At 52.1% G+C, this 56,491-nt stretch carries 54 protein-coding genes, 3 tRNA genes, 1 pseudogene and 1 riboswitch (1 of these 59 cut by a window edge); of the genes and pseudogenes, 37 read left to right on the top strand and 21 right to left on the bottom strand.

Annotation, left to right across the window (positions count from 1 at the left end; all coding sequences use genetic code 11):
- On the bottom strand, positions 1 to 468 hold the 5' portion of the coding sequence (locus ACO0LC_RS17600) for a thymidine kinase (protein WP_423005392.1). The gene continues 84 nt to the left of window position 1, outside the view; only the first 468 of its 552 coding nucleotides appear in the window; its start codon is at positions 466 to 468; its stop codon lies off the left edge, out of view.
- Between the two features lie 240 nt (positions 469 to 708).
- On the opposite strand from ACO0LC_RS17600, the gene ACO0LC_RS17595 reads away from it, so the two are divergent.
- The gene (locus ACO0LC_RS17595) at positions 709 to 1,191 is read left to right on the top strand and encodes an Hsp20 family protein (protein WP_423005390.1); all 483 of its coding nucleotides are present in this window, start codon (positions 709 to 711) and stop codon (positions 1,189 to 1,191) included.
- A gap of 134 nt (positions 1,192 to 1,325) precedes the next feature.
- Here the strand turns inward: ACO0LC_RS17595 and ACO0LC_RS17590 are convergent, their stop codons facing one another.
- Genes ACO0LC_RS17590 through ACO0LC_RS17580 form a run of 3 tightly spaced genes read right to left on the bottom strand, consistent with a single transcriptional unit; the run spans position 1,326 to position 6,930 of the window.
- Positions 1,326 to 2,660 carry a TolC family protein gene (locus ACO0LC_RS17590; RefSeq protein WP_423005388.1) on the bottom strand — a complete coding sequence of 445 codons (1,335 nt, stop codon included), beginning with the start codon at positions 2,658 to 2,660 and terminating at the stop codon, positions 1,326 to 1,328.
- 9 nt (positions 2,661 to 2,669) lie between these two features.
- Entirely contained in the window at positions 2,670 to 5,786 is a 3,117-nt protein-coding gene (locus tag ACO0LC_RS17585; RefSeq protein ID WP_423005386.1) for an efflux RND transporter permease subunit, read from the bottom strand.
- Positions 5,779 to 6,930, bottom strand: coding sequence for an efflux RND transporter periplasmic adaptor subunit (locus ACO0LC_RS17580; protein WP_423005384.1), 1,152 nt, complete (start codon positions 6,928 to 6,930; stop codon positions 5,779 to 5,781). Before ACO0LC_RS17580 ends, ACO0LC_RS17585 begins: the two co-directional genes overlap by 8 nt.
- A gap of 229 nt (positions 6,931 to 7,159) precedes the next feature.
- Here ACO0LC_RS17580 and ACO0LC_RS17575 point away from each other — a divergent pair, with 229 nt between their 5' ends.
- Positions 7,160 to 7,825, top strand: coding sequence for a response regulator transcription factor (locus tag ACO0LC_RS17575; RefSeq protein WP_423005382.1), 666 nt, complete (start codon positions 7,160 to 7,162; stop codon positions 7,823 to 7,825).
- Entirely contained in the window at positions 7,825 to 9,189 is a 1,365-nt protein-coding gene (locus ACO0LC_RS17570; protein WP_423005380.1) for a sensor histidine kinase, read from the top strand. Before ACO0LC_RS17575 ends, ACO0LC_RS17570 begins: the two co-directional genes overlap by 1 nt.
- Before the next feature lie 50 nt (positions 9,190 to 9,239).
- Here the strand turns inward: ACO0LC_RS17570 and ACO0LC_RS17565 are convergent, their stop codons facing one another.
- Together ACO0LC_RS17565 and ACO0LC_RS17560 are read right to left on the bottom strand one after the other, a co-directional pair.
- Positions 9,240 to 10,376: an alpha-hydroxy acid oxidase gene (locus tag ACO0LC_RS17565; RefSeq protein ID WP_423005378.1), complete on the bottom strand. Its 1,137-nt coding sequence runs from the start codon at positions 10,374 to 10,376 to the stop codon at positions 9,240 to 9,242.
- A gap of 113 nt (positions 10,377 to 10,489) precedes the next feature.
- Positions 10,490 to 11,395, bottom strand: a complete 906-nt coding sequence (locus tag ACO0LC_RS17560) for a LysR family transcriptional regulator (RefSeq protein ID WP_423005376.1) — start codon at positions 11,393 to 11,395, stop codon at positions 10,490 to 10,492.
- 128 nt (positions 11,396 to 11,523) lie between these two features.
- On the opposite strand from ACO0LC_RS17560, the gene hmgA reads away from it, so the two are divergent.
- A complete protein-coding gene (hmgA, locus tag ACO0LC_RS17555) occupies positions 11,524 to 12,843 on the top strand; it encodes a homogentisate 1,2-dioxygenase (protein WP_423005374.1) in 1,320 nt (439 codons plus the stop codon).
- Positions 12,844 to 14,175, top strand: a complete 1,332-nt coding sequence (gene fahA / locus ACO0LC_RS17550; protein ID WP_423005372.1) for a fumarylacetoacetase — start codon at positions 12,844 to 12,846, stop codon at positions 14,173 to 14,175.
- Between the two features lie 102 nt (positions 14,176 to 14,277).
- Here the strand turns inward: fahA and ACO0LC_RS17545 are convergent, their stop codons facing one another.
- The 4 genes from ACO0LC_RS17545 to ACO0LC_RS17530 form a co-directional block, all read right to left on the bottom strand.
- Positions 14,278 to 15,621 carry a DUF4214 domain-containing protein gene (locus ACO0LC_RS17545; protein ID WP_423005370.1) on the bottom strand — a complete coding sequence of 448 codons (1,344 nt, stop codon included), beginning with the start codon at positions 15,619 to 15,621 and terminating at the stop codon, positions 14,278 to 14,280.
- Positions 15,622 to 16,108: 487 nt separating this feature from the next.
- Positions 16,109 to 16,846, bottom strand: coding sequence for an anti-sigma factor (locus tag ACO0LC_RS17540; RefSeq protein ID WP_423005368.1), 738 nt, complete (start codon positions 16,844 to 16,846; stop codon positions 16,109 to 16,111).
- Complete coding sequence (locus ACO0LC_RS17535; protein WP_423005366.1) at positions 16,846 to 17,466, bottom strand: sigma-70 family RNA polymerase sigma factor; 621 nt, start codon at positions 17,464 to 17,466, stop codon at positions 16,846 to 16,848. Before ACO0LC_RS17535 ends, ACO0LC_RS17540 begins: the two co-directional genes overlap by 1 nt.
- Positions 17,467 to 17,519: 53 nt before the next feature.
- Positions 17,520 to 18,428 (bottom strand): LysR family transcriptional regulator, encoded by a 909-nt coding sequence (locus ACO0LC_RS17530; protein ID WP_423005364.1) that lies wholly within the window; start codon positions 18,426 to 18,428, stop codon positions 17,520 to 17,522.
- A 412-nt stretch (positions 18,429 to 18,840) separates the two neighbouring features.
- Here ACO0LC_RS17530 and ACO0LC_RS17525 point away from each other — a divergent pair, with 412 nt between their 5' ends.
- The 7 genes from ACO0LC_RS17525 to ACO0LC_RS17495 all read left to right on the top strand — a co-directional run bounded on the left by ACO0LC_RS17525 (position 18,841) and on the right by ACO0LC_RS17495 (position 26,975).
- Positions 18,841 to 21,132, top strand: a complete 2,292-nt coding sequence (locus ACO0LC_RS17525) for a TonB-dependent receptor (RefSeq protein WP_423005362.1) — start codon at positions 18,841 to 18,843, stop codon at positions 21,130 to 21,132.
- A 25-nt stretch (positions 21,133 to 21,157) separates the two neighbouring features.
- The gene (locus ACO0LC_RS17520) at positions 21,158 to 22,030 is read left to right on the top strand and encodes an alpha/beta fold hydrolase (RefSeq protein WP_423005360.1); all 873 of its coding nucleotides are present in this window, start codon (positions 21,158 to 21,160) and stop codon (positions 22,028 to 22,030) included.
- Between the two features lie 102 nt (positions 22,031 to 22,132).
- Positions 22,133 to 23,332 (top strand): substrate-binding domain-containing protein, encoded by a 1,200-nt coding sequence (locus ACO0LC_RS17515; protein ID WP_423005358.1) that lies wholly within the window; start codon positions 22,133 to 22,135, stop codon positions 23,330 to 23,332.
- A 26-nt stretch (positions 23,333 to 23,358) separates the two neighbouring features.
- Positions 23,359 to 24,132 (top strand): ABC transporter ATP-binding protein, encoded by a 774-nt coding sequence (locus tag ACO0LC_RS17510; RefSeq protein ID WP_423005736.1) that lies wholly within the window; start codon positions 23,359 to 23,361, stop codon positions 24,130 to 24,132.
- The gene (locus ACO0LC_RS17505) at positions 24,125 to 24,850 is read left to right on the top strand and encodes an ABC transporter ATP-binding protein (RefSeq protein WP_423005356.1); all 726 of its coding nucleotides are present in this window, start codon (positions 24,125 to 24,127) and stop codon (positions 24,848 to 24,850) included. The genes ACO0LC_RS17510 and ACO0LC_RS17505 overlap by 8 nt, the downstream gene beginning before the upstream one ends.
- Positions 24,851 to 24,866: 16 nt before the next feature.
- The gene (locus ACO0LC_RS17500) at positions 24,867 to 25,898 is read left to right on the top strand and encodes a branched-chain amino acid ABC transporter permease (RefSeq protein WP_423005354.1); all 1,032 of its coding nucleotides are present in this window, start codon (positions 24,867 to 24,869) and stop codon (positions 25,896 to 25,898) included.
- A 12-nt stretch (positions 25,899 to 25,910) separates the two neighbouring features.
- Positions 25,911 to 26,975: a branched-chain amino acid ABC transporter permease gene (locus ACO0LC_RS17495; protein WP_423005734.1), complete on the top strand. Its 1,065-nt coding sequence runs from the start codon at positions 25,911 to 25,913 to the stop codon at positions 26,973 to 26,975.
- A 558-nt stretch (positions 26,976 to 27,533) separates the two neighbouring features.
- Here ACO0LC_RS17495 and ACO0LC_RS17490 read toward each other — a convergent pair.
- On the bottom strand, positions 27,534 to 28,103 hold the full coding sequence (locus tag ACO0LC_RS17490; RefSeq protein ID WP_423005352.1) for a GNAT family N-acetyltransferase: 570 nt from the start codon (positions 28,101 to 28,103) through the stop codon (positions 27,534 to 27,536).
- A 153-nt stretch (positions 28,104 to 28,256) separates the two neighbouring features.
- Here ACO0LC_RS17490 and ACO0LC_RS17485 point away from each other — a divergent pair, with 153 nt between their 5' ends.
- The gene (locus ACO0LC_RS17485) at positions 28,257 to 28,904 is read left to right on the top strand and encodes a DUF4272 domain-containing protein (protein ID WP_423005350.1); all 648 of its coding nucleotides are present in this window, start codon (positions 28,257 to 28,259) and stop codon (positions 28,902 to 28,904) included.
- A gap of 12 nt (positions 28,905 to 28,916) precedes the next feature.
- Here ACO0LC_RS17485 and ACO0LC_RS17480 read toward each other — a convergent pair whose 3' ends face one another.
- Entirely contained in the window at positions 28,917 to 29,879 is a 963-nt protein-coding gene (locus ACO0LC_RS17480; RefSeq protein WP_423005348.1) for a LysR substrate-binding domain-containing protein, read from the bottom strand.
- Between the two features lie 129 nt (positions 29,880 to 30,008).
- On the opposite strand from ACO0LC_RS17480, the gene ACO0LC_RS17475 reads away from it, so the two are divergent.
- The 7 genes from ACO0LC_RS17475 (at position 30,009) to ACO0LC_RS17445 (ending at position 35,592) form a co-directional block, all read left to right on the top strand.
- Positions 30,009 to 30,611, top strand: a complete 603-nt coding sequence (locus ACO0LC_RS17475) for an FMN-dependent NADH-azoreductase (RefSeq protein ID WP_423005346.1) — start codon at positions 30,009 to 30,011, stop codon at positions 30,609 to 30,611.
- Between the two features lie 39 nt (positions 30,612 to 30,650).
- Entirely contained in the window at positions 30,651 to 31,553 is a 903-nt protein-coding gene (locus ACO0LC_RS17470) for a pirin family protein (RefSeq protein WP_423005344.1), read from the top strand.
- A 171-nt stretch (positions 31,554 to 31,724) separates the two neighbouring features.
- Positions 31,725 to 32,141 (top strand): DoxX family protein, encoded by a 417-nt coding sequence (locus tag ACO0LC_RS17465; RefSeq protein WP_423005342.1) that lies wholly within the window; start codon positions 31,725 to 31,727, stop codon positions 32,139 to 32,141.
- A 183-nt stretch (positions 32,142 to 32,324) separates the two neighbouring features.
- Positions 32,325 to 33,170 (top strand): phosphonate ABC transporter ATP-binding protein, encoded by an 846-nt coding sequence (gene phnC, locus ACO0LC_RS17460; RefSeq protein WP_423005340.1) that lies wholly within the window; start codon positions 32,325 to 32,327, stop codon positions 33,168 to 33,170.
- A 27-nt stretch (positions 33,171 to 33,197) separates the two neighbouring features.
- The gene (gene phnD, locus ACO0LC_RS17455) at positions 33,198 to 34,178 is read left to right on the top strand and encodes a phosphonate ABC transporter substrate-binding protein (protein ID WP_423005338.1); all 981 of its coding nucleotides are present in this window, start codon (positions 33,198 to 33,200) and stop codon (positions 34,176 to 34,178) included.
- A 4-nt stretch (positions 34,179 to 34,182) separates the two neighbouring features.
- Complete coding sequence (phnE, locus tag ACO0LC_RS17450; protein WP_423005336.1) at positions 34,183 to 34,992, top strand: phosphonate ABC transporter, permease protein PhnE; 810 nt, start codon at positions 34,183 to 34,185, stop codon at positions 34,990 to 34,992.
- Positions 34,993 to 35,013: 21 nt separating this feature from the next.
- The gene (locus ACO0LC_RS17445; protein WP_423005334.1) at positions 35,014 to 35,592 is read left to right on the top strand and encodes an HD domain-containing protein; all 579 of its coding nucleotides are present in this window, start codon (positions 35,014 to 35,016) and stop codon (positions 35,590 to 35,592) included.
- A gap of 56 nt (positions 35,593 to 35,648) precedes the next feature.
- On the opposite strand, the gene phnN is transcribed toward ACO0LC_RS17445, so the two are convergent.
- Together phnN and ACO0LC_RS17435 are read right to left on the bottom strand one after the other, a co-directional pair.
- Positions 35,649 to 36,914, bottom strand: a complete 1,266-nt coding sequence (phnN, locus tag ACO0LC_RS17440; protein WP_423005332.1) for a phosphonate metabolism protein/1,5-bisphosphokinase (PRPP-forming) PhnN — start codon at positions 36,912 to 36,914, stop codon at positions 35,649 to 35,651.
- Complete coding sequence (locus ACO0LC_RS17435; protein ID WP_423005330.1) at positions 36,914 to 38,122, bottom strand: alpha-D-ribose 1-methylphosphonate 5-triphosphate diphosphatase; 1,209 nt, start codon at positions 38,120 to 38,122, stop codon at positions 36,914 to 36,916. The genes phnN and ACO0LC_RS17435 overlap by 1 nt, the downstream gene beginning before the upstream one ends.
- Positions 38,123 to 38,240: 118 nt before the next feature.
- On the opposite strand from ACO0LC_RS17435, the gene phnG reads away from it, so the two are divergent.
- The 7 genes from phnG to ACO0LC_RS17400 are packed head-to-tail and all read left to right on the top strand — an operon-like array spanning position 38,241 to position 44,065.
- Positions 38,241 to 38,708, top strand: coding sequence for a phosphonate C-P lyase system protein PhnG (gene phnG / locus ACO0LC_RS17430; protein ID WP_423005328.1), 468 nt, complete (start codon positions 38,241 to 38,243; stop codon positions 38,706 to 38,708).
- Positions 38,705 to 39,352: a phosphonate C-P lyase system protein PhnH gene (phnH, locus tag ACO0LC_RS17425; RefSeq protein ID WP_423005326.1), complete on the top strand. Its 648-nt coding sequence runs from the start codon at positions 38,705 to 38,707 to the stop codon at positions 39,350 to 39,352. The genes phnG and phnH overlap by 4 nt, the downstream gene beginning before the upstream one ends.
- Positions 39,343 to 40,494, top strand: a complete 1,152-nt coding sequence (locus ACO0LC_RS17420) for a carbon-phosphorus lyase complex subunit PhnI (RefSeq protein ID WP_423005324.1) — start codon at positions 39,343 to 39,345, stop codon at positions 40,492 to 40,494. The genes phnH and ACO0LC_RS17420 overlap by 10 nt, the downstream gene beginning before the upstream one ends.
- Positions 40,491 to 41,405, top strand: coding sequence for an alpha-D-ribose 1-methylphosphonate 5-phosphate C-P-lyase PhnJ (locus tag ACO0LC_RS17415; protein WP_423005322.1), 915 nt, complete (start codon positions 40,491 to 40,493; stop codon positions 41,403 to 41,405). The genes ACO0LC_RS17420 and ACO0LC_RS17415 overlap by 4 nt, the downstream gene beginning before the upstream one ends.
- On the top strand, positions 41,402 to 42,196 hold the full coding sequence (gene phnK / locus ACO0LC_RS17410) for a phosphonate C-P lyase system protein PhnK (protein WP_423005320.1): 795 nt from the start codon (positions 41,402 to 41,404) through the stop codon (positions 42,194 to 42,196). Before ACO0LC_RS17415 ends, phnK begins: the two co-directional genes overlap by 4 nt.
- Positions 42,197 to 42,203: 7 nt before the next feature.
- On the top strand, positions 42,204 to 42,923 hold the full coding sequence (gene phnL, locus ACO0LC_RS17405) for a phosphonate C-P lyase system protein PhnL (RefSeq protein WP_423005318.1): 720 nt from the start codon (positions 42,204 to 42,206) through the stop codon (positions 42,921 to 42,923).
- Positions 42,920 to 44,065, top strand: coding sequence for an alpha-D-ribose 1-methylphosphonate 5-triphosphate diphosphatase (locus ACO0LC_RS17400; protein WP_423005316.1), 1,146 nt, complete (start codon positions 42,920 to 42,922; stop codon positions 44,063 to 44,065). Before phnL ends, ACO0LC_RS17400 begins: the two co-directional genes overlap by 4 nt.
- A gap of 149 nt (positions 44,066 to 44,214) precedes the next feature.
- Here the strand turns inward: ACO0LC_RS17400 and ttcA are convergent, their stop codons facing one another.
- Genes ttcA through ACO0LC_RS17385 form a run of 3 tightly spaced genes read right to left on the bottom strand, consistent with a single transcriptional unit; the run spans position 44,215 to position 46,418 of the window.
- Positions 44,215 to 45,144, bottom strand: coding sequence for a tRNA 2-thiocytidine(32) synthetase TtcA (ttcA, locus tag ACO0LC_RS17395; RefSeq protein ID WP_423005732.1), 930 nt, complete (start codon positions 45,142 to 45,144; stop codon positions 44,215 to 44,217).
- A gap of 44 nt (positions 45,145 to 45,188) precedes the next feature.
- Positions 45,189 to 45,587: a dihydroneopterin aldolase gene (locus tag ACO0LC_RS17390; RefSeq protein WP_423005314.1), complete on the bottom strand. Its 399-nt coding sequence runs from the start codon at positions 45,585 to 45,587 to the stop codon at positions 45,189 to 45,191.
- A 27-nt stretch (positions 45,588 to 45,614) separates the two neighbouring features.
- Positions 45,615 to 46,418 (bottom strand): SDR family oxidoreductase, encoded by an 804-nt coding sequence (locus tag ACO0LC_RS17385; RefSeq protein ID WP_423005312.1) that lies wholly within the window; start codon positions 46,416 to 46,418, stop codon positions 45,615 to 45,617.
- Positions 46,419 to 46,463: 45 nt separating this feature from the next.
- Between ACO0LC_RS17385 and ACO0LC_RS17380 the strand changes: the two genes are divergently transcribed.
- The 5 genes from ACO0LC_RS17380 (at position 46,464) to ACO0LC_RS17360 (ending at position 52,046) form a co-directional block, all read left to right on the top strand.
- A complete protein-coding gene (locus ACO0LC_RS17380) occupies positions 46,464 to 47,633 on the top strand; it encodes a class I SAM-dependent methyltransferase (protein WP_423005310.1) in 1,170 nt (389 codons plus the stop codon).
- Positions 47,634 to 47,695: 62 nt separating this feature from the next.
- Complete coding sequence (locus ACO0LC_RS17375; RefSeq protein WP_423005308.1) at positions 47,696 to 47,893, top strand: DUF2905 domain-containing protein; 198 nt, start codon at positions 47,696 to 47,698, stop codon at positions 47,891 to 47,893.
- Between the two features lie 193 nt (positions 47,894 to 48,086).
- A complete protein-coding gene (locus ACO0LC_RS17370) occupies positions 48,087 to 49,715 on the top strand; it encodes a tetratricopeptide repeat protein (RefSeq protein ID WP_423005306.1) in 1,629 nt (542 codons plus the stop codon).
- 59 nt (positions 49,716 to 49,774) lie between these two features.
- Positions 49,775 to 51,331 (top strand): HDOD domain-containing protein, encoded by a 1,557-nt coding sequence (locus ACO0LC_RS17365; protein WP_423005304.1) that lies wholly within the window; start codon positions 49,775 to 49,777, stop codon positions 51,329 to 51,331.
- Between the two features lie 70 nt (positions 51,332 to 51,401).
- Positions 51,402 to 52,046: a LysE family transporter gene (locus ACO0LC_RS17360; protein ID WP_423005302.1), complete on the top strand. Its 645-nt coding sequence runs from the start codon at positions 51,402 to 51,404 to the stop codon at positions 52,044 to 52,046.
- Between the two features lie 64 nt (positions 52,047 to 52,110).
- Here the strand turns inward: ACO0LC_RS17360 and ACO0LC_RS17355 are convergent, their stop codons facing one another.
- The 3 genes from ACO0LC_RS17355 to ACO0LC_RS17345 form a co-directional block, all read right to left on the bottom strand.
- A complete protein-coding gene (locus ACO0LC_RS17355) occupies positions 52,111 to 52,911 on the bottom strand; it encodes a hypothetical protein (RefSeq protein WP_423005300.1) in 801 nt (266 codons plus the stop codon).
- 6 nt (positions 52,912 to 52,917) lie between these two features.
- The gene (locus ACO0LC_RS17350) at positions 52,918 to 53,292 is read right to left on the bottom strand and encodes an arsenate reductase family protein (RefSeq protein WP_423005298.1); all 375 of its coding nucleotides are present in this window, start codon (positions 53,290 to 53,292) and stop codon (positions 52,918 to 52,920) included.
- 66 nt (positions 53,293 to 53,358) lie between these two features.
- Positions 53,359 to 53,928 carry a TMEM165/GDT1 family protein gene (locus ACO0LC_RS17345; protein WP_423005296.1) on the bottom strand — a complete coding sequence of 190 codons (570 nt, stop codon included), beginning with the start codon at positions 53,926 to 53,928 and terminating at the stop codon, positions 53,359 to 53,361.
- Between the two features lie 92 nt (positions 53,929 to 54,020).
- Positions 54,021 to 54,130, bottom strand: a riboswitch (yybP-ykoY riboswitch).
- Between the two features lie 136 nt (positions 54,131 to 54,266).
- Between ACO0LC_RS17345 and ACO0LC_RS17340 the strand changes: the two genes are divergently transcribed.
- On the top strand, positions 54,267 to 55,016 hold the full coding sequence (locus tag ACO0LC_RS17340) for an MgtC/SapB family protein (RefSeq protein ID WP_423005294.1): 750 nt from the start codon (positions 54,267 to 54,269) through the stop codon (positions 55,014 to 55,016).
- Positions 55,017 to 55,042: 26 nt separating this feature from the next.
- Here ACO0LC_RS17340 and ACO0LC_RS17335 read toward each other — a convergent pair.
- Positions 55,043 to 55,650: pseudogene (locus tag ACO0LC_RS17335) on the bottom strand (TetR/AcrR family transcriptional regulator).
- A 277-nt stretch (positions 55,651 to 55,927) separates the two neighbouring features.
- Here ACO0LC_RS17335 and ACO0LC_RS17330 point away from each other — a divergent pair.
- The 4 genes from ACO0LC_RS17330 to ACO0LC_RS17315 all read left to right on the top strand — a co-directional run.
- Positions 55,928 to 56,013: transfer RNA gene (locus tag ACO0LC_RS17330), tRNA-Tyr, on the top strand.
- Positions 56,014 to 56,061: 48 nt separating this feature from the next.
- Positions 56,062 to 56,135: transfer RNA gene (locus tag ACO0LC_RS17325), tRNA-Gly, on the top strand.
- 33 nt (positions 56,136 to 56,168) lie between these two features.
- Positions 56,169 to 56,243 (top strand) — tRNA-Thr (locus ACO0LC_RS17320).
- Between the two features lie 76 nt (positions 56,244 to 56,319).
- The coding region (locus ACO0LC_RS17315; RefSeq protein WP_423005730.1) for a GTP-binding protein at positions 56,320 to 56,491 on the top strand (172 nt) is incomplete at its 3' end.

Raw genomic sequence — 56,491 nt, 5'->3', positions numbered from 1 at the left:
CCTGCCATTTTCATCGACACGAATATTCATCGTTGCCTTTTTTCCGCAGGCGCAAATATTTTTTAATTCCTCTATATCGTCGGCCAGCGCCAGCAAATAGCTGGAGCCGGTAAATGGCTCACCCAGGAAATCACTGCGCAAGCCATAGCAAATTACAGGTACGCCACGTACTTGCGCCAACTGATGCAATTGCCTGACCTGGTCAGCAGAAAGAAACTGTGCTTCATCGACGAGCACGCAACTGACTTGTGGCGCTTCTGCCAGAAAATCAAAATGGGCATCAAAGACTTCTGCCTGTCTTTGCGGACCCAGACGGGAGGTAACTTTACCTGCACCATATCGGTTATCGATGGCAGCGGTGTAGAGCCGGACTTTTTGTCCCTGCTCTTCATAGTTGTGGGCAACTTGTAAAAGTGCCGTGGATTTTCCTGCATTCATTGCTGAATATCTGAAGTAGAGCTTGGCCATGCCTGTTTCCTGTTTTTTTGAAACTGTTATAAGTATTGCTGGTGAGAACAGTTTTTGATGATTCAATTTTATTGAAGAAAAATTTTTTATAGGAGGCTCTTGAAACTCTTGGCGCCAGTACCATTTTCTACTCAGCAGATGCTCAAATGCGAGGTTTGCTAAAGAAGGTAAAAGCAGTAGTTTCAAAAAAGAGTTTCTAAATATTTAATTTATATCGCTTCAATTTATAAGGATATTATCATGCGTACTTTTGACTTCGCTCCTCTGTATCGTTCCGCTATCGGTTTTGACCGTCTCGCACAATTGTTTGATGACGCACAACGTACAGAAAATGCACCCAGCTACCCCCCCTACAATATCGAGTTGATTGCAGAAGATAAATATGCAATCACCATGGCAGTTGCAGGCTTTGACCGCAGCGAAATCGATATAGAAACCGAACGTGATACCCTGAAAATCGTAGGTCGCCGCCAAAAAGCCGAAGGCCCACGTAACTTCCTGCACCGTGGCATTGCTTCGCGTGATTTTGAACACCGTTTCCGCCTCGCCGATCATGTCAAAGTCATCAGCGCACGTCTCGACAATGGCCTGTTGAATATCGACCTGGTACGTGAAATTCCAGAAGCACACAAGCCACGTCGCATTCTGATTGATGGCGATAATCTGCAACTGGTAGAGTCGCAAAATCAGGCTCAAAATCAATTGCAACGCCAGGTTGCTTAAGTAAGAAATTTGCCCCATGCGTACACATGGGGCAATGTCCAAAATGAAGTTAAAAAGCATGGGCTTGCCCATGCTTTTTAAGTTTCGTTTGCCTGCAATGCGACAGGCTTATTTTATTTCCTTATCTCATTTCCTTATTTCATCTGATAGGCCGTGCTTTGTCGCAGCTTGATTCTGGCAATCGCCAAAGTAGCTTCTGCCTGCAGATAAGCCTGGTAAATTTCATCGGCATTGCGTTGGGCATTCAAGAGTTCCAGCATGGAGGCTGCCCCTTTGCGATAGCTGGTGCGCACGCTCTGTAGCAAACGGTCGGAATCATCGAGTACGTGCTCCTTATAGTTTTTGATATTTTGCAAAGCAGCCTGATATTGCAGATAGCTGCCCCTTACCTCGGTTTCTGCCTTCATCAAGGTTGATCGCAATTGTAGCTGTGCCTGTGTCAGTGCTGATTGCGCCTGGCTTAGTTCACCGCTTTGCATGCGTGAAAAAGGAATCGGAATCGTGATCGTCAGGCTCAGCGGATTCGAGCGCTCAGCAGGAGAATTCGTCACTACACCGCTGGCATTTTGTATGGCATTCACCCTGGGGGTATTTTTCATGCCAAGATTGATCACAGGATCTATCCAGCGATTGGCTCTTGCCAGTTCTATATTATCCTTGGCATTCTCACTGGCTGAACGTGCTACTTGTATGTCTTCCCGTTTTTCCATGGCTTGCCGTGTCAGTGTTGCCAGGTCTGCTATCACATCGTCATGCTGATAGCTGCAATCCAATTTGTTGTCTGAAAAAATCTCCTGGTAGCTCTTTCCCAGGAAATTCGATAATTGTGCTTCAGCATTGATGGTATCAGCGCGGGCGCTGGTAACATCCATGGCAAAGCGATCGGCTTCGACTTTTGATTGCACCAATTCCTGTTTGCCTATGTCGCCGGTTTTGAAGCGTGTTTCATTCATCTTCACAATATCGCGCATGGCATTCAGGCTGCTATCCCGACGTGCCAGTGACATGGCGGAGCGGCAAGCTTCTGTAAAAGCATTGGAGGCATCGCTCAGCAGTTGTCGCCGGTAGGCTGAGACACTGGCTTCGGTGAGGCGGACATTGCTCTCGGCTGCCTGTATCCTTGCCCCTCTCTTGTTGGCAGTTTCCAGAGTGATGGCGATACCTGCTATCGAGGTGGTGGCGGTATTGGGTTTGTTTGGGCTATACATTTCCTTGGCATCAATACCTGCAGTCAATTGTGGGTCTGGCCGCACACCAGCGATGGAGATGCCCGCCTTCGCACTGGCGATGAGTTCTTGCTGCGCCTGCAAGTCCAGGCTATTGCTTTCTACTGCAGCCAGGTATTGCTGCATGTTGACCGTTGCTGTCGGCGCAGTAGCCTGTGCATGTGCAGGCAATTGCAAGAACAATGGAAGCAGGCTGCACATCAGCGGCAGTACACGGGCTGTTTTTATCTTAAATTTTTGCATGATGATTCCTTACACTGCATCTGCTGCGCTGGCATCATGGTGTGCGGCAGCTTTACTGTTTTTGTTTTCCATATATTTTTCTATCAGGTAGTAGAGACCTGGCAGCCATACCAAAGTCAGGCCGGTTGCCGTGATCAAACCACCTACTACAACCGTGGCAAGCGGGCGCTGCACGTCACTGCCCAGGCCGTGGGCAATGGCGGCGGGCAGCAAGCCCAGGGCGGCAACACTGGCAGTCATCAAGACCGGACGGAAGCGTTCGCGTGCGCCATGCAATACCACATCCTGCAGCGACAACTTACCTTCGGCACGCAGGCGATTCAGGTTTGATACCATCAAAATTCCATCCATCACGGCTACCCCAAACAGGGCGATAAAGCCGACCGCGCTCGATACATTCAGGGTCATGCCGCGCAAATGCAGGGCACACAAGCCACCGATAGCACCGAGGGGCACGGCCATTAGTATCAGCGCCGGTTGACGCAGGTTTCTGAATTGCCCGAACAGCAAAATAAACATCAGGGCCACCACGACAGGCAAAATCACCGCCAGCCTGGCCTGGGCACGCTGCTGATTTTCAAACTGGCCACCCCAGGTAATCTGGAATTTGGAATGATCGTAGTTAACCTTGGATTCCACCTGTTCCTTGGCATCATCAAGGAAAGAAGCAAGATCACGTCCTTTCAGACCCAAGCCTACAGTCAGGTGGCGCTTGCCCATTTCCCGCGTGATAGTGCTTTCGCCATCATCGAGACGTATGCTGGCTACCTGCGCCAGCGGGATCCTGGCACCGCTGGATGAAGTCAGCATCAGATTGCCCAGGGCATCCGGCGTACTGCGCGATGCCTTGTTGAAGCGTATACCTATGTCATAGTGACGTTCATCAATAAACAACTGGGCTATGGGTTTGCCACCTATGCCCGTTCCTATCAGGTCGGTGATATCGGCGACATTGACGCCATATCGGGCAGATGCGGCACGATCGACTTCTATGCGTATCTGCGGCAGGGGTGGTTCCTGTTCGATAATGACGTTTTCTGCACCGGGTACGGCTTTCAAGGTGTTTTCCACTTCTCTGGCAATACGGCGTGATTCCTTGAAATCATTGCCATACACTTTGGCGACCAGGTCACTATGGGCACCGGCAAGTTTGTCCAGCACACCATCTATCATCGGCTGGGTGAAGCCGACATGGGTGCCTGGCAGCTTCTCAAAGCGCTGTGCCATTTTTTCTATGAGTTCCTGTTTACTCCAGCCAGATTTCCAGGTGTCATACGGGTGCAGAGTGACGCTGACCTCGATGTGAGAAGGCGTCCATGGGTCCGTACCTTCATCGTTGCGTCCCAGTTGCGTGACGATGGCAGACACTTCCTTGAATTCCATCGTGGCTTTTCTTAGTTCATCCGACATGCTGCTAGCTTTTTCCAGCGAAATCCCGGGTGGCAAAGTGACTTGCAACCAGATCGAACCCTCATCCAGGGTGGGCAAGAAATCACGGCCTATGCTGGCACCCAGGCCCACGACAGCAGCAAAGGCAAACACAAAGGCCGCAATCGTCAAACGGGGCGAGCTGACAACTTGCTCCAGTACAGGTTTATAGATGGAGGCAAATTTCTCCAGCACCGGGTTATGGAATACCTTGCGTGGTTTTTTATAGGCTACATAGGCCAGCCCGGGTATCAATACCAGTGAAACCACCAGTGCACCGAGCAGGGCAAAGCCTATCGCAAATGCCATAGGTGAAAATAATTTGTACTCTATGCGCTGAAACATGAACAGCGGCAGGTAGGCTGTGATAATCACGACCATACCGAAAAAGATGGGTTTGCTGACTTGCAGGGCGGCTGTCATGACATCTTTTGCCGTCAGGGGTTTGCCACCATCTTCTTCAAATTTGCGCAGTATCTGCTCCATGACCACAATCGCGCCATCCACCACGATACCGAAATCGATGGAGCCCAGCGACAGCAAATTAGCCGGTATCTTGAAGTGGTGCATGAAGATGAAAGCAGTCAGCAAAGACATGGGTATCGTCACTGCAACAATCAGCGCGGCACGCGGGCTACCGAGGAAGAGCAGTAACACCAGCGTCACCAGGACCATGCCTTCGAGCAGGGTTCTGCCTACCGTGTGCAGAGTCGCCTCTACCAGCATGGTGCGGTCCAGATAAGGCACGACCTTGACATCCTTGGGCAAGACATTTTCATTCAAGTCCTTCACGGCGGCATGCACACCCTCCAGTACCTTGGATGGATTTTGGCCTTTGAGCAGCAAAGTGATGCCCTCTACCGTGTCAGGATTTTCATTTTTGCCGAGTATGCCGCTGCGTTCCTGATTGCCGAGCTTGACTTCACCGAGGTCTTTCAGCAAGACCGGCACACCGTTTTTTTGCGTGATCATGATATTGCCCAGATCATCCAGGCCGCTGATCAGGCCGATGCCGCGCACGACAAAACCTTGCTGTCCGCGTGTCAGTATGCTGCCGCCAGCACTGGCATTATTGGCATTGATGGCTTGCGTGATTTGCGCCAGGCTCAGATTATATTTACTGAGTTTTTCTGGTTCAAATTCCAGCTGGAACTGGGTAGTGATACCACCAAAATTGGTGACATCGGCCACACCCGCCACCTGTTTCAGACGCGGTATCACTTTCCAGAACTGCAGCTCGGATAATTCACGCAAATCACGACTCTTGGATTCCAGCGTGTAGCGATATATTTCACCTATGGGTGATGTCAGCGGATCAAGACCAGGTTGCGCACCATACGGCAGGGTAACGGCGCTGATACGCTCTTGCAAACGTTGGCGTGACCAGTAATCTTCTGTGCCATCCTGGAACACGACGGTGATCAGGGACAGGCCGAAAGTACTCTTGGAGCGCATCACATGCATGCCGGGCGTGCCCATGATTTCGCGTTCCAGCGGTATCGTGATCTGTTTTTCAACTTCTTCGGCTGCCAGGCCACTGACTTGTGTCACCACCTGCGAAGTGGTATCTGCGATATCCGGATAGGCCTCCAGCGGCAATTGATTCCAGCAATAGATGCCATACATGGCGACCAGAATGAAAACCAGCCAGACGATGCCGCGTCTGGCGAAACTGACTTTGACGATATTTTCAATCATTGAGGAGCACTCCCTCTTTGATGACAATACGCTCACCCGCTTTCAGGCCAGACAGGATTTCCAGTTTATCGCCCACTTGCGCGCCGGTCTTGACGATGCGCGGTTCAAACACCGAGGGTGTTTTTTCTACAAATACACGGGTATTGAAGCCATTCTGCACCACGGCCGATGCAGGGATGGTCGGCGCCTGGTGGGCCTGGCCGCTCAGATTGACCTTGGCATACATGCCAGGTTTGAAACGTCCTGCCTTGTTGTCAATGGCAATCCTGACTTTGACGCTACGAGTATCAGCATCGATGACATCGCCGACATAGCGTATCTTGCCTTCGAAGACTTCATTGTCATAGGCATTCAGGGTGATTTTGGCGGCCTGTCCGGCAAATACCAGTGACAGGTCTTTTTCAGAGACACTGGCCGTCATCCAGACTGTTGACAAGTCGGCAACCGTCATCAAGGCTGCGTTGGTGTCATTCCAGAAGCCACCTTGCGCAGCACTTAATTCTATGACACGTCCGGCTATAGGCGAACGCAACTGGTAGTGATGACCGGCAGTGCCATCCTGACTAACGCCCAGTTGTGCCAGCCGGGCTTTGGTGCGACCCACTTCCGAGCTGGCCTGGGAATAATCTGCTTCTGCCTGTTCATAATCCTTGCGTGCCGCAATTTCTGCGTCCACCAGGTCTTTTTGGCGTTGCAAGTTGCGTTTTGATAATAAAAGCGCACTTTGCGCCTTGGCGGCATCGCTGTATGCCGTGGCAATATCGGCAGAATCTATAGAAAACAGCACGTCACCTACGCTGACTTTGTCACCCAGGCGCTTGTTCAACTGCAGTATGCGCCCGGCTACCGGGGGGACTACCTTGATGGACGTTGCTGCATCCAGTTCTATCGTGCCGGGAATGATGATGGCACGTTCTACAGTCTGTTCAGTGACCGCGGCGACTACGATAGATTTGCGTAAGGGCGAAGCTTCAGGCAGGCGTATCCCTGCTGCCTCCCTGACCAGGGGCAACTTGGCTTCATCTGCCGCTTCTTTTTGGGATGCCGGGGCTTCTGCCTTGTTACAGCCAGACAGCAGCATGCTCAGACAGACGGGGGCGAGCAGTACGCCTAGCGTATGCAGACTGGTATTGTTTTTATTCATTTCCACCTCAAGGGAACTCACCTGACAGCAAAGTAAATTAAGGAAGTCAGGTGTTTGCCGCAGCAAATAGTCAATTACAAATTTTAGAGAAGGATAGCAAGGCATTCTGTCGTCAACATGACAGGAGGCTGACAATAAGCTGACAATGAAAAATAGCGCGGAACAGGCATGGAACAGGGGGCAAAAGAGTAAAATACCCAAGTTGTTCATATGCTCATTTGGATATTCTATGCATGTCTTGTTAGTTGAAGATGACACCGTGATTGCGGATGGCATCTCCAAAAATCTTAAAGCGCACGGTATGGTGATTGACGTCGTTCACAATGGTCACGACGCGCTGGCGGCATTGCAACGCTCAGAAATTTCCATGATGGTGCTTGATATTGGCATTCCAGGTATTGATGGTTTTGAGGTTGTCAGGCGTTTGCGTAGTCAGAATTCCAATTTGCCGGTATTGCTGCTGACGGCAAGAGATTCCATTCAGGACCGTGTGCACGGGCTGGAACTGGGTGCAGATGATTATCTGGTCAAACCCTTCGCCACGCCAGAGCTGGTGGCGCGTATCAAGGCGCTGGTCAGGCGCAGTGCACCAGAAGCCACGGCCATGCAACTGGCGGGATTGACGCTGGACCAGACGGCCAAGCGCGCCCGCGTGAATGGCCAGACAATTGAATTATCGGTACGCGAATGGGCCGTGCTGGAATACCTGATGCTGCAGGTCGCCCGCGTGGTGTCCAAGCAGCAAATCATTGATGCCATCCTGCCTTGGGGAGAAGACATTACATTGAATGCGGTAGAGGTGTATGTCTCACGGATACGCAGCAAAATCCTGGATGCTGGTGTCACCATCAGGACCATCAGGGGTTTTGGCTATATGCTGGAGAAAGCCAGTTGATGAATGCCAGCATACGCCTGCGCCTGCTGAAATGGCTGATCGTGCCCTTGTTGATCACCAATGTCCTTGGTGCCATCCTGATTTATCGTCTCGCCTGGGAACCAGCCAATGCTGCCTTTGATGAAGGCCTGACAGATACCGCCTGGGCACTGGTGCCAAGGTTGAAACTGGTGAGTGCTGATGTCGCAATCGACTTGCCACCACAGGCAGAACAGGTATTGCGGGTCGGCCATTTTGACCCTATCTATTTCATCGTCAGGAATGCGGCAGGCACAACCATCGCCGGTGATGCCGATTTCCCCCGCTTGCGCACCTCCGAACAATTGAGTGAGCCCCTGGCCTACGACAGTATGATGCGCGGCGGCGAGATACGTGTCATTTCACTCAAGGCCATGGTCGATGGCAAGCCAGTTTTCATCGGTGTAGGGGAGACCTTGAGGCGCAGGAATAATATTCGCGCGGATATTTTCACCGCCCTGCTGTTGATGGAAGGCTTGCTGGCAGTCATGTCCATCCTCATTGTCTGGTTTGCAGTTTCAAAAGGTTTGTTGCCTTTGAAGAAAATGCGTGCTGACCTGGATTCGCGCAGCTATGATGATTTGTCCCTGATTGACGTAGAACATAACGCCCTGGAATTGCAGCCCCTGGTAATGGCACTCAATGATTTGCTGACTAAAGTACAGGTGGGCGCTGCTGCACAGCGTGATTTTGTCGCAAATGTGGCGCATCAACTGAGAACACCACTGGCTGGCCTGAAGATGCAGATAGAGTGGCTGCAGCAACGCTATGTGGCGGATGAAGAAACCAGTCGTTCCATAGAATTGATGCTGTCATCCAGCGAGCGCCTGATACGCCAGACCAATCAATTTCTGTCGCTGGCCAGGGCTGAACCCAGCCAGTTTGTTGAAGCTTATCTTGAGAAGGTGGCGCTGGATAAACTGGTGGAAGAGGCGATACAACACTTCATAGAAGAGGCCGACAAAAAGAGTATTGATCTGGGCTTTGATTTATCACCCGGTGATATCATGGGAAACCGCTTTTTGTTGCGCGACCTGATAGATAACCTGATCGACAATGCGATTCGTTATACCCCGGCACTGGGAACCATCACGGTCAGTTGCCTGAGCCAGCAAGACAAGGTGCTGCTGAAAGTCGAAGATTCCGGCCCCGGCATTGCGCCTTCAGATCAGGAGTTGATATTCAACCGTTTTTATCGCATCAGTGATCAGTCAAATGGCAGCGGCCTGGGGCTGGCCATAGTCAGGGACATTGCAACAGACCATAAGGCCGAGATCAAGGTGCTGACTGGCAGCCAGGGACAGGGGACAATTTTTGAGGTGATATTTCCCCGGTATAAAAACTGAAGCGCATGCAGCTTGTTTTATACCGGGTGTTGCAATTAAGTCCGTATGATTTAAGAGCGTATGATGTTTGATGCATTGACTTCACGGATATCTTTAGTCCCTGTCAAGGCCATGCTGACATCCAGTTCACTCTGCAGGATTTCCAGCATTTTGGTGACACCTGCTTCACCCATGGCGCCCAGGCTATACAAAAAGGCACGGCCTATCATGCTGCCCTTGGCACCCAGGGCAGTGGCCTTGAGTATGTCTTGTCCTGTGCGTATGCCGCCGTCAAACCAGACTTCGGTCTGGTGACCCACCGCATCGACGATTGCTGGCAATGCCTGTATCGATGACATCGCGCCGTCAAGCTGACGACCACCGTGGTTACTGACGACAATGGCGTCAGCACCGGCTGCTACTGCCAGTCTGGCATCTTCGACATCAAGTATGCCTTTCAGTATCAGCTTGCCGCCCCATTCTTTCTTGATCCAGGCCACGTCATCCCAGCTCAGGGTAGGGTCGAACTGGCTGGCGGTCCATTGACTCAGTGTGACTATGCCATCGCCACCCTTGACATGACCGACGAGGTTGCCAAAAGTCTTGCGGCCAGTCAAAGCGCGGAGGGCCCAGGCTGGTTTGGTAGCGAGATCGATAACGTTTGCCAGCGTCAGCCTGGGTGGCACGGACATGCCGTTTTTCAAGTCTTTATGGCGTTGCCCCAAGATCTGCAAATCCAGCGTCAGCACCAGGGCCGAGCATTTGGCATTCTTTGCTCTTTGTATGAGTTCCTTGACAAAGCCACGGTCACGCATGACATACAGCTGGAACCAGAAAGGCTTGCTGGTGACACTGGCGACATCTTCTATCGAGCAGATGCTCATGGTCGACAAGGTGAAGGGGATGCCGAATTTTTCTGCCGCAATTGCTCCCAGCATTTCTCCATTGGCCCATTGCATGCCTGTCAGCCCGGTCGGTGCTATTGCCACCGGCATGGCAACTTCCTGGCCTATCATGGTGGTGCGGGTAGTGCGCTGTTCTACATTGATGGCAACCCGTTGCCTCAATTTGATGGCTGCAAGGTCACTGGTATTGGCCTTGTAGGTTGATTCTGTGTAAGAGCCGCTGTCCGCATAATCATAAAATGCCTTGGGTACACGTTTTTTTGCCAGCAGGCGCAGGTCTTCTACACAGGTAATGACGGGCATGAGGGGTTACTCCAGCTAATTAAATAATATGAGCCTAGTGTAGGGGATAAGCGTCATTGCATGGCAGAAAAGCTTTCAGAGTTTGCATGAAGGATTTTCAGCATTGCGGGAAATTACTCGAGGAAGCGTGCAGAAATCAATCCGCGCAACCACTGATTGCCAGCATCCTGATTATAGCGTCTGTGCCAGAACATATTGGTCTGCAGGGCAGGCAGGCGCAAGGGTGGTTTGACATAGCGCAAACCAAAGGGGACAGCGGCACGCTCAGCCAGTTTTTGCGGCACGGTCACCAGCAAATCATTGCAACTAACTATATATGGCACGGCAACAAAATGCGGCACGCGCAAATGGGCGGCTGCGCTGATGCCTGCTTTTTCCAGGCTTTGGTTGACTTTGGCATAAGGATTCTCATTTGATGCAACAATTAGGTGGCGTGTAGTCAGGAAATCCTTCATCTCCAGCTTGTCTGCTGCCAGTGGGTGGCTTTGCCGGAACAGGCAGACATAGTTTTGCTTGAACAGGCGGCGCTGGTACCAGGCATCTGACAAGTGATCAAAAGCGCCTATGGCCAGATCGACCCTGCCAGACTCCATCTCTGTTTTCAAATCAATATCACTGGCCCGCACTGTAGACAATTGCACTTGTGGTGCCTGGGTATGCAGAAATTCTGCCAGTATGGGCATGAAATACACTTCTCCCACATCTGTCATGGCGATCGTGAAATGGCGCTTGCTGCTAGTGGGGTCAAAGTTTTCCTGGCGGTTCAAGGCCTGGGTGATATGAGTCAGTGCCAGTGCCACAGGTTCGGCCAGTTGCTCTGCCAGCGCCGTGGGTTGCATGCCTGTTGCCGTACGTACAAATAATTCATCATCAAAACTGCGCCGCAGCCGCGCCAGGGCATTGCTGACTGCTGGTTGCGACAGGCCCAGCTTGCGGGCGACGGAGGATATCTGACGGTCTTGGTAAACTTCCTGGAAGACCACCAGCAGGTTCAGGTCTATGTCTTTGGGTTCCAGCATATTATTCCAGCCTTATTGTCCACTATTATTGATTTCATGAATGTAGTACATTTTTGTATTTATATCGTAAAACACGGCGCTTTGCATTAAAGTTCAGGTCTGTTCAAACACAAATGGCAGGATCAGCGATGAGCAAGCACGATGCAAGAGAAGTTCAACTTCAATATCAGACCGGTTTCGCGAATGAATTTGCTAGCGAGGCCCTGGCAGATGCCCTGCCTAAAAGCCAGAATTCTCCCCAAAAATGCGCCTACGGCCTGTATGCCGAGCAAATCTCCGGTACGGCCTTTACCGCGCCACGCCATGCTAATCGCCGCTCGTGGTTTTACCGTATACGGCCAGCCGCGATGCACCAGCCGTTTAAGCAAGTCAGCAATGGCCGCATGAGCAATGATTTTGCTGCAACACCAACAACGCCGAATCAATTGCGCTGGGACCCCATGCCCATGCCTGTTGAAGCGACAGACTTCGTAGATGGCTGGCTGACAATGGCAGGCAATGGTTCTGCAGATGCCCAGACAGGTTGCGCCATCCATATCTACACAGCCAACCGTGACATGACGACACGGTTTTACTACAATGCCGATGCTGAATTGCTCATCATCCCCCAGCAAGGTCGCCTGCACATCCGCACAGAAATGGGTTTGCTCGATATTGAACCGCAAGAAATCGCCGTAATACCGCGCGGTGTACGTTTCCAGGTACATCTGCCAGATGGTGAGGCCCGTGGTTATGTCTGTGAAAACTTCGGGTCCATGCTGAAGTTGCCTGACCTTGGTGTCATCGGCTCCAATGGCCTGGCCAATCCACGTGATTTCCAGACCCCGGTTGCCTGGTATGAAGATAAAGAAGGTGATTTTGAATTGTTGGCCAAGTTCAGCGGTAATCTGTGGTCGGCAAAAATAGGTCATTCACCGCTTGATGTCGTCGCCTGGCATGGCAACTTCGCGCCTTACAAATATGATTTGCGTCACTTCAATACCATAGGTTCCATCAGTTACGATCATCCTGATCCATCGATATTTTTGGTCTTGCAGGCCGCCAGCGATACGCCGGGGGTGGATACCATAGACTTCGTGATTTTCCCGCCACGCTGGCTGGCCGCAGAAAACACCTTCCGCCCACCCTGGTTCCATCGCAATATCGCCAGCGAATTCATGGGCCTTATCCATGGTCAGTATGATGCCAAGTCGACAGGCTTCCGCCCTGGCGGTGCCAGCCTGCATAATTGCATGAGCGGCCATGGGCCAGATGCGCCGACTTTTGACAAGGCATCCGCAGCAGATACCAGCAAGCCACATAAAGTCGATGATACGATGGCATTTATGATAGAAACGCGTAATATCATCAAACCTACCCGTGCTGCCATGGAAGCACCGCAATTGCAGGCTGACTATTATCAGTGCTGGCAAGGTATTAAGAAAAATTTCAATCCGGAGCAAAAATAAATGACGGTACAACTTAACGAAACCCATGATGTAGGCTTGCGCAGCTGGGTAGCATCCGCCAACCAGGCCGACACGGATTTCCCTCTGCAAAACCTGCCATATGGCGTATTTCGTCGCCAGGGCAGTAGCCAGGCATTTCGCATCGGCATTGCGATTGGTGACCAGATACTTGATCTGGCAGCCGCGCACGCTGCCCATGCTTTTGCCGGTTATACAGAATTGCAGGGTGGGCATTTCACCAATGCTGTCAATGCCAGTAACCTCAATGCCCTGATGGGTCTGGGAGCACCGGTCTGGTCAGCCTTGCGTCTGGCCCTGTCGCGCGTCTTGCGTGAAGGTGCAAGCCTGCAAGGCGCGCTGCAAGCCTGCCTGTTGGCGCAAAGTGCAGCAGAATTTGCCCTGCCTGCGCATATCGGGGATTACACAGACTTTTATACCTCCGTCCATCATGCTACAGCAGTCGGTAAGTTGTTCCGCCCGGATAATCCTTTGCTGCCGAATTATAAATGGGTGCCTATCGGCTACCATGGCCGTGCATCTTCCATAGGCGTATCTGGCCAGCAATTCCGCCGCCCGGTAGGCCAGACCAAACCACCGACATCCGAAACGCCTGTCTTTGGCCCAGCCAAACGCATGGATTATGAAATGGAAATCGGCATCTTCGTCGGTCCCGGCAATGCGCTTGGTGATGTCATCAATATGGACAAGGCAGAATCGCATATCTTCGGCCTGTGTCTGTTGAATGACTGGTCAGCGCGTGATGTACAGGCCTGGGAATACCAGCCGCTAGGCCCATTCCTGGCAAAGAATTTTGCCTCCACCATTTCCCCCTGGGTAGTGTCACTGGAAGCCCTGGCACCCTACCGTCATGCCTGGACCCGCGATGCAGAAGACCCGCAGCCCATGGCTTATCTGGATGCTCTCGATTTGCGTGACAGTGGTGCCTTTGATGTGCAACTTGAGGTCTTGTTACAGACAGAAAAAATGCGTGCAGCAGGTGCGCCTGCCGAGCGTTTGTCCCTGTCGAATTTCCGCCATTCGTACTGGACGATAGCGCAATTGATTACCCATCATACTGTCAATGGTTGCAATCTTAATCCTGGTGATTTACTGGGGTCGGGTACACAATCCGGTCCATTGGCTGAAGAAGCAGGTTCTTTATTGGAACTCACTGAAGGTGGCAAGAAGGCCTTGACCTTTAGCAACGGCGAGCAACGTATTTTCATGGAAGATGGCGATGCCATCATCATGCGCGGCTGGGCACAGAAAGAGGGTTGTGCGCGGATAGGCTTTGGTGAGGTGGTGGGGACTTTGTTGCCAGCCAGGACTTGATACTGGATTCCGCCGACAGGAATTGAAGCTGTATATTATGAAAACGGGACCAGGTGTCCCGTTTTTTTTTAAATTATTTAAGCATGCAGTCCAATTACCATGTCAAAGCACAAAGTCAGTCGCAACGATGCTGCCATTGCCTACCAGTTTCACGATGAAATCACCGGCATCGACTGCACTCAAGTTACTGCCTATGTTTTCAAAAGCGTAGTTGCCAGCGGCCGTGCCTGATTTAATCGTAATGTAAAAAGCCTGGCTGGCCGTATTCAAGGGGCTACCTGCGCTAGCGGCGGCCTCATTAATGACGCTGGCTAATTGTGTAGTATCGGCCGCAGCGATCGTGAGATTGTTCAGGCTGGTGGCCTTGACACCGGTCGAGAACAAATCTGCGGCGGCGGCCTTGAAATTGAAGATGGTATCTGGCGTGCCATCACCCAACAAGGAACCTTTGGCAATGATTCTGTCTACACCTGTCCCAGTGGCAGACAGTTTGATGGTATCCGCCGATGTGCTGCCGATGATGCCGACATGGCTGCTACCTGTGCCTAGCAGATTCAGGGTTTGTCCGCCACTACCTAGCTGGAGAATTCTGAGGCTGATATCTTTGGTGATATTGAGTGTGATCCCGGCACCATCCGCATTTACAAAAAAGTCGGCACTGCCGCCGTTGACCACGATGGTTTCAGTATTGCTGACCCTGCTGAGATTTCTGCTGTTGGTCAATACGCCCAGATCCAGTGTATCCGCACCAGCGCCGCCATCGATAGTGGTGCCCATAGCATATTGTGCATCCGTAATGTGAAAGACATCGTCCCCTGGCCCACCTACCAGACTGACATCGCCTTTGACAAAATGGGTGCCCTGAGCGAGATCCAGGCCCAGGACATTAATCAGGTCACGTCCGTAGCCCCCTGGGACAATAGCTAAATCAGTCACGATGGAATGTGCATATCCGGTCAATAAGCTGGCTGTTGCAGGGCTGCTTACCAGGCTAAGAAAATCCCTGCCTATACTTGGACCGCGTACTCCCGTGACATCGTATTGGTAAGCAACAAGCAGGTCAATTCCCTTCAACTCAGCGGTAAATGATGCTGCCGCACTGCCCTTGCTGGCCAGAGTGATGGCATCAGCACCGATAGCGCCATTGGCAATAGCCAGTGCAGCCTGACCTATGCTGAAGACACCTTTATTGATCTGCCCGCTCCAATACTCCAGGCCAGAAACATCTGCATCATGCAGGAACAGATTTTTATAAATAAGCTTGAGTGTGGCGTCTATAGTTTGACCATCAAAATTACTTTTGTATTCAGCTTGCTGTGCAAAACTATCTGCGATCTGTGTCAGTGAAAAATTTTGCTTCATCCAATATTCTAAGCCATCAGGATCTGCTGGCCTGCCGAAGTAGGCGATGTATATTTTTTGTATGTCTGAGGCTAAGTTGGCCATGAAATTTTCCATTGAAAAAACTGCGATGAGGAAGCCAGTAATGAAATCATTGTCATATTACTGCCAAATTCTGGCCGCATATTACCATTGAAAATCATGCTATGTTGTGATGGCAGTCACAACACCTAATGAGCACAAATAGGTAAATAAATAGGGTGAATCCGCAAGCCAAGAACGGCATGAAAATAAATTATTTTTGGAGAGAATGAACATGCCAGCTAAAGCTGGCTATGTATTTTTCAGGCAGTATAAAAATGCTGAATTAGTATTCAAAGCTGACCCGCGAATGACGAAATTCATCAACGCAATTCCAAGGCAGTAGATATTGCTGAAAAACAGAAGGAGAGCCCCATTGGGCTGTAGCATTAAGAGCAGAGCACATGGCGCGTGTGCCCCCTCCATTTCTGCTTCAACTGCTACAGCCTGTATCAACATGCCCTGGTAACTCTCCGTCATCAGGGCATGCCATTTTCAGAGGAGGGATATGCTAGATCTGTACCCAGTTACCCTTGAAGATAATCGGCCCTGATGGTTTCTCGGGATTACCCGATCCACCTTTCGGTTCCAGCGTCACCGCCAGCAAAGGTATGCTGTCTGCTGTCATATCCTTGGGCATGGGCAGGTTGATGATGCCTTTGTCGGCCACCAGGCCCAGGGATTTGACTTTGCCATCCTTGCCCACTGCCCATAATTCCAGGCTCTTGTCTGCGGCGATGTTTTGCGCTGTCAGCATGCGTATCTGTAATTGTCCGCGTTTGCTGTCGCCGGTAATCACAGCAATAGCCTGTGCCTTGTCATCTGACAAAGTGGCGACATAATTGCTTTGCGGCGTCACTTGCTGTTGATCTGCTTGTTTACTCAGCAAGACAGACACCAGCACCACAGCGGCGGTGGTGGAGAACATGCCAAGGCCACGCCAGAAGGCCAGGTCTTCGCGTAATTTCCCCCAGTTGCGCCAGTAAGCCCATGGGTCTTTGGTGGTTTTCAGGTTCAGGCGTTTTTCCAGTGCTGGCCAGACGGTAGCCGGTGCAGGCATGGCAGGTGTAAATTCAGCCATGGGGATCAGGTGTGCTTCCCATTTGCTGACTACCTGGCGTAATGCAGCATCCTGTTTCAGCCAGGCTTCAAAACGTCGGCGTGCTCCACCGCGCAGAGTACCCAGCACATACTCAGAGGCCAGTTTGTCTTGCAATGCCGAATTATTTTTGACTTGGTGTAAGTTCATTATGCCTCCAGACGTGTGAGGCAGGTGCGCAGCTTGTCTAGTCCGCGTCTGATCCAGGTTTTAACAGTTCCTATGGGCAATTTCATTTGCTCCGCAACTTCGCTATGTGAAAGATCATGAAAAAATGCCATTGCCATTGCCTGCCTGTGTAAACCTTCCAGACGTGACATGCAGGATGCCAGTGCCTTTGCATCCTGAGTCAGTTCCAGCGATTGTGCTGGTGTAGGTTCACTGCTTTCCATGGCTTGCATGATTCCCATATCAAAATTGTCAGCATCGATTTCCACATCGTGATCAACACGACGCAAGAGATCAAAAGCGCGATTGCGTACTATAGTTGTCATCCAGGTCATCGGTGCGGCCAGACCTGTCTGATAACTGGCGGCGTTATTCCAGATGTTGACAAAACTCTCTTGTAAAACCTCTTCTGCCAACTCACGCTTAACTAATATACGCAGCGCGAAGCCGAACAGTTTCGCTGAAGTAGCGTCATACAGTAATTTAAATGCCTGCGCGTCTTTGCGGGCGACGGCGGCTAGCCAGTTTTGTAGCTGGCTGGTGTCCAGGGCGGCAGTGGGCAATTGCTTATCCAATCTTGGTTGGCCTAATAAAGCAGACATGGGTAGAGAAGCGCTGATTTTAGTCGATTTCCAATTTGTACACAGTGCGCGTGTCAGGACCTGTTGCTTTCTGCATGCATAAACAGGGAAGGGTGCTGCTCGGCATATTCACGTAGCAGGTTCCAGACTACGCGCACCCTTTGCAGGCGGTACAGGTCACTGGGCGCAGCCAGCCAGTAAGAACGTTCGGTAAAAAAGCTGTCTTGCAAAACCGGCACCAGGGTACCGCTGGAAGGTATGGCATAAGGCGGTGCCATGATCAGGCCCATGCCTGCCGCTGCCGCTTCACACTGCGCCATCATGCCTGTACAGCATAAGCGCCTTTTTGGCGTAAAGCCCAGCTTGTCGAGGAAATTGAGTTCATTGCTGGCCAGACGGTCTTGTACATAATCGACAAATTCATGCTCAGCCAGGTCGGCTTCACTGCGTATCGGCGGGTGGCGGGCCAGATAATCCGGTGATGCATATAAATTCAAGCGGAAAGTCGCCAGACGGGTAAACACATAGCGGCCGGTATTTGGCGGGTCCAGCATGACACCGAGGTCTGCCTCACGGGTTGCCAGGTTGGCAAAGCGTGGTTGTACCAATAAATCCACGCTGAGTTCAGGGTGCTCTTTCAGCAAATGTACCAGTAAAGGGGCAATCACCAGAGTACCAAACATCTCCGGCACACCCAGGCGCACCACGCCATGGGCAGAAATGCTGGCAGCGCCCAGTTGGTCCGTGGCGGTCAGGGCGGCGCTTTCCATGGCTTCAGCATGAGGTAACAGTGCATGACCCATCTCGGTCAGCTCATAGCCTTCGCGGCTGCGGTCAAACAGAGTGGAGCCTAGCTGGCTTTCCAGCCTGTCTATGCGGCGGGCCACTGTTGTATGTTCAACGCCCAGGCGACGTGACGCACCGGATAGCGTGCCAGCACGGGCAAGCTCCAGGAAATAACGCAGGTCAGTCCATTCAGGCATGCTATTCATGGGCCAATTGTGCGGTAAAGCACATATGTCAGCAAGATTTAATCCATTTCTTATTTGCAATAATGAAATAATTGGGGGTTTTGCACAACAAGCGGGCAGTTTTAATCGCACTGTCTTCACTCTGATGTGCAATTTTGCACAAAGGGTGCGCGTGCATACGCTTTCTAGTTTATTTCTTTCCGTGCACACTGCTTGCCATGCGACATACAACATGTAAGAACGTGTTTGCGATCTTACTGCGCGAGCGCAATTTGTGTCGATGCGGGGCTCATGTGCTGCTCAAAATGCTCATGTACTTAAGTACATTCCGCTTTTTGCGCTGCTCTTCTCCCCGTTGACGCTCGCTCGCTACAGATCGTAAACGCGTTCTAAAAGGCGCACATAAAAAATACAGGAGACAGAAATGAAACAGAGCAAGAGAAAGCAGAAATTCTTACGTCGGTCTGCCGTAGCATTGTTAGTCGCATCAGGTACTGTTGCAGGCAGCGGTATCAGTCAGGCACAAACCACGCCACCTGCTACAACGGAATCTGCAAATTCAGAACCGACCACGGTAGTCGTAACTGCCCGTCGCCGCGAAGAATCTCTGCAAGATGTGCCTGTTTCTGTCACGGCTTTCTCTGCTGACCAGCTCTCTAAAACTGCTGTCCCCGACATCGTCGGCCTGGTACAAACGCTGCCCAATACGACCATGAAAGCTTCGCGTGCGACCAATTCCACGCTGACTGCCTTCATCCGTGGAGTGGGTCAGCAAGACCCGCTGGCTGGTTTTGAGGCTGGCGTCGGTATTTATCTCGATGATGTGTATATCGCCCGCCCGCAAGGCGCTGTGGCTGATATCTATGATGTAGAGCGAATAGAAGTCTTGCGTGGCCCCCAGGGTACCTTGTATGGCCGCAATACCATAGGCGGTGCCGTCAAATATGTGACACGCAAACTGCAGCCGGAAACCGATGTGCGCCTGAAAGCCACGGTAGGTACTTATGGTCAGACCGATGCGGTATTGACGGCCAGCACTCCAGTATCCGATACCCTGCGGGTAGGTGCCAGCCTGGCAAAGTTCAAGCGCAATGGTTTTGGCAAGAACCTGCTGACCGGGGCAGACAACTATGATAAGGACGTTACTGCTGCCCGCCTCAGTGCAGAATTTACGCTGAACTCCAATCTGTTCATCCGCGTCTCGGCAGATACCAGCCAGGATGATTCCAGCCCCAAGAACGGCTACCGCCTGACCGTGGGTAATACCAGCAAGGCACCGATACTCGACAATGTTTTTGATACCCGCGCCAATCTGACCTCGGCACTCGGCCATCTCCAGCAAGTCAAGCAAACCGGCGCTTCTGCGCTGGTGGAATGGCAGATCAATAATGAGCTGACACTGAAATCGATTACCGCCAGCCGTCGCGATACCTCCTATGCACCTATCGATTTTGACTCTTTGCCGACGGTCGATCTGGAAGCGCCCGCACTGTACAAGAACCGTCAGTTCAGCCAGGAATTACAACTTAGCTATAGCGGCAAAACCATACAGGGCGTGGCCGGTGTGTATTACATCGATGCCAATGCCTATAACAAATTCGATACCCTGCTCAATGGTGCATTGCCGCTGTCTGTGTACACCATGGGCGATGTCGATACCAAGGCCTGGGCAGTGTTTGCCGATGGCAGCATGAATTTGTCAGACACGATCAGCGTGTCAGCTGGTGGCCGTTATACCTCGGACACACGTCAGGCAGCAGTCTTGCGTCAGCTATATCTGGGCACCAAGGGATCGCCAGAAATGGGCAACCCTGGCGCTGTACTGTTCCGCACAGACACTAATCTGACCAAGAGCGATCTGGACCGTACTGATACCAAGTTCACACCTCGTCTGTCTTTGAACTGGAAGGCCAATGCCGATAACAATGTCTACGCATCCTGGTCGCAGGGCTTCAAGGGTGGTGGTTTTGATCCGCGTCTGAATGTGGTTGGTACCAAGATCAGCCTGGCCAAAGCAAAAAGTGGTTATGAGCCCGAAGAAATCGAAACTGTGGAACTGGGTCTGAAGTCGCAATTTGACAAAGGCCGCATCATGACCAATGCTGCCCTGTTCTTCAGTAATTACAAGAATGTGCAGATACCTGGTTCAGTCGCGGTAGATACCGACGGCGACGGCAAGGATGACAACTTTGCCGGTGTGACGACTAATGCAGGCAGGGCCCGCATCAAGGGCTTTGAGCTGGAAGCGACCGCGCGTATTACCGATGCCTTCCGTCTTTCTGGCATGCTCAGCTATATCGATGCCAAGTACACGCAATTCATCGTGGCCGGTGTCGATGTCGCCAGCCAGAAGGTATTCCAGAATACACCCAAGCAATCCGCCAACCTGACTGCCAGCTATGACTGGCCGCTGAATATGGTGGGCAAGAATGGCACTTTGTCTTTGATAGGTAGTTATTCCTACCGCGCCGCGACCAATCAGTTTGAGACACCCAATGCCCTGTTGGACCAGGATGCATATTCGCTGTGGGATGCCAGCCTGGTCTGGACCAGCACCGACAAGCGCCTGCGTGCTGGCCTGCATGGCAAGAATCTCAGCAATACCAAATACAAGGTAGCTGGTTATTTGTTCCCTACCCTGGGCCTGGAAGGCAGCACGACAGCCTTCTATGGTAACCCAAGGACAGTCTCGGCCACGGTGGAATACCGTTTCTAGCCCGGTGACAGCGAGAGGACATTGTGTGACTACTTTCACTGACATCAGCTTTATCAGTACAGATGGCCTGCAATTGTATGCGCGGGATTATCCATCGCAGGGCGGGCAGGCCAAATGTGCAGTCATCTGCATCCACGGCCTGACCCGCAATTCAGGTGATTTTGAAGAGCTGGCACCTTGGATAGCAGAACAGGGGCGGCGCGTGATTGTGGTCGATGTCAGGGGGCGTGGCCGCTCCCAGCATGATGCCGACCCCGGGCACTACAACACGGTCACCTACGCCAATGATGTCATCAAACTCACCCATGACCTGGGTATAGGCAGGGCTGTGTTCATCGGTACATCCATGGGTGGTCTCATCACCATGACGGTGGCGGCGCGCAAATTGAATCTGATTGCTGCCGCTGTTCTTAATGATGTTGGCCCTGCCTTATCCGCAAAAGGCCTGAGCCGGATAGCCGGGTTTGCTGGCAAGGCCGTGGAAGTGCAAGACTGGGATGAGGCCACACAATACATACGCCAGGTGAATGTGTCTGCCTTTCCTGACAACAGCATGGAAGAATGGGCTAAGTGGGCCAGGCGGGCTTTTGCTCAAAACATCGATGGCAAGCTGGTGCTGCAATATGATCCGAATATTGCCCGCCCTTTGCAAACCGGTCAGTTAAAAACTAGATCCTGGGTCGCCAATTTTGCTTTCCGCCGCCTTGCCAGAAACCGGCCCACACTGTTGATACGTGGCGACCTGTCAGACCTGATCGAACCTGAGCAACTAGCCTATATGCGAAATCTCGCACCTGGCATGCAATATGCAGAAGTCAATGGCGTGGGTCATGCGCCCATGCTCATGGAAGCGCAGGCACAAAAAGCCATCAGAGAATTTTTAGCCACAGTGGATTAAGCGATTTGCAGTATGCTTATGAGCACAGTCAAAAAAAGAGCATGGGAAATGCCGCTGACAAACTGCATGCAGTTCCACAACGTAAAATTAGCAGGAGACAAAATGCAAGCAAGAAAAAGTTTCAAACTCGTCTGTCTGGTCATGGCAATGACAGGCGCATTCAGTTCTGCCAGCAGCCTCGCACAGGACCTGAAAATCGCCCTCATTGCTGGCAAGACTGGCCAGCTTGAAGCCTATGCCAAGGAAACCGAAACCGGCTTCATGATGGGGTTGGAGTATCTGACTGGCGGCAAGATGGAAATCAATGGCCGCAAGATCAAGGTCATCGTCAAGGATGATCAGAGCAAACCTGACCTGGGCCGTACGGCACTGGCTGAAGCCTTTGGTGATGACAAGGCCGATATTGCCGTTGGCACCAGTTCATCAGGTTCTGCCGTTGCCATGCTGCCAGTGGCAGAAGAATACAAAAAACTGTTGATCGTTGAGCCTGCTGTGGCAGATGCCATCACCGGTGAAAAATGGAATCGCTATATCTTCCGCACCAGCCGTAATTCCATGCAGGATGGCCTGGCTGCGGCCAGCACCATCAAGGCGGGTGGCAGTATAGCCTTCCTGGCTCAGGATTATGCTTTTGGCCGCGATGGCGTCAAAGCCGCCAAGGAAGCCCTGACGACAGTTGGTGCCAAGGCCAAGGTCGTGCATGAAGAATATGCGGCACAAAACACCACAGACTTTACCGCTGCCGCGCAGCGTATTTTTGATGTACTCAAAGACAAGCCTGAGCCGCGTGTCTTGCAAATCATCTGGTCTGGGGCCAATCCCATGAACAAGCTGGCCGACATGAAGCCGGAACGCTTTGGCATTACCCTGGCACCTGGTGGCAATATCCTGCCCGTCATGAAAAACTGGAAGACTTACGTAGGTACCCAGGGCACGATTTACTACTACTACGACTTTCCCAAAAACAAGATGAATGACTGGCTGGTGGCTGAGCATACCAAGCGCTTTAAAGCACCGCCTGACTTCTTCACCGCTGGTGGTTTTGCCGCTGCCAGCGCAGTGTACACAGCCATCAGTAAAGCCAAATCCACCGACACTGAAAAACTCATTGCTGCCATGGAAGGCATGGAGTTTGATACGCCTAAAGGCAAGATGAATTTCCGCAAGGAAGATCATCAGGCCATGCAAGCCATGTACCATTTCAAGATCAAGAAAGACCAGAAAAATGAATGGGATTTGCTGGAACTGGTCAGGGAAATACCTGCCAGCGAGTTGCCAGTCCCGCTCAAGAACAAGCGCTGATGATGGCAGGAGCACAAATGAGTGGTATGCCCTCGCTATCAACCCGTGAACTGACGATCAGGTTTGGCGGCCATGTGGCCGTCAACCAGGTAACGGCGGACTTTTATCCCGGCACTCTGACCGTCATCGTCGGCCCTAACGGTGCGGGTAAAACCACTTACTTCAACCTGATGTCGGGTCAATTACCTGCCAGCGCAGGCAGCGTACATCTGTTTGGTATAGACATCACGGCCAAAGGTGCGGCAGAACGCACGCGCAGGGGCATAGGCCGGGCTTTTCAATTGACCAATCTCTTTCCCAATTTGTCAGTTATAGAAAATGTCAGGCTGGCAGTGCAAAGCAGGGTCGGGCTGGGTTTGAGCATCTTTTCATTGTGGTCTGACCATGCCAGCCTGCTGAAGCGTGCAGAACATTATTTGCACAAGGTTGCGCTGGCGGACCGCAAGTCGGCCAAAGTCTCTGCGCTGTCGCACGGCGACAAGCGCAAGCTTGAAGTAGCGATCCTGCTGGCACTGGAACCTGAAGTCATGATGTTCGATGAACCCACGGCAGGCATGAGTGTTGATGAAGTGCCGGTAGTGCTGGACCTGATCCACCAGGTCAAGGCGGAGCGTAAAAAAACCATCTTGCTGGTTGAGCATAAGATGGATGTCGTACGTTCATTGGCTGACCGCATCATTGTCCTGCATAACGGTGCGCTGGTGGCCGATGGTGAACCGGTCAGCGTCATGGCATCTGCCATCGTGCAAGAGGCCTATCTGGGTGTTGCCCCGGAAACCAGGGAAGAGCAACATGTCTGAAGCCATACTGACACTGGCCGGTGTGCATACTCATATCGGCGAATACCACATCCTGCAAGGTGTGGATATGCAGGTGCCACGCGGTGGCCTCTCGGTTTTACTGGGCCGCAATGGTGCAGGCAAGACCACAACCCTGCGTACCATCATGGGCTTGTGGAAAGCCAGCCAAGGCAAGATACATTTCGATGGCCGCGATATCACTGGCATGGCAACGCCGGACATCGCCCAACTGGGCATTGCCTATGTGCCAGAAAGCATGGCGATATTTTCTGATTTAACAGTCAAGGAAAACCTGCTGCTGGCTGCACGCAATGGTCCGCTCGATAATAATCGTGTTGAATGGATATGCGGCTTCTTCCCGGCTTTAAAAAAATTCTGGAATTACCCGGCGGGTAATCTGTCTGGTGGCCAAAAGCAAATGGTCGCCATCGCCCGCGCCATCGTTGAACCGCGCAAACTGATACTGGTGGATGAACCGACCAAGGGCCTGGCACCTGCCATCATCCTTAGCCTCATGGCCGCCTTCAATGAATTGAAAGCCAGCGACACCACCATCTTGCTGGTCGAGCAAAATTTCAATTTCGTGCGCAAGCTGGGGGACACGGTGGCCGTCATGGATGATGGCCGTGTTGTCCATGCCGGCGGCATGCAGGCGCTGGCTGACGACAATGACCTGCAACAGCATTTGCTGGGCCTGTCACTGGCCGCGCATCAATAAAGCAAGAGGAAAAACAATGACAGATACTGCTCTGGATAATACCGCCAAGCCAGAAGTCGCCAGCCTGCCGACCGCGCCACGCGATATCTGGCCGCCGGTACTGGTGCCAGCCCTGGCCTTGCTGATGTTGCCGCTGGTCGGTAGCTTTCCAACCTGGATCACCCTGACCGTCGCGGGCCTGGCCATGGGCATGATGATCTTTATCATGGCCAGCGGCCTGACCCTGATCTTTGGCTTGATGGATGTATTAAATTTTGGTCACGGTGCTTTTGTATCCGTCGGCGCCTTTGTCGCCACGCTGGTGCTCTTGCCCATGCACGGCTGGATGGAGGCTGATTCCTTGCTAATGAACCTGGCAGCACTGGGCCTGGCTATCCTGCTGGCGATGCTGGCAACCGGCTTGCTGGGCTGGGCCTTCGAGCGCGTTATCATCATGCCCGTATATGGCCAGCATCTGAAGCAAATCCTCATCACCATGGGCGGCATGATCGTTGCTGAACAGATGATCAATGTCATCTGGGGGGCAGAGCAAATCCCTTTGCCGCTGCCAACCAGCCTGCGCGGCTCCATCCTGCTGGGGGATGCCGCCATAGAAAAATACCGCCTGATTGCTGTCGTGGTTGGCTTGCTGGTATTCATCGCGATGTTCCTGGTGTTGAACCGCAGCAAACTGGGTTTACTGATACGTGCCGGTGTAGAAAATGGCGAGATGGTAGAAGCACTCGGTTACCGCATACGCCGCCTGTTTGTACTGGTGTTTGCTGCCGGTTCGGCGCTGGCTGGCCTTGGCGGCGTCATGTGGGGTTTATATAAAGAAAGCCTGACCGCAGCCATGGGCGGCGACATCATGGTCATGGTGTTCATCGTCATCATCATTGGTGGTCTGGGTTCTGTAGGTGGCTGTTTTATCGGTGCCTTGCTGATGGCGCTGGTGGCCAATTACGCCGGCTTCCTGGTGCCCAAGCTGGCGCTGGTGTCGAATATTTTGCTGATGATCGCCGTGTTGCTGTGGCGTCCGACTGGACTGTATACCGTGGTAAGGCGTTAAGACATGAATGCAATGAAACAAATCCTGTCGGATGATTTTCCGCGTAACCGCTGGCTGGGGCTGATCCTGGTGGCGATATTTCTGGGCCTGGCCTGTGCCCCCTTCATCACCAGCGGTGCGCGACCCTTGAATACTGCTGCCACCATTTGTGTCTACATCGTGCTGGTTGCTTCATATGACCTGTTGCTCGGTTATACCGGCATAGTCTCATTCGCCCACACCATGTTTTTTGGCATAGGTGCCTACGGCATAGGTCTGGCGCTGGCCAATGGTGCGCCATCCTGGGTGCTGGCTGCTGTAGGCCTGCTGGCTGCATTATTGGTGACGCTGTTGCTGGCCCTGATCGTTGGCCTGTTTGCCTTGCGTGTAAGGGCGATTTTCTACGCCATGATCACGCTGGCAGTGGCTTCATCCTTTGCTGTGCTGACATCGCAATTGTCAGAGTTTACGGGTGGTGAAGATGGCAAGACTTTCAGCGTGCCTGCTTTGCTGTCGCCTGCCTACCGCTTGTTTGAGACAGAGATATTTGGCCGTGTTGTCGATGGTAAGGTGATTACCTATTACATCGTGTTCATAGGCTGTGCCCTGTTATTCCTGTTCTTGCTGCGTGTTGTCAATTCTCCTTTTGGCCGCGTCTTGCAGGCGATACGCGAAAATGATTTTCGTGCCGAGGCGCTGGGTTATCGTACCGTGTATTACCGCATTCTGGCGAATTGCATCGCGGCGCTGGTTGCAGCCATGGCAGGTGCCCTGATGGCCTTGTGGCTGCGTTATGTCGGGCCCAAGTCCATGCTGAGTTTTGAAGTCATGACAGATATTTTATTGATCGTGGTGATAGGTGGCATGGGGACCATGTATGGCGCGGTGGTTGGTGCGACCTTGTTCATACTGGCGCAGAATTATTTGAAGAGTTTGATGGCTGTGGCATCGTCGTCTTTGGCTGATGTGCCGTTGCTGGCGAGTGCCTTGCATCCGGATCGCTGGATGTTGTGGCTGGGGGTGTTGTTTGTGGTGTCGATTTATTTTTTTCCTGCTGGCATAGTGGGGAAATTGAGGGGTAGTGGGCTTAAAAATTGATTCCTTCCCCTTCAAAGGGATATTTGTGGGAATTCGCAAAGCATGCTTTGCGCCACAAATGTCTAAGCAGCTTGCAAGCTGCGCGGTGGAATGGTTAGGATGGAGATGGGGTTCTGTCGATAAACGGCAGTCATATATTCGTCGCTCCAGCGCAGGCTGGAGCCCAGTGGCGTTCGTTGTATTGCCGTACTTTGATTAAAGCGATTGCCCTTCGTGGACACGAGCCGGGTCTCGGCCCGGCGGCCGAAGTACTTTCTTTGGTCGCCAAAGAAAGTACTCAAAGAAAGGCGACCCAGGCGTAGTCGCCCCCTGAAGGGGGTTCCCGTTTGTGCAGTACAAAAAATGGGAAGATCCGAAACTCGCCTGCGGCTCAAACAGCGGCTCTTCTTTTCCCATTTTCTGTACTGCACAAACGGCGCCTACACATGGGAACTGCAAACGTCAAAAACAACCGCAACCGCACGACCACCGCTTCACGTGATTTGATTCCTTAGTTTTTGCAACCGGCAGGCCAGCTGCGTACTCCCCATACAAAGCCTGGCCTGTCGTCCTTGCAAATCAGCGGACATCCTGTTTCGAACCAAACTCCCTGTCCAGTAAGGAATAGCATTTAAGATCAACATAGCGCCCATGTTTGTATTCACACTCACGTAATACACCTTCTAGCCTGAACCCCAGTTTTTCTATCAAACGCCAGCTTGCAATATTCTCTGGCTCAACCATGGCTTGCAAGCGGTGCAGGCCGAGGTGTTCAAAGCAGTGAGTGATGATGGCGTTCATGCATTCAGGGATGACAGCCTTACCCCAGTGGTCGGGCGAAAGCCAGAAGCCGGTTTCTGCGCAATGGTGTTCCTGTTCCCATTCATGCAGGCCGCAAGTGCCTATCAACTGCTCAGGTGCTTCTTTGCTGCAAATACCCCACCACAGGCCCGTGCCGTCTTGCCATACCTGTTCATACCAGTCCATCTGCGCCTGTGTTGATGCCAGGGTTTCGTAGCTGATGCCATAGTATTCAGTAACGTGCGGGTCGGACAAGCCGCGAAAAACGGCTGGCATATCGGTAGCGACGATGCGGCGCAGTTGATAGTTTGCGGTCTGTAATATGGGGTAAGGTTTGGTTTCAGACATATAAGCTTTGCAATAACAGGTAACAATCAAACATTCTAATGCCTGTAGAGGCAGGGAGTTGCGCTGTTCTGTAACTCCTTAACTGCGCAAAATCTGGGATAATCCGTCTGCTCGTTATCAGCGAGTGAATTGATTAACAATATTGAAGAAATAATGAGCCCAGAGCAACGCAAAGAAGCTTCCGAACTGGAATTGCATAAACGTGGTATCCGCATCAATGTGCAATTGCATGTGATTGAGTCTGATGAAGAAGTGGAACTGCGCAGGCCTGAAGAGCTGATGCAACGCATGCTGGCCTTGTGGGCGGTGACTGCTGTTGCTGCAGGTGGCGATGTTGCACACTATCGCGCCTATCTGGAAACCCATGGTCTGAGGGCTTGTTTGTCAGCGCAGGAGCAGGCATTTTTGTTTGCAGATGACATCACTGAAGAATTGCGTACGCAATTTCTGCAAAGGCAGGAAGCCCTGTATTTCCTCGCCTGGGCCGCGGGTTTGACCGACAAGCTGGCGGTACCTACGCAAGCAGCAAACCTCAAGCAAATCCTGAAACTCTTCCCGCATGCGCTGGAAGCGCCCGAGCGTTTGCAGGCAGCCATGAAGCCGCGCCGCAAGGGCCAGGTGCTGGACTGGTCGGATTTATTGTACCGCCTGCACTGGGCAGTTCGTCATGCACATATCACTGGCCGTGATGCTCCGGGCAATTTGAATGCAGATGCGGTGCGCGAATGGCATCAGGCAGCCAACTGGCTGTGCCAGTATGAAGAAGAAAATGACTGGGACAAGGTCAGTACTGAAACTTGACCTAAGTCTTGCTTAGAAAGATCTGATACTTGTGCGTCCAGCCTTGCAATCATTGACTTCTTCCAATACCTTTTGACAGCGCGGGCCTGAGAATTCAGCCTGCAGGGCGTCAAGAAAAACTCGTGTTCTGGCTGGCATCAGGCGACGACCAGGGAATACTGCCCAGACGGTAACTTCAGGCAGTTTCCAGTCTTCCAGCAAGGGCACGAGCTCCCCCTTGTGTACATGCTGACCGGCAAAATGATCTGCCAGCATGGTGATGCCTTTTCCGCGCACCGCCAGGCGCGTCAGCAATTCAGGTGAATTGGCACTGGCACGGCCAGGTGGTATGCCTTCCCAGACTGCACCATCTTTTTCCATGCGCCAGACCGAGGCTTCGCCATTGCGGGTAGTCAGGCGCAGGCAATCATGTTCCATCAGGGCTTCAGGCTCTGCCGGTGCGCCATGCAGCTTCAGGTAAGCAGGTGAAGCGTACAAACCCACACTGAAACGTACCAATCCGCGTGCCGCAAGTGATGCATCATCCGGCAAGTCACCAACGCGTATGGCCACATCAAAATTCTCCCCGATCAAATCTACCCTGCGTGGTGACAGATCCAGCTCCAGGTTCACCGCAGGGTATTTGCTGATGAAGTCAGATAACAACTCACCCATCTGGTGATTACCAAAATCGCCAGGCATGGATACCTTCAACCTGCCACTCGGCTCAGCCTGCCTGTGCTGGGTCAGAGCCAGCGTGGCATTCACTTCTTCCTGCACATGTTGTGCATGCAGCAAAACATTCTGACCCAGGTCAGTCACCGTCAGTTTGCGTGTGGTGCGCAAGATCAGGCGCTCGCCTAACTGGGCTTCGAGGACAGATATGCGGCGCGACAGCGTTGATTTGGGCACCCCCAGCTTCTCTGCCGCCTTGCTGAAGCTGCCTTCTTCGATGACGCAGGCAAATAGCAAAAGGTCATTGGCTTCGAGTGTCATGGTCGGCTCCCCATATTAATCCTCTATTTTCCTATTTTTGGAACAATGATATCCATTTTAACGCCTTCCGGATTGTTTTTGGAACGATTAAAGTAGGTCCATCAACTCTTTATCTGAAAGGAACACAAAATGAACATCCTGCAAATCAACTCCAGCGCCTGTGTCCAAGGCTCTCATTCCACCCAACTGGCAAACAGCCTGGTTGAGGCTTTACTGGAAACATCTTCCGGTGCCACCGTGAATGTACGTGACCTGGGTAGTAATCCTCACCCCATACTTGATGAAACAGCACTGCAAGCCCTGTTCACCCCGGCAGACCAGCGTACTGCAGAACAACAAGCCCGCGTTGCCCTGGATGATGCCCTGATTGCAGAAATCCAGGCTGCCAATGTAGTGGTACTCGGCGCACCGATGTATAACTTTGGCATCTCGGCTCAATTGAAAAACTGGATAGATGCGATTTCCCGCGCCCAGGTGACTTTCCGTTATACCGCCAATGGCCCAGAAGGCTTGTTGACTGGCAAGAAAGTATATGTGGTACTGACACGTGGTGGCTTGTATCGCAATACACCAAACGACACACAAATGCCTTACCTGAAAACCTTCTTTGGCTTCCTGGGCATGACCGATGTAGAGTTTGTCTATGCAGAAGGTCTGGCCATGGGGCCAGATGCAGAAAAAGCATCTCTGGCTTCGGCACACCAGCAAATTAATGATTTACTGCCTGCTTAATCGAAAACATTAACGGGCTATCTACGAGGACGATGGATCATGGAAACGACAGATGTAGTTGCAAGCAATACAGTTCAACAGGCTGAAAGCGTGAATACTTCACGCACGGTAGAACAACTGGTCGCCGGGCAGCCTACTTCAGATGGTGCCGGTGTCAAGCTGACACGGGTATTGACGCAGCCGTTGCAATACCGGCTGGACCCCTTCCTCATGCTGGATGCTTTCGGCAGTGATGAGGCAGGTGACTACATCGCCGGTTTCCCCAGCCATCCTCACCGTGGTTTTGAAACCATCACCTATATGCTGGCGGGTCGCATGCGCCACCGCGACAGTGCCGGTAATGAAGGCTTGCTGCAAAACGGCGGTGTGCAATGGATGACGGCAGGTCGTGGTGTAATTCACTCAGAAATGCCGGAACAGGAAGAAGGCCGCATGGCAGGTTTCCAGTTATGGCTGAACCTGCCAGCAAAAGACAAGATGATCGCCCCCTGGTACCGCGATATCCAGAGCGACACCATTCCTGAATTGCTGACCGCAGCTGGTGTCAAGGTACGCATCATCGCCGGTAGCAGCCATGGTGTGGCAGGTGCCGTGCAGCGTGAAATTACTCAGCCGCTGTATCTGGATATACACATGCCGGCCGGTAGCAGTTTCAGCCACAGCCTGCCTGCCAGTTTCAATGCCTTTGTGTATGTCTATGAAGGTGAAGTGCAGATAGGCGAGCGCGAGGTGTCGGTGCAACGCATGGCGATTTTGAAAAAATCGCTGGATGCAGATGGGGTGGTGATTGATGCCAAGGTGGATAGCCGCTTGTTGTTGATTGCCGGCCAGCCTCTGAGTGAAACCATCGTGCAGTATGGGCCGTTTGTGATGAATAGTCAGACGGAAATTTTTAAAGCGATTAGTGATTTTCGCGAGGGTAAACTAGCCGAAGTTGTTTGATACAAGAGCGTGCTGAACGAGGGAACTTCGTAGGTTGGGCTACGCTTTATCAGCCCAACACTGGGCCTCTGCAAACGTATACGTCATTTAAACGCCGAGTGTTGGGCTGATGAAGCGTAGCCCAACCTACGATCCTAAAAATGAACAAAATTTACATGTAAGGAAAACAAAATGAAACAAACAGAAACCATAGGACCCGTCTTCGGCTCTTTCATCGCCCGCGTCCTGATCGCCCTGATCTTCGTGGCATCTGGTGCCAGCAAGATCTCTGGCTTTGAGCAAACCGTAGGCTATATCGCCAGCAAGGGCCTGCCTTTGCCTGCCCTTGATGCAATTGCTGCCATCGTAGTAGAGCTGGGTGGCGGCCTCATGCTCATCGTCGGCTGGCGCGCACGCTGGGCTGCAGCGGCAATGATACTGTTCACGCTGGCAGCGGCTGTCATCTTCCATAATTTCTGGGGTGTACCAGCAGATGCAGCGCAAAACCAGATGATACATTTCATGAAAAATATCTCCATGGCGGGTGGCTTGTTATATGTACTGATACATGGCAGTGGTGGCTGGAGCCTGGATGGACGTAAAGTCTGATCAGGAATATCTTGCCCGGCTACAATAGTTGAAAACAGCGGATTTGTCTGACGGCAAGTCCGCTGTTTTTTTGCGTGGAAATGTCGTCGTTTCATCGTCCTGTAATCTTGCCTTCATACGCCTGACATATTTTTGTCCAATACTCCCGTGGATTAGCACAATTGTCCAGGCGGGGTAAATGCGATGAAGATAGAAATCAATGGTATTTCCAAAACCTTTAAAGGTGGTTACCAGGCGCTGGACAATATTGCGTTGACTTTTGCGCCCGGTGAAATGGTCGCGCTCATCGGTGCTTCGGGTTCTGGCAAGTCAACTTTATTGCGCCATATCTCTGGTCTGATCACAGCCAATGCAGAGAAGAATGATATTCGTCTCGGTGAGCAAGTCTTGCAGGCCAATGGTGTGGTCGGCAAGCAGATACGCCATCTGCGTTCGCAAATTGGTTTTGTTTTCCAGCAATTCAATCTGGTCGGGCGCTTGCCTGTGCTGACCAATGTTCTCACTGGTGGCATAGCCCGCATCCCGCTGTGGCGCAGTTGTTTCCGTATTTTTACTAAAGAAGAAAAAGCCCTGGGCCTGGCAGCGCTGGCCCGCGTGGGTATTGCTGAACATGCTTACAAGCGTGCATCAGCCTTGTCTGGCGGTCAGCAGCAGCGCGCGGCGATTGCCCGCACTATCGTGCAACAAGCCAAGGTCATTCTGGCAGATGAGCCAATAGCTTCGCTGGACCCTGAATCTGCCCGTCGCGTCATGCAGACCCTGGCTGATTTGAATCGCCAGGATGGTACGACGGTGGTGGTTTCATTGCACCAGGTTGATGTGGCTTTTCGTTTTTGCCCGCGCACGGTAGCGCTCTCGCGTGGCCGTGTCGTCTACGACGGTCCTTCCAGCGAACTGACAGTAGCCATGTTGCGTGATCTATATGGTGCAGAGGCAGAAGAATTGCTCAATCCTGTTCCCGCCAGCACGGCAAGTTCGGCACCTGTTGTCGACACCCTCTCTTTACCCACTCTCGCGGCTGCCGCCTGAGTTTCTTTCCCCTTCAGGAGTATTTCCATGTTTCGTCAATTCGCGCGCAGTCTGACTCTTGGCCTGGTGATGGCCGCAACGGCTACTGCCGTCATGGCAGAAGATGCAGTCAAGACTTTGAACTTTGGCCTCATCTCTACCGAATCTTCACAAAACCTGAAACAGGACTGGCAGCCTGTGCTGGATGACATGAGCAAAAAACTGGGCATCAAGGTCACGGCCTATTTTGCTTCTGACTATGCAGGTGTCATTGAAGGCATGCGTTTCAACAAAGTGCAGTTCGCCTGGCTGGGTAATAAATCGGCTATCGAAGCTGTTGACCGTGCCAACTCTGAAGTGTTTGCACAGATGATCAATGCCGATGGCACTCTCGGTTACTACAGCATGATCAGCGTACATAAAGACAGCTCTTACCAGACTGTAGAAGATGTCTTGAGAAACGCCAAGAACCTCAATTTCGGTATAGGCGATCCCAACTCTACTTCCGGCTACCTGGTGCCAAGTTATTATGTATTCGCACAAAACAATGTGAATCCGAAAACAGCTTTCAAGACTGTGCGTGGTGCCAATCATGAAACCAATATCCTGGCTGTTGCCAACAAACAGGTAGATGCCGCCGTGCATAGTTCTGATACGCTGGACCGCATCAAGGCACGCCAGCCAGAAACAGCCAGCCAATTGCGCCAGGTCTGGAAATCTCCTTTGATCGCTGCTGATCCCCTGGTATGGCGCAAGGATTTGCCAGCTGATATGAAAAACAAGATCAAGGATTTCTTCGTCAACTACGGCAAGACCGGTCCTGATGCTGCACGTGAAAAAGCACAATTGGCCAAGCTGACTTTGGGCGGTTTCCAGGATTCCAGCAATGCTCAATTGAAGCCTGTACGCCAGCTTGAATTGTTCAAGGAAAAAGTCAAGATAGAAGCAGACGTCGCCCTGAATGCCGATGAAAAGAAAGCCAAGCTGGACGATATCAACCGCAAACTGAACGACATCGCCAAGTCTTGATCGCATGAACAACACACCAACAGCCCGCCCGCAAGTCGTCCTGAATTTACCGGAAGCACCAAAACGCGATACTGGCAAATTACTGGTCTGGGGCATAGTCCTGGCCATCCTTGCCATGTCCTGGCAGGGCGCTGACATGCGCCCCCTGGAATTACTGCGCGACAGCGGCAATATGCTGACCTATGCCACCAGTTTTTTTCCGCCAGATTTTCATGAATGGCGTATCTACTTGCAAGAGCTGTTGGTGACTTTGCAAATCGCCGCCTGGGGTACAGCCCTGGCCGTTGTTTGCTCCATCCCTCTGGGTTTGCTGAGTTCGTCGAATATTGCGCCAGCCTGGGTCAGTCAGCCTGTGCGCCGTCTTATGGATGCTGCACGTGCCATCAATGAAATGGTGTTCGCCATGTTGTTTGTAGTGGCAGTTGGCCTTGGTCCTTTTGCTGGTGTACTGGCCTTGTTCGTGCATACGACCGGCATCTTGTCCAAACTGTTTTCTGAAGCGGTAGAAGCGATAGACCCACAACCGGTAGAAGGCATACGTGCCACCGGTGCCCATGCACTGGAAGAAATAGTCTATGGCGTCTTGCCGCAAGTTATGCCACTGTGGGTGTCATTCGCACTGTACCGCTTTGAGTCAAATGTACGCTCCGCCACTGTGGTTGGAATGGTCGGTGCTGGTGGCATAGGCGTGATCCTGTGGGAAGTCATACGCGCTTTCCAGTATGCACAAACCTGCGCCGTTTTATTGATGATCGTGCTGACGGTCAGCATGATAGATGTGATTTCTTCTCGTCTCAGAAAAGTCTTCATTTGATAGATAGCGGATATAGCTGATATGCAAACAAAGAGCCGTCAAATTGTTCAAGGGATCAAGCTTCCGCAAGTCATAGACTGGTTGCAAAACCGCGCTGGTGGTTTGTATGGTGGTGAAGCCATTACCCAACTGGAGCATGCCCTGCAATGTGCCAGCCTGGCCATGCAAGAAGGCGCAAGCGATGCCCTGATCATTGCTGCGCTCTTGCATGACCTGGCGCATATGGCAGACGATGAAACCGATGAGACTTTCCCGCATGGCGAGCTGGCAGCCTTGTTGCTGGCAGAATTGTTTGACAGGGATGTGACCGAACCCATACGCATGCATGTCGCTGCCAAACGTTATCTGTGTGCGGCAGATCCGCTGTACTGGTCCGGCTTGTCACATGCATCACAACGCAGCCTGATTTGGCAGGGTGGCCCATTCTCCGTGACGCAAGCGACTGAATTCATAGATCAGAACTATGCTGAAGATGCAGTCAGATTGCGCCAGTGGGATGACACGGCAAAAGTAGTTGGCGCAAAGACTGTGGACTTGCAGGTCTTCGTCGGGATGATGGAAAAACTGAACCTGGAATTCACCCAGGCAGTAACGGTGTAAAGCAAACATGTGCAGCCTATCTTGGCTGCACGCGATGCTGTAACAACAGAATTCTTCTACTCTTTAGCAAATATCTTTAACAGCTTTTGCCCAGCAATGTGTATAGGCCCGCTATTGTCTATGCAGACAATATCCTGGTCATCAGGCACAGTAAATTTCAAGCCCCGGTCAAGGCGATTCAACAAAGCAGCACCAGATTCACGCTGGCGTTTTTCCATGCGCTGCCTGATTTGCTCAGGATCAGCCATGATCCAGATGATGCGCGCATCGGGGAATAACTGGCGCAGTTGTGGCAGATATTCACGCGAACCATTGACGACCACATCCTGGCTGCATTTGAGCTTGGCTTCTATATTCCTGCGTATGCCATAACTGAGGCCATTGGCTTGCCACTGCATGCAAAAATGACCGGCGGCAGCAGCCTGCCAGTAGGCTTCCTGATTCAAGACTTCATGCGCTTCACTGTCGTGGGCAGGGCGGGTGATGGCTCGTTGCGCAAATTCCAGTGCAGCATTAGCAGGCAGGTTGTCTTTGACCCAGTGCAGCAGGGTATCCTTGCCAGCCCCCGAGGGGCCTACGACAAAATACAGGCGGCCAGCTGCAGGCAGGGATTTTTGTTGCACCCTGGCCTGGAAAGGGAAACGCATCCAGAAATGCAAAGGCGCACCGGGCCGTTCTTCACGGAATATCGTCAGCGCGTCTATATCGAGCGGGGTATTGTCCAGCAGGCGTGAGAATTGCTGTTCTGCTGCCTTGCGCAAGGCATACTGCGCATCAGCATCTACATCCAGCAAATCATCGCTGAGTGTCAGGTGGAAGCGATATTCTTCTTCAGTATAGGGATAACCCCATTGCTGCAATAGCGCTTCCTGCCTGGCACTGAGGCCAGCATGACGGCGCTTGGCCAAATAAGTAGCATCCGGGGCGCGTCGTAATAAATCAAAATAACTGACGCAGCGCATGGCCAGGGCATTGATCTCTGCTTCACCACCTTGCGGGCGTAGCGCCAGGAAGTTGCCCATCATGCGTACCTGGGTTTCTCTGATGCTGATGACAGGCTGCACCTGGGCAAAAGCGCTGGCCATCTGTATCAGGTCGGCTTCCTGGAAACCTTCGAGCAAGTTGAAAGGGGCTTTCAGCGTCGCATGAAAGCCATAGCGTCTGGCTTCACTGGTGAGCTGACTGAGCAGGATATCTGGTACGCCATTGATATGTGCTTGCGGTATTTTCCCTGCGTGCATGGGATCGCGCCCCAACCAGTTGGCACCGGCTTGCCACCATGGGCTGTCCGGTGCTGGGGAAAAGTAGAGGGCATAGCGCATCAGGCGGCCAGTTCCAGGGTTTGCTGATATTGCAGGCGTTGCGGCTCGGCGCAAAATGCCAGCTTGCCTGCAGCGATGGTGGCAATCAGGCGCAGGCTGCCATCGGCTTGCTTCTCTATCATGATAATGTCTGCACGCTGGCCAGTAGCTATATTACCCCGGTCATGCAGGCCCAGCACGCGGGCAGGATTCGATGATACCAGTTGCCATGCCTGTGCCAGGCTGCAGATGCTTTCCTGCTCCAGGCGGAAAGGTGCATGTAACAAGGCTGGGTAGTAATAATCAGATGCCAGCGTGTCACAAAGGCCGCGACGCACTGCATCGCTGGCTGACAGGCCGCCACAGTGACTGCCACCGAGCAAGACATTCGGTGCTCCCAAGACGACATGATTACCTAATGCCTTAGCAGCCTGCAAGGCTTCTTCTGTCTTGGGGAATTCACTGACATCGACGCCCAGTTCCTGGAAGCGCTCTCTGTCCATGCGGGTTTCATCATCATGCGATGCCATGGCGATGCCGTGCTGACGGCAAGCTGCAGCAAGTTGGCTGATCGCCTGGGCTACTTTGGGCGAGCGTGACTGTGCCTTGTGCAGACGCTCCAGAAAACCGGCAACATCGCAGCGCGCACGCTCGGCGTAAGTCACCAGTTTTTCTGGCGACGCACTTTTCTTCAGGATGGAAGGCAAGTGTTCATTGAAAGCAAAGAAAGCGATCAGGCCAGACTCTATCCAGTTCAATGCATCATTCAAACCATCCAGATGGTGGTTCTCAAAACGCAGATGTATCAGATGATCGGCATGCACGCGAGATTTTTGTGCGGCCACTTGTTCTAGCGTGGCGAGTGCTGCTTCACGCCCGCGCAAGCCGCCTTCCCAGGAGAAGGTCAGGCCGTGGCAGGCGGTGGTAATACCATTGCTGATCAGTTGTCTGTCTGTGTCTGCGAAGGCGATATCATAGGCAAAACTGGTTGCCGGGCGTGGTTGCAACTGGCGCTCAAAGGCATCGCCATGGATATCGACCAGACCGGGCAATATCAGCAAGCCTGTGGCATCAAAAAACTGTTGTTTGCCATGGTGCGGGAAGTGATTGCCGCCTGTGCTGGCAATGTGCAAACCTTGCAGATATAGGCTGTCTTCAGACCAGCCAGCGTGACCATTCTGGTCTTGTTGCAGGCACTTGCCACCTTGTATAGCGATATGCGTTTCCATCTTGAGCCTCTTGGTCTGGATGACAAATCATAAACCTGAAATATGACTGGAAATTGACAAGAAAATTCCATGCCGGATGTCATCAAGACTTCATTTTCGCCTGTTGTAATGTGAGGCTATGAACGCTGATCAAACCCCCAACTCTGCCCAGCAAGAGCGTGCCCGCTGGATGTCCATATTAGCGAAAGCGCCTGCACCAGAACTGGCTGCCAGTGTGCGCCAGTTCGGTGAACTACCTTCCTATCTATGGTTAAGAAAACCCGAAACCGGCCTCGCCATGGTCAGAGCCAGAACTGGTGGCAGCGGCAGACAGTTCAACCTTGGTGAAATGTCGGTGACGCGCTGTGCCTTGCGCCTGGCGACGGGTGAAACTGGCGTGGCCTATGTGGCTGGGCGTGACCAGCGTCATGCAGAATGGGCAGCGATTTTTGATGCGCTGATGCAAGGCGAACATAGGCCTGCGATCGAAGAAAATATCATCAAGCCGCTGGAATTGTTATTGCAGCAGAAGCGCCAGCAACTACAGGCTGAAGCCCTTGCCACCAGGGTGGAATTCATGACCATGGTCAGAGGAGAAGATGCATGACATATACACTGGACACTGCAGCTTCATCCATGCAGCAACTTTTGCCGGCGTGGGAAGACACCGTACATGATGCACAGACGGTCTTTCGTAGCTTGCTGAAAGCGCTGTCCGAGCCCGGCACTATCCAGCGCCTCAGGGTGAAGCTGCAAGCACCTGCACCTTTGCATATGGCAACAGCAGCAGCCTGTCTGGCCCTGATGGATTATGAAACCACGGCCTGGCTGGCAGAAGAGCTTGATAATGATGCAGTGCGTACTTATCTGCGCTTCCATTGTGGCTTGCCGCTGGTAAGTGAAAAATCCTCAGCGAATTTTGCAGTATTGAGCAGCTCATTGCAGCAACTGGATCTGCAGGGCTTTGCCCAGGGCAGCATGACTTATCCCGACAAATCTGCGACCTTGCTGATACAGGTTGATGATTTTTTCAATGGCCCTGAATATCAACTGACAGGCCCCGGCATCAAGGACAAGCGCAGCATTTATATCAATGACTTGCCTGCAGATTTTGTCAGTAAATGGCAAATCAATCATGCCGCCTTCCCGCAAGGTGTGGATGTGATTTTTTGCAGTGGCGACGCGGTACTCGGCTTGCCGCGCACCAGCAAGATAGCAGCAGTGCAGTCTGAGGAGTTACCATGTACGTAGCCGTCAAAGGTGGCGAAAAAGCGATTGCCCAGTCGTATGAAGCGCTGGCAAAAATGCGCCGGGGTGATACTGCCGTACCTGAACTCAGCATAGCCCAGATACGCGAACAAATGTCGCTGGCCGTGGCCCGTGTCATGGGTGAGGCTTCGCTGTATGACAGAGACCTGGCGGCACTCGCCATCAAGCAAGCCAGTGGCGATTTGATAGAAGCCATCTTCCTGTTGCGCGCCTATCGCACAACCTTGCCACGCCTGATGGCGACTGTGCCTGTGGATACCGCCAATATGCTGATACAAAGACGCATCTCGGCGACCTTCAAGGATGTGCCGGGTGGCCAGGTATTGGGGGCGACTTATGACTATACCCAGCGCCTGCTGGATTTTTCACTGGCGGCAGAAGCCATGAGTAGTGGTGAGTCTGAATCTGTGGCGCAGGAAAACATAACAGCAGAAGCTTGCCCGCGCGTACTCGATTTCTTGAATGCAGAAGGTTTGATCGAACCTGAACTGATACCTGAAGGTGATCCCGAGCCTTTTGACCTGACACGTGAACCTCTGCAATTCCCTGCCAGTCGTGCCCTGCGCCTGCAAAGCCTTGCACGTGGTGATGAAGGTTTTCTGTTGGCACTGGCTTATTCCACCCAGCGCGGTTATGCCCGCAACCATCCCTTTGCTGGCGAGATACGTTATGGCAAGGTCAGCGTGCAAGTCGTGCCTGAAGAACTGGGTTTTGCCATAGATATAGGCGAGATCGATATTACCGAATGCCAGATGGTGAATCAGTTCGTCGGTTCACAAAACGAAGCACCTAAGTTCACCCGCGGTTATGGCCTGGGTTTTGGCCATTGCGAACGCAAGACCATGGCCATGGGCGTCGTGGATCGTGCCTTGCGTGCCAGTGAATTGCAAGAAGAAATCACGGCACCAGCACAGATGGAAGAATTCGTGCTCTACCATGCCGACAATGTAGAAGCATCTGGTTTCTTGCAGCATCTTAAGCTGCCGCATTATGTGGATTTCCAGGCTGAACTCAGTCTCTTGCGTGGTATACGCGCAAGCATTGATGCCAAGGCTACTGAAGCTGGCAAGCTTGAAGCAGCAGATGAACAAGCCGCTGAAAAATCCGGCAAGAAGGCGGCATGATGATGGAGATGGACACCATGGAAACTCAGGAATATCAAGAGACCTCAGAGCAAGCTGCGCCTGCCAGGGTTGAGCCTGAAGCGGGCTATAATTTTGCCTATCTCGATGAGCAAACCAAGCGCATGATCAGGCGTGCCATTTTGAAAGCAGTTGCCATACCCGGTTACCAGGTACCATTCGGCGGGCGTGAAATGCCCCTGCCTTATGGCTGGGGCACGGGTGGCATACAAGTCACTGCTGCCATCATAGGCCAGGATGATGTTCTCAAAGTCATAGACCAGGGCTCTGACGATACCACCAATGCAGTCAATATACGCCGCTTCTTCCGCCGTACCACGGGTGTGGCAACGACGGAAAAAACCACGGCGGCGACTGTCATACAAACCCGCCACCGCATCCCGGAAACACCTTTGGCTGAAGGCCAGATCATGGTGTATCAGGTACCTATCCCTGAACCACTGCGCTGGCTGGAACCCAGCGAGACTGAGACCCGCAAATACCATGCGATGGCTGACTATGGTCTCATGAGCGTCAAGCTGTATGAGGATATCGCCAGGCTGGGCAAGATAGAAACGGCTTATGATTACCCCGTCATCGTCAATGAGCGCTACCTGATGCGCCCTTCACCGATACCCAAGTTTGATAATCCCAAGATGGATAAGAATCCCGCCCTGCAATTATTTGGTGCCGGTCGTGAAAAACGCATTTATGCCGTGCCGCCTTATACACCAGTGAAGAGCCTGGATTTTGAAGATTATCCATTTGAGATTGAACACTGGGATCACCGCTGTGCCATGTGCGATGCGAATGACAGCTTCCTTGATGAAGTCATTGTCGATGACCAGGGTTCACGCATGTTTGTCTGCAGTGATACTGATTATTGCCGCACCCGCAGGGAAGAGCAGGCATGAGCAATTTTAATACCGATAGCACGCTACCCTTGCTGCAAGCATGCAATGTCAGTAAATTCTACGGCGGCAAGGCGGCTTGCGAACAAGTCAACCTGAGCCTGTATCCGGGTGAAGTGCTGGGCATAGTTGGTGAATCCGGTTCTGGCAAATCTACCCTGTTGAATTGCCTGGCAGGCCAGTTGCAGCCAGAGCAGGGCGAAGTCTTGTTCAATACCCGAGATGAAGGCATCGTCGAGCTATTCACCATCAGCGAGGCACGCCGCCGCTTGCTGGCGCGCACAGACTGGGGCTTTGTCCACCAAAGTGCCAGGGATGGTCTGCGGGTAGAAGTCTCTGCCGGTGCCAATGTTGGTGAACGCCTGATGGCAGTCGGTGCCCGGCATTATGGCCAGATACGTGCCGAGGCGCAGGACTGGTTGCACAGGGTGGAAATTGATGCGGCGCGCATTGATGATTTGCCGCGTGATTTCTCGGGCGGCATGCAACAGCGCTTGCAAATCGCCCGCAACCTGGTGACCAAACCACGCCTGATTTTCATGGATGAGCCTACGGCCAGCCTCGACGTTTCTGTGCAGGCCCGCCTGCTGGATTTATTGCGCCAGCTGGTTTCGCAATTGCAGGTGGCAGCCGTCATCGTTACCCATGATTTGGCAGTGGCGCGTTTGCTGGCTCACCGCCTCATGGTCATGCGCCAGGGGCAGGTAGTCGAAGAGGGTTTGACTGATCAGGTACTCGATGATCCGCAACATCCCTATACCCAGTTGCTGGTGTCATCTGTCTTGCAGGCTTGAGGAACACATGTTGAAACGTATTGTTGTTGAAGGCTTGTCCAAAGACTTTACCCTGCATCTGCAAGGCGGGCAGGAAATGTCCATCTTGTCGAAAATAGACATGCAGGTAGATGCTGGTGAATGCGTGGTCATCCACGCACCCTCAGGTGCAGGCAAGAGCACCTTGCTGCGCTGCCTGTATGCCAATTACCGCGCCAGCAGTGGCAGCGTGAATATCTGGCACAAGGATGATGCGGATGAAGGTGGCTGGGTCGATGTTCAATCTGCACCCGCACAGCAAGTGCTGGCAGTCAGGCACAGTACCCTGGGTTTTGTGACCCAGTTCCTGCGCGTGATACCCCGCATCAGCACGCTGGATCTGGTAGCAGAACCTCTGCTCATGCGCGGCGTGGAAAAGTCAGCAGCCTATGGACAGGCTGAAGAATTATTGTCGCGCCTGCGCATACCCAAGCGCCTGTGGCAAATCCCGCCTGCGACTTTTTCTGGTGGTGAACAACAGCGTGTGAATATCGCCCGCACCATGATTTTCGATTACCCCATACTCTTGCTTGATGAACCTACCGCCTCACTGGATGAAGCCAATCGCGCCACCGTCATCGACATGATCAATGCCGCACGCGAACGCGGTGCCGCTGTCGTCGGCATCTTTCATGATGAAGTGGTGCGCCAGGCGCTGGCAACCAGAATTTTCTCCATCCCCGCAGCAGTCTCCTTGGTGGCAGCATGATGAACAGAATAGAAAACGCACAAATTGTTTTGGCCGATGAAATCATCAGCGGCTCCATGCTGGTAGAGCAGGGCAGGATAGCTGATCTGACTGAAGCAGTGCGTACTTCCAGTGTCACGGGTACAGATGACTGGCAGGGAGATTATCTCTTGCCCGGCATGGTAGAGCTGCATACCGACAATCTGGAAAAACACCTGATGCCACGCCCCAAGGTAGTCTGGCCTACGCTGCCTGCAATTTTGGCGCATGATGCCCAGATCGCCGCATCCGGCATCACCACTGTGCTTGATGCGATTTCAGTCGGTGATATCGATTCTGACAGTCTGCGCAATGACAGCCTCGAATCATGCACCCAGGGTTTGCGCATGGCCGCAGACTCAGGCATCTTGCGGGCAGACCACTTCTTGCACATGCGCCTGGAGCTGGCAGAAGAAGGCTTGCTCGACATGTTCGCCCCCTATCTGCATGACGAACGCCTGAAGCTGGTTTCACTGATGGACCATACACCCGGCCAAAGACAGTGGACAGACCTGACGCATTACCGCGTCTATGTATCCGGCAAGCGCGGCTGGAGCGAAGAAAAAGTCGATTCCATGCTGGAGCGTTTGCTGCTCAGGCAAGTTGCCTATGCCGCCTCCAACCGCCGCGCCATCGTCGCCAGTTGCCGTGAACTGGATGTGCCAGTGCCGCTGGCTACCCATGATGATACAACGGTGGAACATGTGGCCGAAGGTGTCGATGATGGCGTGACGATATCTGAATTTCCCACCACTGTTGCTGCCGCCAGGGCTGCCCGTGAACAGGGCCTGGGCATCATCATGGGCGCACCAAATATGGTACGTGGTGGTTCACATTCCGGCAATGTATCGGCAGCAGAACTGGCGCGCCTGGATTTGCTGGATGTGCTGTCTTCCGACTATGTACCAGCCAGCCTCTTGCATGCAGCTTTCCTGCTGCAGAATGAAAGCTTTAGTTTGCCCAAGGCAGTGGCGACCGTGACGCGCAATCCGGCGCGCATGATAGGACTGGATGACAGGGGTGAGATTGCTGTTGGATTGCGGGCTGACTACATGCGTGTGCGCTTGGTGAGCGGCATACCAGTAGTTATGGGAGTTTGGAAAGCCGGTAACAGGATTGCTTGACAGGACTTAAGAAAAAATCTCCACTTAAAACAAAGGCTACTCGAAAGTAGCCTTTGTTTTTGTAGGAGCGGCTTTAGCCGCGAAGATTATGACGTATCGATCATTCGCGGCTGAAGTCGCTCCTACAAGATATGCAATGAGTTTTTGATTTAATCCGGATCCAGATGCAAAGAAATCACACCCGCAGCAGGTGTCGCACAAGGCTCGTCATCAAAGGCGATATCGCCATTCGGATTCGCTTCGCCATCAACTTTCAGATCAGTGAAGTTGAACAAGTTCTTGTCCATCAGATGTGAAGGTGCGACGGTGGACAGGGATGCAAAAATATTGTCGACGCGACCAGGGAATTTTTTGTCCCATTCGCGCATCAGACCCTTGATTTGCTTGCGTTGCAGATTTTCTTGCGAGCCGCATAAATCGCAGGGGATGATGGGGAAGTTTTTGACTTCGGCATAACGTTCAGTGTCAGACTCTTTGACATAGGCCAGAGGGCGAATGACGATGTGTTTGCCGTCGTCCGATTGCAGCTTGGCTGGCATGCCTTTGAGTTTGCCACCAAAGAACATATTCAGGAAAAAAGTTTCCAGAATATCGTCACGGTGGTGGCCTAGCGCGATCTTGGTGGCGCCCAGTTCATCAGCCACGCGGTACAAAATGCCGCGACGCAGGCGTGAACAGAGTGAGCAAGTCGTCTTGCCTTCCGGGATCAGGCGCTTGACGATGCTATAGGTATCTTGGTTTTCTATATGGTAGGGTATGCCCAGTTTTTCCAGATAGGCTGGCAGGATATGGTCAGGGAAGTTCGGTTGCTTCTGGTCGAGATTGACGGCGACGATATCGAAATTGATGGGCGCACGTTCACGCAATGTCATCAAGATATCCAGCAGGGCATAACTATCCTTGCCGCCAGACAGGCAAACCATGACCTTGTCGCCTTCTTCTATCATATTGAAATCACCTATCGCCTGGCCAACCAGGCGGCATAAGCGCTTGTGCAGCTTATTGTTTTCGTAAGTAATTTTTTCCTGTGACTTGGCGGTAGTGGTGGCCGTGGCTTTTACTTCAGCCGGGGCGTCCATCGATGGTTCTGTGAGTGTTTCAGTAAGGGCTTGCATGATAATGTTTAAATATCTGTTTTGATCTTGAATACTTCTACGCCTACGCCTTCGCAATCTGCGTAGACATCCGGCTTCATGGTAGAGATGCGCACGGCGCGTACTTTAGGATGTGCCAGCATGATAGCTGCGACATCATCACACAGGGTTTCTTGCAGGTGTACATGGCCTTTGGAAATACGGTCGGCTATGGTGCAGCGCATGAAATCATAATCAACGACTTCTTCCAGCTGGTCATCCTTGGGTGTAGACAGGGCTAGCGGGATATACAAGTCCACATTGAAGAGCACGCGTTGCTCGCCCTTTTTCTCGAACTCATGCACGCCGATGTTGATGGAGATTTCATAATTGCGCAAGAACAGGCGGCGGCAGTCTGAGAGCTGGGGATGGTGCAGGATGGATAACATGGTGGTCCCGGATAAGTAAAATGCGAATTAAGATTGAATAGAGTGGTTTGCAGTCGCCAGGAACATGACATCGCGCTGCAAGGGAATAAGGTGCTGGCCGCCATCAACGAGGATGGTAGTGCCGGTCATGGCAGGGCTGTCCGCCAGAAAGCAAACGGTACGGGCAATGTCTTCAGGCGTGCTGGACCTGCCCAGTGGCGTGACCTGGTGTGCCTGCTGGAAATCTGCGGTGCTTTGATGGCCGGATTCCATGGTAATGCCAGGCGCAACGCCAACTACCCGCACTTTCGGGGCCAGTGCCTGCGCCATTGTCGTCGTCGCACATTGCAGTGCTGCCTTGGACAGGGTGTATGACAAAAAGTCGGGGTTCAGGTTGTACAGCTTTTGATCCAGCAGGTTGATGACGCAAGTCTGTTCGCCGTTCGCTGTTGCCGTATGCAGGGCTTGCGCCAGTATGATGGGCGCGGCCAGATTGGCATGCATATGCCTGTCCAGGCTGGCCTGGCTGAAGCTGTGTACATCATCTTCTGCAAACAGCGAGGCATTATTGACGATGCAATCTATCTTGCCCATGGCGGCTATTGCTGCGGGCAGCAAGGCATGCGTTGCTGTTTCATTTGCCAGGTCGGCCTGCAAGGCAAGTGCACGACGGCCCAACGCCTGGATTTCTGTCACCAAAGTATGTGCTTCTGCTGCTGAATTGCCATAATGCACAAGAATATCCCAACCCTGCCGCGCCATATGCAGGGCGATATGCCGCCCTATGCGTTTGGCGGCACCTGTGATCAGTGCAGTGCGGTTTGTGGTTTGATTATCTGTCATGTCGTTCATGGAAATTCTTAACAAGGATTACTGCGTTTTCAATACAATGCGGCTATGCATAAATTATCTCTACCTGTACCTGGCGATGATGCGCTGGCTGCCTCATCTGCTTTGCAACAACTGATTATCGACGACATCCATCTACAGCAGGGCTGGATACCGTTTTCGCGCTACATGGAACTGGCGCTGTATGCGCCTGACCTTGGTTATTACAGCGGTGGTGCTACAAAATTAGGCAAAGACGGTGATTTTACAACCGCACCGGAAATGTCGCCGCTATTTGCTGCCACCCTGGCCAGGCTGGCAAGTCAGTTATTCAGTCAAACTGCGGCCGAAGTCATGGAGTTCGGTGCAGGCACGGGCAAGCTGGCCCTGGATTTTTTGTCGGAATGTCAATTGTCTGGAATCGCGATAGACCGCTATTTTATCGTGGAATTGTCCGGCGAACTGCGCGCACGTCAGGAAGAATTGCTGAAAGACTTTCCACAAGTGCAATGGTTGCAAAAAATGCCAGACTCTTTTTCTGGCATTGTACTGGGGAATGAGGTGCTTGATGCCATGCCGGTTGATCTCGTCATCAAGACGGCAGATGGCTGGCGTGAAGTTGGTGTGGCGGTGGTCGATGAGGATAGTGCGCCAAGACTGATTTTCCGTGAACTGCCACAGGCATGCAGTCCTGACAAGATTGCGCAAATCCCTTATGCAGATGAATTGCCAGCTGGTTATTTGACGGAAGTTCATGCGATCGCAAGCGGCTTCATGCATAGCCTGGCATCCATGCTGCTCGCCAGCGGCAAGCCGGCAGCATCGATACTGATAGATTATGGTTTCCCGGCAGCCGAGTATTATCACCCGCAACGACTGCAAGGCAGCCTGATGTGCCATTACCGTCATCATGCCCATCCTGATCCTTTTTATTTGCCCGGCTTGCAGGACATCACCGCCCATGTTGACTTTACCGCCATGGCCAGGGCAGGCCTGGCAGCGGGGCTGGACTTATTGAATTACACCAGCCAGGCCAGTTTCTTGACGGCGGCAGGTATCGCAGAGTTGTTGGCACGCACCTCGGCAGAACAAGTCATGGCCTACCTGCCAAAGGCAAATGCCCTGCAAAAACTGGTATCGCCAGCAGAAATGGGTGAGTTGTTCAAAGTGCTGCTGATGGGACATGGTGTGGAATTGCCAGAAAATTTATTGCGCCTGGACCGCAGTCACCGCTTATGATGGCTGGGGAATTGATTTAAATCATAGTAAATTGCCTTTTTACAATTAAACAGGAGCAGGCTTTGTTGCGCTGGGTATTGACCATCTTTATTGCTGTCGTGGTGTTCTCCAGCCTGCTGCCCTGGCTGGAAAAGCTGGGCATAGGTCGTTTGCCGGGTGATGTACGTTTTAAACTGTTTGGCCGCAGCTTCTCCTTTCCTTTCGCTTCCACCATATTGATTTCCCTGTTCGTGCTGTTATTAGCCAGGATATTCAAGTAAATCCGTTAAATATGTTAAAGCCTTGCAACATTGTTGCCGCAAGGGGGTAAAGTTTCCATATCAATGCGCCGTCACTTTAATATAATGAAATGGTCATATAAGCCAATTCAGGCTTGACGGGGTTTGCCGGCCGGGGATGACAGGTTGGTACGCACTACAGCGAGATCAACAATAAATTACGCTAAAGGTTGAAATGAGCGAACTCAGCGATATCAGGGCATTGCTCGTTGAACCGCATGCAGGCATGCGGGTCAGTTTGCACAATATGCTGAATCTGTGCGGCATTACCAAGATAGAACACGGGCTGTCGGCCGGTACAGCTGTGCGCACCATACAAGCCAAGGTGTTTGACCTGATCTTGTGCGAATACGATCTGGGTGTAGGCCAGGATGGCCAGCAATTACTGGAAGACATGCGCCACCATAAGCTGGCCCCCTTATCGACCATCTTCATCATGGTGACGGCAGAGCGCTCTTACGCCAAGGTAGTCAGCGCTGCCGAACTGGCCCCTTCCGATTACCTGTTGAAACCCTTCACTGCCGATATGCTGCTGGAGCGCGTCATACGCGCCCTGGAAAAGCGCAAGGCCTTTGTCGATGTCCATAATCTCATGGAGCAGGGTTCCATCCCTGAAGCCATCATGGCTTGTCATCATGGTGAGCGCGACCACCCCAAATATGCCATTGACTTCATGCGTCTGCGTGCAGAGTTACATGTGGTGCAGGGTGAGGCTCCCGAGGCTGAAGAATTATATAAATATTTATTTGAATTGAAAGCCGTCGCCTGGGCCCGCCTGGGTCTGGCGAAAACCCTGTTCATGCAGGGTAAATACCAGGAAGCTGAAGAAATATTGAAAAACCTGGTGGCAGAAAACAATAAGTATATGGATGCCTATGACTGGCTAGCCAAGACCCATGAAATGGTGGGTGAGCTGCCAGAGGCAAAAGAGGTGCTGGATGTTGCTGTCAGCGTTTCACCGCATGCAGTCAGGCGCTTGCGCAAACTGGGCAAGATTGCGCTGGAAACCGGTGACATAGAAACGGCTGAAAATGTCTTGAAAAAAGTGGTCAGCAAGGCCAAGTTTTCTGAGTTCCGCGACCCTGAAGATCATCTGAATCTGGTCGACGCCCTGGTAAAAAAAGGGGATATGGAACAAGCCAAGTCCGTCGTGCGCGACCTGGAAAAGAATATGTCCGGCCTCAAGAAAACAGCTGCAGTACGTGCCATTTCTGCTGCCATGATCCATGCCAAGACGGGTGATGCCAGGTTGGGGGAAGAACTGGGTAATGCCGTGGCGGCTTCGCGCGAAGATATAGGCCTGTCTACCGATGCCAAGCTGGGCCTGGCTAAAAGTTGTCTTGAAAATGACCAGGAAGACAATGCTTCCGAGATTATTCTTGACGTCATGAAAAACGCCAGCAACCAGCAAGTCATGAACAAGGCACTGGGGGTATTTGAAAGTGCCGGTAAAGGTCATCTTGGCAAGGAATTGGCGCAACGCAGCCAGAAAGAAGTCATGGATCTGGTGGCCATGGGTGTACAAAAAGCCAAGCAGGGCGATTTCCGTGGCTCGGTAGAATTGATGGCGGCAGCGGCACGCAAGTCGCCGGATAATCCGCAAGTGATCTTGAATGCGGCACTGGCCGCCTTGAAATGCCTGGAAAACATGGGTTGGGATCATGCTACCGGTGAGCTGGCACGCAATCTGATTGAATCTGCCCGTCGTCTAGACCCCATGAATCCACGCCTGAAAGCAATACGTGGCCTGTATGATGAGTTGCAAAAAAAATACGGTATCAATGCCGTCCGTGTAGCAAAATAAAACATCAACAACCAGGTTTGAGTATGGATTGTTAGTATAAATTTGTAGTTGCGGAGACCATGGCCATACAATCATCAGTTCACCTGGATCAACACGCGCCAGAACTGCCGCGTGATCGTTTGATCAGGCAAATCAATGAAGAGAGTAATTTGCCGACTTTGGGGGTGTCGATTACCAAGGTGGTGGAAATTACTTCTTCCAGCGAAGACCCGGTTGCCAAGCTCGCGCACTTTGTGCTGGCCGATGTTGCGCTGACGCAAAAAATACTCAGGCTCTCAAACACCATCCACTACCGCACCAGCTCTGGCGCACCCGTCACCACAATTTCCCGGGCGATATTCCTGCTGGGTTTTAACAGCATCAAGACCAGTGCCATGGCGATGTTGCTGGTTGATTGTTTCAAGGATAAAAGCCATGCCAATAGCGTCAGGCGCGAACTGGTGCAAGCTCTGTGCGCCAGCATAGTCGGCCGCGAAATGGCCCAGCGCGGACGTTTCCAGGATGGCGAAGAAGCTGCCGTGGCTGCCTTGTTCAAGAATGTCGGCAAGATCCTGGTGGCTTCCTTTGATCATCCCCTGTACAGCCGCATACAAGCCATGCTGCAGACCGGGCAAACCAATTCTCAGGATGCCAGCTCCATGCTGCTGGGTTGCAGCTATGAGCGCTTTGGCGAAATGGCTTTGCAGGAATGGAAGATACCGGACACCATCATACAATCACTGACCCCTTTGCCTGGTGGTGAGCTGAAAAAGGTGAATACCCGTGCCGAGTGGCTAAGGCAGGTAGCCAGCTTCAGCGATGCACTGGCGACCATGATCATGAGTTCCAGTGGTGGCGATCTCAAGGAAAAAGCCAAGACCTTGTTGCATCGTTATGGCAAGGCACTGGATTTTGATCAAGCCATCCTGGATGAAATGCTGAGCAAGGTAGAAACTGAGACCAGACAATTAGCCAAGAGCATGGATATCGCCATGGGTGATATCCATATTGGTGACGCCGATGCGAATACCACCAATGGTGTGCCGAATGACCTCTTGCTCAAGAATTATGAGGCAGGTGAAATCCAGAATGATGAGCGACATGCCAGCGGCAAGCCCAAGCATGCGCGTGATCTTCTGCTGGCTGGTGTGCAAGATGTCACACAAATGCTGGCATCTGACAGTTTTAAACTGAATGACCTGATTCTGCTGGTACTGGAGACCCTGTATAGCAGCATGGGCTTTCGCTTTGCCACCGTCTGCCTGCGCGACCTGCAAACGGTGCGTTATGTCGCACGGCTGGCCATAGGTGAGAATTACCAGGAAAGGCAAAGAGGCTTTGCCTTCAGCGGCAAGCCCGACCAAAATTTATTCCATCTGGCGATGAGCAATAATGTCGATCTGATGATTTCGGATGCCTCGGTTCCCAAGATACAAAATCTGCTACCGGACTGGCATAAGCAATTATTGCCGGATGCGCGCAGCTTCATCATCCTGCCTCTGGTGATACAGAAAAAACCCCTGGGCCTGTTTTATGCTGACCGTGCCGTCAATGCCGATGAAGGCGTGCCACCAGATGAAACGGCGCTCATCAAGACTCTGAAAAGCCAATTGCTGGCAGCCATGATGCGTGGTTAAGTGATAGCCGCACTGCAAGAATGAGGTGGGTGGCTTACAATGTTTTCACCTCATGCTTAAAGGACGTTCCATGCACTTCACTACCTGGCTCACTTTTTTCTTTGCCGCTTGCGTTATCGCCATTTCACCTGGTTCCGGCGCCGTGCTATCCATGTCGCATGGCTTGAACTATGGGCTTAAAAAAGCCAGTGGCACCATCATGGGTTTGCAGGCGGGTTTATTGCTGATACTGGCAGTTGCCGGTGCTGGGGTGGGTTCTATCCTGATGGCATCGGAAATGGCCTTCCGTGTGGTTAAAACCGTAGGGGCACTATACCTGATCTATCTGGGCCTCAACCAGTGGCGCGCCAGGGTGGAAGTCAAGGCAGAAAATGATACTGCCAGTATTGCCAGCGAAGCACCCAGCATGTCCAGACGTTTTCTGACGGGTTTCTTGACGAATGCCACCAATCCCAAAGGCATCATCTTCATGGTGGCGGTATTGCCGCAATTTATCTCGCATGATGTGCCGCTCTTGCCGCAGTTATTGATACTGGGCGTGACCATGTGCGCGATAGACCTGGTGGTCATGCATGGCTATGCCCTGGCAGCATCCACCATGCAGCGTTATTTCCGCGATCCCAAATGGTTGAAAAGCCAGAACCGTTTTTTTGGCGGAATCTTGATGGCAATAGGCACAGCCTTGTTCTTCGTCAAGCGCAATCCAGCCAGTTAAAAAAATGCCGCCTGTGAAAATAATCTAGGCGGCATCTTTATTTCCTGCTTTATTTCCTGTTTTTTTAAGCCAGAGGTATCTGTTGTTTCTTGGCCAGGGCATCAATGTCTTGCCAGATCGTCATTTGATTTAGCAGGCGCGTCGCTGGGTCCAGCATAGGATTCAAATTGAAGAAACGCTCCAGTGAGGTTTCATCAAAATTGCTATGCTGAGAAAAGTTGATGCGTCCATATTGCTTGCGGAAGGCATGCAGTAAATCGGCTGGCGTATCCTTGTGCCAGGATTGCATGAGGCCGCCCACCATCAAGGCGGTATCCGTCGTTTGTTCCAGCGAGCGCGGGCTGCGTGAGCTGGCAACATCACGATAATCCAGCAGGCGCGGGAAATAAAATTTCTTGATCCAGCTTGCCGGTATGCCACCTTCCCGCAGCAAGATCCCGCTACGCCACAGCTTCCAGCTTTTTTCTGCTTCATTGTCGGCCACAAAGTGCGTATCTGCCAGCAGCACGCAATCTTCTTGCAGTTCTATTTCCAGTATCACCGGCAAGCCCGCACCCACAGCGATGTTTTCCAGTTCTGGCATCTGTGGTTTTTCACCCAGCTGATTTTGCAGGGCATTGACGAACTCCCCCAACACTTGCTGATGTTCATGATGCAGCTTGCTGGTGGCTTTGCAAAATGCCGCGCAGGCAGCAAAATAAGCCATCAATTCGCCGACCATGATGCCGTGGGCGGCGGGTTCTTCTTCCTGGAAATTCTGGCGTGGCATGTCTGCTGCCAAACCCTGACGCAGGAGAGGATAAAGCTGGGTGGAAATGCCACCAAATTTAATGTGACTGCCAGCGGCAAGTTTGAATTCTGACATGGCGGCTCAGGCTTTCTTGAACAGGGAGAGGACGTGTTCCGGCGGACGTCCTATGGCCGCATTATTTTGGTAGCTGACTATCGGTCTTTGCAATAAATGCGGATGGGCAGCGATGGCTGACAGGGCAGTGATAGTATCGGCATCTGCCAGGTTCAGGCTGGCATATTCAGGCTCATTATTGCGCAGCATGGCCTGCACGTCGCCATCGTCATCAGCTGTACCCAATGCAGTCAGCAGTCTTTGTAATTCATCAAAATTCAAAGGTGTTTTTTGATAATCAATCACTTGCAGGTTTAATTGTGCCTGATCCGCATAGGCTTGTACCAGCGCCAGGGTTTCGCGTGATTTGGAACAGCGTGGATTGTGGTAAATCGTAATCATGTATCTATCATCATTCTATGGTGTCGCCATGTCAACATGGCTTATTTACCTTATTTACATTACTCATCAAAATTTGAGTTCCATGCCCAACAATACCAGCACGCCGAGTACCGCAAACACTGCCGCGGCGCACCAGCGCACGTATTTGAAAGGGAAATTCGGTGTTGCGATTTTGCCCAGGAAGACTGCCGGTACATCGGCAATCAACATGCCCAAAGTAGTACCGGCGATGACCATGCTCAGGTCACTGTATTTGGCCGCCAATGCCACGGTTGCCAACTGGGTCTTGTCGCCGATTTCTGCCAGGAAGAAAGTCACGCAAGTCAGCATGAAAACGCCGTAAGGTCTTTCATTGATGCCACCATCATCCATTTCATCCGGTTTCAGCGTCCAGGCGGCAATTGCCAGAAATGACAGGCCCAGCAAATAGCGCAGGATAGTGCCATCTATGTGCGTCGCTACCAGTTGTCCCACCAGGCCAGCCAGGGTATGGTTGGCTAATGTGGCGACCAGGATGCCGAGTATGATAGGCCCAGGCTTTTTATAGCGGGCCGCCAATAGCAGGGCCAGTAACTGTGTTTTGTCACCAATTTCACCAACGGTGACAGCGAGGGCAGAGACGAGAAAAGCTTCCATGAATATAGGCGGGATGGGGTATTTTGTCCGATGACAGCTATATCCCGCCCCATCCCTGGTCAGCGGAAATATAACTATCAAAGGTCTTGCCCAATACAATCATGCTTTGATCGTATCAAACGCACCATGACCAGATGGCCAAGTATGTTGATGCGTCTTCCCCGGATTAAACCGGAGCAGGCTACTCCCCAATGAAAGAGAAGCAGGATTATAACGCATAGTCGGCAGCAGGGCGGCAGTTGATTGATTTGACGATGTTTTACTGGCCCGGCTGAACTCTGCTTGCTACACTGATAGAAATATATAGACATGTAATTTAGCTAATTTGAGGCAAGCTTATGGCGGTATCTCTGTCCAGCTATTTCATGAGTTTTTGGTCAGCGGCTGAATTGCATGCCAATGCAATTATCTTCCTGAATCTGGCCGGTGCCATGCTGTTAGGATTTGTGGTTGGTTATGAACGTTCTTACCATGGTCGTGCAGCTGGCATGCGTACTTATGGCCTGGTGTGCATGGCTTCTGCTGCCCTGGTAGTGATTTCTGGTTACCCGGATTTCTGGTTCGGTGCACGGGCACTTTACCCTGTCAATCTCGACCCTTCCCGCACCATACAGGGCATAGTCACCGGCATAGGCTTCCTTGGTGCTGGTGTCATCATGCGCGAAGGATTTACCATCAGCGGCCTGACTACCGCCGCCTCTTTGTGGGCTTCTTCAGCGATAGGCGTGATGGTAGGCGTAGGCTTTTATGCAGCAGCCATTTTGCTGGCATTTTTGTCAGCCGCCTGCATGATCTGGGTATCCAGGCTGGAGTCGTGGTTGCCGTCACGGCCCGCAGTAGCAATCACCATGCAATTCAAGCAAGGCTATATACCCAGGGAAGATGCCTTGCGCAAAATGGCCCTGGAGCGTGGTTATGAAATTGCTACTGGTACTTTGAATATCAGTTGCCGCGACGGGCGTGCAGAATGGCGTTTTGTCGCTGTGGGCCTGAGCCGTAAATTGGCCACCCGCATCAGTGAATTGTCACTGGAATTGGGCGCGTTTGAGGGGATGGAGTGCTACCAGATTGCACATGCCAGGAATTAAGCCTGGACCACAAAGCAGCAGACTGTTTAATGCGTTTTTTGGTCTTTTGCTGTCGCCACAGGCAGCCCCAGCATGCCCTGCATGAAAATCTGCGTGACCAGCACAGCAAAATCGGCATAGGAAATTTTATCGGCATCCTGGTGTGGTTTTAGCCAGGTAAAAGTCCAGTTGATCATGCCAAACAAGAGCATGGTGATGGCGCTGCGGTTTTGTGCCGTGGTGCGCTCGGGAAAGTTGCGCTGTATGGCGGCGGCAAATAAATCGACGATTTTTCTCTGGGCATCGAGTATCAACTGGCGTTGCGGTGCTTCCAGGAATTTTACATCGTTCAGCAAAGCGATATGCCGGGTCTGGGAATGTCATATTCAGCCAGGAAGGCCGCGATCAAGGCAGGCAAGTCAGCATGGCTTTCTGCCAGACTGATCAGGACTCTGGTATAGCGATCCAGCAAATCGAACAGGATCGCTTCTTTGCTGGGGTAATAATGGTAGAGCCTGGCCTTGGAAGTGCCACAGGTTTGCGCCAGCAAGCTCATGGACGTACCGGGGTAGCTATGGTTGGCAAAGGCTGTGGCCGCCTTTTCCAGGATATCGTCGCGCTGTAATTGATAGTCGGATGCGAGGGTGCGGGCCATGTCGTCAGTTTTCGATAGTTGCCTGCATCATAGCTTGATCTTATTCGTCTTGGCGATCGTAGGGAAAATTACAACAAAAACACGAGCCCAAGGAGACGTTATTTTTCTCGCCGTTGAAATTTCAGTTGAGATACTTTATTCATATCATTTTAATAATATTGAATAAAATCAAGTACTTATTGTTGTTTTTGACGGATGCTTCAGGCATCATGAGAAGGAATTTGCAAATAGGTGTTGACAGATGGGGGGAGTATCTCCATAATCCGGGGTTCCCTGCGGAGAGGTGGCCGAGTGGTTAAAGGCGACAGACTGTAAATCTGTTCTCTTACGAGTACGCTGGTTCGAATCCAGCCCTCTCCACCACAGGTAAAGAATTGAATTAAGAAATTAGCGGCTGAAGTGGTGGCCTTTGCGGGTGTAGCTCAATGGTAGAGCTGAAGCCTTCCAAGCTTATGACGAGGGTTCGATTCCCTTCACCCGCTCCAGTTTTACTTGCGCGGGGTTTTGCGCAGCAAGCTGCCCTTGTAGCTCAGTGGTAGAGCACTCCCTTGGTAAGGGAGAGGCCACGTGTTCAATCCACGTCAAGGGCACCATTTAGTCTGGTGTTTTCAAGTCTGATTTGTCGGGCGCGTGCCTGAGCATTCTCATCAAAATCGTTAGGAGTCCAAAATGGCAAAAGGTAAGTTCGAGCGCACCAAGCCGCACGTAAACGTTGGCACAATTGGTCACGTTGATCACGGCAAAACCACACTGACAGCAGCGATTGCAACAGTCTTGTCGAAAAAATTCGGCGGCGAAGCTAAAGCCTACGACCAGATCGATGCAGCACCAGAAGAAAAAG

The organism is Undibacterium sp. JH2W, from assembly GCF_049340425.1.
Lineage (GTDB): Bacteria > Pseudomonadota > Gammaproteobacteria > Burkholderiales > Burkholderiaceae_D > Undibacterium.
This window is presented reverse-complemented; position numbering and strand designations above follow the sequence as displayed.

Coding starts and splice junctions, on each gene's coding strand:
- ACO0LC_RS17595 (WP_423005390.1), top strand. CDS start 709: ATGCGTACTTTTGACTTCGCTCCTCTGTATCGTTCCGCTATCGGTTTT.
- ACO0LC_RS17590 (WP_423005388.1), bottom strand. CDS start 2,660: ATGCAAAAATTTAAGATAAAAACAGCCCGTGTACTGCCGCTGATGTGC.
- ACO0LC_RS17585 (WP_423005386.1), bottom strand. CDS start 5,786: ATGATTGAAAATATCGTCAAAGTCAGTTTCGCCAGACGCGGCATCGTC.
- ACO0LC_RS17580 (WP_423005384.1), bottom strand. CDS start 6,930: ATGAATAAAAACAATACCAGTCTGCATACGCTAGGCGTACTGCTCGCC.
- ACO0LC_RS17575 (WP_423005382.1), top strand. CDS start 7,160: ATGCATGTCTTGTTAGTTGAAGATGACACCGTGATTGCGGATGGCATC.
- ACO0LC_RS17570 (WP_423005380.1), top strand. CDS start 7,825: ATGAATGCCAGCATACGCCTGCGCCTGCTGAAATGGCTGATCGTGCCC.
- ACO0LC_RS17565 (WP_423005378.1), bottom strand. CDS start 10,376: ATGCCCGTCATTACCTGTGTAGAAGACCTGCGCCTGCTGGCAAAAAAA.
- ACO0LC_RS17560 (WP_423005376.1), bottom strand. CDS start 11,395: ATGCTGGAACCCAAAGACATAGACCTGAACCTGCTGGTGGTCTTCCAG.
- hmgA (WP_423005374.1), top strand. CDS start 11,524: ATGAGCAAGCACGATGCAAGAGAAGTTCAACTTCAATATCAGACCGGT.
- fahA (WP_423005372.1), top strand. CDS start 12,844: ATGACGGTACAACTTAACGAAACCCATGATGTAGGCTTGCGCAGCTGG.
- ACO0LC_RS17545 (WP_423005370.1), bottom strand. CDS start 15,621: ATGGCCAACTTAGCCTCAGACATACAAAAAATATACATCGCCTACTTC.
- ACO0LC_RS17540 (WP_423005368.1), bottom strand. CDS start 16,846: ATGAACTTACACCAAGTCAAAAATAATTCGGCATTGCAAGACAAACTG.
- ACO0LC_RS17535 (WP_423005366.1), bottom strand. CDS start 17,466: ATGTCTGCTTTATTAGGCCAACCAAGATTGGATAAGCAATTGCCCACT.
- ACO0LC_RS17530 (WP_423005364.1), bottom strand. CDS start 18,428: ATGCCTGAATGGACTGACCTGCGTTATTTCCTGGAGCTTGCCCGTGCT.
- ACO0LC_RS17525 (WP_423005362.1), top strand. CDS start 18,841: ATGAAACAGAGCAAGAGAAAGCAGAAATTCTTACGTCGGTCTGCCGTA.
- ACO0LC_RS17515 (WP_423005358.1), top strand. CDS start 22,133: ATGCAAGCAAGAAAAAGTTTCAAACTCGTCTGTCTGGTCATGGCAATG.
- ACO0LC_RS17510 (WP_423005736.1), top strand. CDS start 23,359: ATGCCCTCGCTATCAACCCGTGAACTGACGATCAGGTTTGGCGGCCAT.
- ACO0LC_RS17505 (WP_423005356.1), top strand. CDS start 24,125: ATGTCTGAAGCCATACTGACACTGGCCGGTGTGCATACTCATATCGGC.
- ACO0LC_RS17500 (WP_423005354.1), top strand. CDS start 24,867: ATGACAGATACTGCTCTGGATAATACCGCCAAGCCAGAAGTCGCCAGC.
- ACO0LC_RS17495 (WP_423005734.1), top strand. CDS start 25,911: ATGAAACAAATCCTGTCGGATGATTTTCCGCGTAACCGCTGGCTGGGG.
- ACO0LC_RS17490 (WP_423005352.1), bottom strand. CDS start 28,103: ATGTCTGAAACCAAACCTTACCCCATATTACAGACCGCAAACTATCAA.
- ACO0LC_RS17485 (WP_423005350.1), top strand. CDS start 28,257: ATGAGCCCAGAGCAACGCAAAGAAGCTTCCGAACTGGAATTGCATAAA.
- ACO0LC_RS17480 (WP_423005348.1), bottom strand. CDS start 29,879: ATGACACTCGAAGCCAATGACCTTTTGCTATTTGCCTGCGTCATCGAA.
- ACO0LC_RS17475 (WP_423005346.1), top strand. CDS start 30,009: ATGAACATCCTGCAAATCAACTCCAGCGCCTGTGTCCAAGGCTCTCAT.
- ACO0LC_RS17470 (WP_423005344.1), top strand. CDS start 30,651: ATGGAAACGACAGATGTAGTTGCAAGCAATACAGTTCAACAGGCTGAA.
- ACO0LC_RS17465 (WP_423005342.1), top strand. CDS start 31,725: ATGAAACAAACAGAAACCATAGGACCCGTCTTCGGCTCTTTCATCGCC.
- phnC (WP_423005340.1), top strand. CDS start 32,325: ATGAAGATAGAAATCAATGGTATTTCCAAAACCTTTAAAGGTGGTTAC.
- phnD (WP_423005338.1), top strand. CDS start 33,198: ATGTTTCGTCAATTCGCGCGCAGTCTGACTCTTGGCCTGGTGATGGCC.
- phnE (WP_423005336.1), top strand. CDS start 34,183: ATGAACAACACACCAACAGCCCGCCCGCAAGTCGTCCTGAATTTACCG.
- ACO0LC_RS17445 (WP_423005334.1), top strand. CDS start 35,014: ATGCAAACAAAGAGCCGTCAAATTGTTCAAGGGATCAAGCTTCCGCAA.
- phnN (WP_423005332.1), bottom strand. CDS start 36,914: ATGCGCTATGCCCTCTACTTTTCCCCAGCACCGGACAGCCCATGGTGG.
- ACO0LC_RS17435 (WP_423005330.1), bottom strand. CDS start 38,122: ATGGAAACGCATATCGCTATACAAGGTGGCAAGTGCCTGCAACAAGAC.
- phnG (WP_423005328.1), top strand. CDS start 38,241: ATGAACGCTGATCAAACCCCCAACTCTGCCCAGCAAGAGCGTGCCCGC.
- phnH (WP_423005326.1), top strand. CDS start 38,705: ATGACATATACACTGGACACTGCAGCTTCATCCATGCAGCAACTTTTG.
- ACO0LC_RS17420 (WP_423005324.1), top strand. CDS start 39,343: ATGTACGTAGCCGTCAAAGGTGGCGAAAAAGCGATTGCCCAGTCGTAT.
- ACO0LC_RS17415 (WP_423005322.1), top strand. CDS start 40,491: ATGATGATGGAGATGGACACCATGGAAACTCAGGAATATCAAGAGACC.
- phnK (WP_423005320.1), top strand. CDS start 41,402: ATGAGCAATTTTAATACCGATAGCACGCTACCCTTGCTGCAAGCATGC.
- phnL (WP_423005318.1), top strand. CDS start 42,204: ATGTTGAAACGTATTGTTGTTGAAGGCTTGTCCAAAGACTTTACCCTG.
- ACO0LC_RS17400 (WP_423005316.1), top strand. CDS start 42,920: ATGATGAACAGAATAGAAAACGCACAAATTGTTTTGGCCGATGAAATC.
- ttcA (WP_423005732.1), bottom strand. CDS start 45,144: ATGGACGCCCCGGCTGAAGTAAAAGCCACGGCCACCACTACCGCCAAG.
- ACO0LC_RS17390 (WP_423005314.1), bottom strand. CDS start 45,587: ATGTTATCCATCCTGCACCATCCCCAGCTCTCAGACTGCCGCCGCCTG.
- ACO0LC_RS17385 (WP_423005312.1), bottom strand. CDS start 46,418: ATGAACGACATGACAGATAATCAAACCACAAACCGCACTGCACTGATC.
- ACO0LC_RS17380 (WP_423005310.1), top strand. CDS start 46,464: ATGCATAAATTATCTCTACCTGTACCTGGCGATGATGCGCTGGCTGCC.
- ACO0LC_RS17370 (WP_423005306.1), top strand. CDS start 48,087: ATGAGCGAACTCAGCGATATCAGGGCATTGCTCGTTGAACCGCATGCA.
- ACO0LC_RS17365 (WP_423005304.1), top strand. CDS start 49,775: ATGGCCATACAATCATCAGTTCACCTGGATCAACACGCGCCAGAACTG.
- ACO0LC_RS17360 (WP_423005302.1), top strand. CDS start 51,402: ATGCACTTCACTACCTGGCTCACTTTTTTCTTTGCCGCTTGCGTTATC.
- ACO0LC_RS17355 (WP_423005300.1), bottom strand. CDS start 52,911: ATGTCAGAATTCAAACTTGCCGCTGGCAGTCACATTAAATTTGGTGGC.
- ACO0LC_RS17350 (WP_423005298.1), bottom strand. CDS start 53,292: ATGATTACGATTTACCACAATCCACGCTGTTCCAAATCACGCGAAACC.
- ACO0LC_RS17345 (WP_423005296.1), bottom strand. CDS start 53,928: ATGGAAGCTTTTCTCGTCTCTGCCCTCGCTGTCACCGTTGGTGAAATT.
- ACO0LC_RS17340 (WP_423005294.1), top strand. CDS start 54,267: ATGGCGGTATCTCTGTCCAGCTATTTCATGAGTTTTTGGTCAGCGGCT.